General features: G+C 49.4%; 35 protein-coding genes. 18 read left to right on the forward strand and 17 right to left on the reverse strand.

Annotated features, from left to right (window positions below):
- Positions 1-1,525: hypothetical protein (locus tag CFK45_RS18525; protein ID WP_204378506.1), on the forward strand; the 1,525-nt coding region annotated here is incomplete at its 5' end.
- 357 nt (positions 1,526-1,882) lie between these two features.
- On the forward strand, positions 1,883-2,215 hold the full coding sequence (locus CFK45_RS17520) for a hypothetical protein (RefSeq protein ID WP_096087750.1): 333 nt from the start codon (positions 1,883-1,885) through the stop codon (positions 2,213-2,215).
- Positions 2,216-2,795: 580 nt separating this feature from the next.
- Here CFK45_RS17520 and ppc read toward each other — a convergent pair.
- Positions 2,796-5,354, reverse strand: coding sequence for a phosphoenolpyruvate carboxylase (ppc, locus tag CFK45_RS17525; protein ID WP_096087751.1), 2,559 nt, complete (start codon positions 5,352-5,354; stop codon positions 2,796-2,798).
- Between the two features lie 16 nt (positions 5,355-5,370).
- Positions 5,371-6,300, reverse strand: a complete 930-nt coding sequence (locus CFK45_RS17530) for a sodium-dependent bicarbonate transport family permease (RefSeq protein WP_096087752.1) — start codon at positions 6,298-6,300, stop codon at positions 5,371-5,373.
- A gap of 426 nt (positions 6,301-6,726) precedes the next feature.
- Between CFK45_RS17530 and CFK45_RS17540 the strand changes: the two genes are divergently transcribed.
- A complete protein-coding gene (locus CFK45_RS17540) occupies positions 6,727-7,626 on the forward strand; it encodes a LysR family transcriptional regulator (protein WP_158224752.1) in 900 nt (299 codons plus the stop codon).
- An 847-nt stretch (positions 7,627-8,473) separates the two neighbouring features.
- Here CFK45_RS17540 and CFK45_RS17545 read toward each other — a convergent pair.
- The 8 genes from CFK45_RS17545 to CFK45_RS17580 all read right to left on the reverse strand — a co-directional run bounded on the left by CFK45_RS17545 (position 8,474) and on the right by CFK45_RS17580 (position 15,714).
- The gene (locus CFK45_RS17545; protein WP_096087755.1) at positions 8,474-9,673 is read right to left on the reverse strand and encodes a BaiN/RdsA family NAD(P)/FAD-dependent oxidoreductase; all 1,200 of its coding nucleotides are present in this window, start codon (positions 9,671-9,673) and stop codon (positions 8,474-8,476) included.
- A gap of 68 nt (positions 9,674-9,741) precedes the next feature.
- Entirely contained in the window at positions 9,742-10,332 is a 591-nt protein-coding gene (locus CFK45_RS17550) for a DUF3833 domain-containing protein (protein WP_096087756.1), read from the reverse strand.
- 19 nt (positions 10,333-10,351) lie between these two features.
- Positions 10,352-11,062 (reverse strand): chalcone isomerase family protein, encoded by a 711-nt coding sequence (locus CFK45_RS17555; protein ID WP_158224753.1) that lies wholly within the window; start codon positions 11,060-11,062, stop codon positions 10,352-10,354.
- A 59-nt stretch (positions 11,063-11,121) separates the two neighbouring features.
- The gene (locus CFK45_RS17560; protein WP_096087758.1) at positions 11,122-11,661 is read right to left on the reverse strand and encodes a DUF2878 domain-containing protein; all 540 of its coding nucleotides are present in this window, start codon (positions 11,659-11,661) and stop codon (positions 11,122-11,124) included.
- A 64-nt stretch (positions 11,662-11,725) separates the two neighbouring features.
- Positions 11,726-12,496 carry a sulfite exporter TauE/SafE family protein gene (locus CFK45_RS17565; RefSeq protein ID WP_096087781.1) on the reverse strand — a complete coding sequence of 257 codons (771 nt, stop codon included), beginning with the start codon at positions 12,494-12,496 and terminating at the stop codon, positions 11,726-11,728.
- 222 nt (positions 12,497-12,718) lie between these two features.
- Positions 12,719-13,783 carry a GGDEF domain-containing protein gene (locus CFK45_RS17570; protein ID WP_096087759.1) on the reverse strand — a complete coding sequence of 355 codons (1,065 nt, stop codon included), beginning with the start codon at positions 13,781-13,783 and terminating at the stop codon, positions 12,719-12,721.
- A gap of 77 nt (positions 13,784-13,860) precedes the next feature.
- Entirely contained in the window at positions 13,861-15,132 is a 1,272-nt protein-coding gene (locus tag CFK45_RS17575) for a glycosyltransferase family 2 protein (RefSeq protein ID WP_096087760.1), read from the reverse strand.
- 9 nt (positions 15,133-15,141) lie between these two features.
- Positions 15,142-15,714, reverse strand: coding sequence for a MiaE family protein (locus tag CFK45_RS17580; RefSeq protein WP_096087761.1), 573 nt, complete (start codon positions 15,712-15,714; stop codon positions 15,142-15,144).
- 275 nt (positions 15,715-15,989) lie between these two features.
- On the opposite strand from CFK45_RS17580, the gene fabV reads away from it, so the two are divergent.
- Both fabV and CFK45_RS17590 read left to right on the forward strand, forming a co-directional pair.
- Positions 15,990-17,174 (forward strand): enoyl-ACP reductase FabV, encoded by a 1,185-nt coding sequence (fabV, locus tag CFK45_RS17585; RefSeq protein WP_096087762.1) that lies wholly within the window; start codon positions 15,990-15,992, stop codon positions 17,172-17,174.
- 132 nt (positions 17,175-17,306) lie between these two features.
- The gene (locus CFK45_RS17590; RefSeq protein WP_239923748.1) at positions 17,307-17,921 is read left to right on the forward strand and encodes an alpha-ketoglutarate-dependent dioxygenase AlkB family protein; all 615 of its coding nucleotides are present in this window, start codon (positions 17,307-17,309) and stop codon (positions 17,919-17,921) included.
- 23 nt (positions 17,922-17,944) lie between these two features.
- Here the strand turns inward: CFK45_RS17590 and CFK45_RS17595 are convergent, their stop codons facing one another.
- From CFK45_RS17595 to CFK45_RS17610, 4 genes are all read right to left on the reverse strand, one after another.
- Complete coding sequence (locus CFK45_RS17595; RefSeq protein WP_096087764.1) at positions 17,945-18,151, reverse strand: type II toxin-antitoxin system antitoxin; 207 nt, start codon at positions 18,149-18,151, stop codon at positions 17,945-17,947.
- A 113-nt stretch (positions 18,152-18,264) separates the two neighbouring features.
- Positions 18,265-19,122, reverse strand: a complete 858-nt coding sequence (locus tag CFK45_RS17600) for an SPFH domain-containing protein (protein ID WP_096087765.1) — start codon at positions 19,120-19,122, stop codon at positions 18,265-18,267.
- Positions 19,123-19,312: 190 nt separating this feature from the next.
- The gene (locus CFK45_RS17605; RefSeq protein WP_096087766.1) at positions 19,313-20,005 is read right to left on the reverse strand and encodes a hypothetical protein; all 693 of its coding nucleotides are present in this window, start codon (positions 20,003-20,005) and stop codon (positions 19,313-19,315) included.
- 15 nt (positions 20,006-20,020) lie between these two features.
- Positions 20,021-21,151, reverse strand: a complete 1,131-nt coding sequence (locus CFK45_RS17610; RefSeq protein WP_096087767.1) for an AraC family transcriptional regulator — start codon at positions 21,149-21,151, stop codon at positions 20,021-20,023.
- A gap of 291 nt (positions 21,152-21,442) precedes the next feature.
- Between CFK45_RS17610 and CFK45_RS17615 the strand changes: the two genes are divergently transcribed.
- From CFK45_RS17615 to CFK45_RS17635, 5 genes are all read left to right on the forward strand, one after another.
- The gene (locus CFK45_RS17615; protein ID WP_096087768.1) at positions 21,443-22,486 is read left to right on the forward strand and encodes an NADP(H)-dependent aldo-keto reductase; all 1,044 of its coding nucleotides are present in this window, start codon (positions 21,443-21,445) and stop codon (positions 22,484-22,486) included.
- Between the two features lie 90 nt (positions 22,487-22,576).
- The gene (dapA, locus tag CFK45_RS17620; RefSeq protein ID WP_096087769.1) at positions 22,577-23,452 is read left to right on the forward strand and encodes a 4-hydroxy-tetrahydrodipicolinate synthase; all 876 of its coding nucleotides are present in this window, start codon (positions 22,577-22,579) and stop codon (positions 23,450-23,452) included.
- Position 23,453: 1 nt separating this feature from the next.
- Positions 23,454-24,635 (forward strand): outer membrane protein assembly factor BamC, encoded by a 1,182-nt coding sequence (gene bamC / locus CFK45_RS17625; RefSeq protein WP_096087770.1) that lies wholly within the window; start codon positions 23,454-23,456, stop codon positions 24,633-24,635.
- A gap of 28 nt (positions 24,636-24,663) precedes the next feature.
- Entirely contained in the window at positions 24,664-25,473 is an 810-nt protein-coding gene (locus CFK45_RS17630) for an MBL fold metallo-hydrolase (RefSeq protein ID WP_239923750.1), read from the forward strand.
- 565 nt (positions 25,474-26,038) lie between these two features.
- On the forward strand, positions 26,039-26,308 hold the full coding sequence (locus CFK45_RS17635; RefSeq protein ID WP_096087771.1) for a PilZ domain-containing protein: 270 nt from the start codon (positions 26,039-26,041) through the stop codon (positions 26,306-26,308).
- 42 nt (positions 26,309-26,350) lie between these two features.
- On the opposite strand, the gene CFK45_RS17640 is transcribed toward CFK45_RS17635, so the two are convergent.
- Positions 26,351-26,860 (reverse strand): leucine-rich repeat domain-containing protein, encoded by a 510-nt coding sequence (locus CFK45_RS17640; RefSeq protein WP_096087772.1) that lies wholly within the window; start codon positions 26,858-26,860, stop codon positions 26,351-26,353.
- Between the two features lie 59 nt (positions 26,861-26,919).
- On the reverse strand, positions 26,920-28,368 hold the full coding sequence (locus CFK45_RS17645; protein WP_096087773.1) for a substrate-binding domain-containing protein: 1,449 nt from the start codon (positions 28,366-28,368) through the stop codon (positions 26,920-26,922).
- A gap of 206 nt (positions 28,369-28,574) precedes the next feature.
- Here CFK45_RS17645 and CFK45_RS17650 point away from each other — a divergent pair, with 206 nt between their 5' ends.
- From CFK45_RS17650 to CFK45_RS17665, 4 genes are all read left to right on the forward strand, one after another.
- Positions 28,575-29,357 (forward strand): class I SAM-dependent methyltransferase, encoded by a 783-nt coding sequence (locus tag CFK45_RS17650; RefSeq protein WP_096087774.1) that lies wholly within the window; start codon positions 28,575-28,577, stop codon positions 29,355-29,357.
- 350 nt (positions 29,358-29,707) lie between these two features.
- On the forward strand, positions 29,708-37,636 hold the full coding sequence (locus CFK45_RS17655) for an RHS repeat domain-containing protein (RefSeq protein ID WP_158224754.1): 7,929 nt from the start codon (positions 29,708-29,710) through the stop codon (positions 37,634-37,636).
- The gene (locus CFK45_RS17660; protein ID WP_192870776.1) at positions 37,636-38,091 is read left to right on the forward strand and encodes an NADAR family protein; all 456 of its coding nucleotides are present in this window, start codon (positions 37,636-37,638) and stop codon (positions 38,089-38,091) included. The genes CFK45_RS17655 and CFK45_RS17660 overlap by 1 nt, the downstream gene beginning before the upstream one ends.
- Positions 38,092-38,096: 5 nt before the next feature.
- Complete coding sequence (locus tag CFK45_RS17665; RefSeq protein ID WP_096087776.1) at positions 38,097-38,480, forward strand: hypothetical protein; 384 nt, start codon at positions 38,097-38,099, stop codon at positions 38,478-38,480.
- 40 nt (positions 38,481-38,520) lie between these two features.
- Here the strand turns inward: CFK45_RS17665 and CFK45_RS18930 are convergent, their stop codons facing one another.
- Positions 38,521-38,622 carry a SymE family type I addiction module toxin gene (locus CFK45_RS18930; RefSeq protein ID WP_143247639.1) on the reverse strand — a complete coding sequence of 34 codons (102 nt, stop codon included), beginning with the start codon at positions 38,620-38,622 and terminating at the stop codon, positions 38,521-38,523.
- A 64-nt stretch (positions 38,623-38,686) separates the two neighbouring features.
- On the opposite strand from CFK45_RS18930, the gene CFK45_RS17670 reads away from it, so the two are divergent.
- The 4 genes from CFK45_RS17670 to CFK45_RS17685 all read left to right on the forward strand — a co-directional run bounded on the left by CFK45_RS17670 (position 38,687) and on the right by CFK45_RS17685 (position 41,156).
- Complete coding sequence (locus CFK45_RS17670) at positions 38,687-39,694, forward strand: transposase (protein WP_096087777.1); 1,008 nt, start codon at positions 38,687-38,689, stop codon at positions 39,692-39,694.
- A gap of 326 nt (positions 39,695-40,020) precedes the next feature.
- A complete protein-coding gene (locus CFK45_RS17675) occupies positions 40,021-40,269 on the forward strand; it encodes a CopG family ribbon-helix-helix protein (RefSeq protein ID WP_096087778.1) in 249 nt (82 codons plus the stop codon).
- A complete protein-coding gene (locus CFK45_RS17680; protein ID WP_096087779.1) occupies positions 40,250-40,546 on the forward strand; it encodes a type II toxin-antitoxin system RelE/ParE family toxin in 297 nt (98 codons plus the stop codon). The genes CFK45_RS17675 and CFK45_RS17680 overlap by 20 nt, the downstream gene beginning before the upstream one ends.
- Before the next feature lie 142 nt (positions 40,547-40,688).
- The gene (locus CFK45_RS17685; RefSeq protein WP_143247640.1) at positions 40,689-41,156 is read left to right on the forward strand and encodes a DUF2846 domain-containing protein; all 468 of its coding nucleotides are present in this window, start codon (positions 40,689-40,691) and stop codon (positions 41,154-41,156) included.
- The last annotated feature ends 475 nt before the right edge of the window (positions 41,157-41,631 follow it).

The following is a 41,631-nucleotide window of genomic DNA, read 5'->3' on the forward strand; positions in this document are numbered from 1 at the left end:
CGACCTTGTTTATGATGAGATGTTTACCGAAGAGGCCGTTGCAGGTATTGGCTCAATCATCGAGGGCCAAAAATACGGTAATGAAGCCATTGTTTTGTACTTCTCATCCTTTGAAGATAACCAGCGTTTTGTCGATATCTTTAATAAAGACCTTAAAGCAAATAATTGGACGATAAAATCTGAACAAGCGTGGTTAAACTTCTCTAAGAACGCCGGCACGGTAAACACTGAAGAGCGTATCTTAATTAGTGTTGACTGGAATAAAGCCAAAGCAGAGGAAAATAAAGCCAGCTTTACTGTGAGTGATGATCAGGGCAACAGCCAAACTTATGCGGTCGTCGCTACTAAGTTTGATTTCAAATTGACAAAGAATGCCTATGCGGAAGGCAATGGTTTTGTAAGCATAGAGGCCGAAAACTATTCCGCCAAGCACAATGCAGATGCAAGCTGGCTTAGATATGAGGACTTTGGTTACGCCAAGGCTTCAATGTTCCTTAAAGGTGGCGACAAAGTCGACGCTGCTATTAAGGATACTGAGAATCTAGAAAAAGCGGCTCGCCTAGAGTACAAGGTGTACTTTGCCACGGCAGGAACACATTATGCCGAGCTATATCGCATACCAACCTTGAACGAAGGAAAGGGCAAAACGGTTCAAGTTGCTATTGGCTTGAACGACGAAGCCCCTCAAGTTCTTAATGGCGTGCGCAAGAAAAAGGAGTTTAAGTCGGTAACCTTGTCGGATGGTACTACACACGGTTGGCGTTGGGAAAACAACGTGTTAATGCAAATGGAAAGGCTGCCATTTGAAATTACCGTTGCCGAGCCGGGTTATCACACACTTAAGGTGTATCAGGTTGATACTGATATTGGCTTCGATAAACTTGTTATTACCACCAACGAGCAGGCAAAACTCGCTCAGCAAGATGCTTTGATTGGTGCGCCTGAAAGCTACAATACCATTGCTAAGTATCAGTCTGTGGTACCGGCCATGCCGCCAAAACTTGATGGTTTAGCTGAGCTTACGCCGTATAGAGAGCAACCGGCATTAAGCGATGTAAATCTCAACTTCGCCTTTTATGCCATGATCAATGCCTTCGACTTTATTGCCGTGAACCAGCGTCATGTTTACAACCCTAATAAAAACCAATTTGGCTGGCGAGCTGAAGACGTAGACTACATCAATCTTGAGCACAACGAAGAGACTCACCGCATTCCATTTTGGCAGCGCGATGCCTTAAGAGGGGAAAAAGAATCTAAGTTTTATGTGAAGCTGGAAGAAGGCCGCTACGACATCAGCTATTACATGGGTGACGCTCGCTTGCCAGAAGAGATGATTTACAATATCGGTAAGAATTACCGAATGTCGTTTTCCATCAACGGGAAACAACTTATGGATAAGGTTGATGTAATTTCCGGAACCCAGGTAATTGATACTGTTGAAGTAGATATCGCTGAAGGTGAGTTGCTTGAACTTAGCCTGTCAGGAAAATGGATCATTAATGCCTTGGTGATCAAAAAGAAGTAGAGCTTAACAGAGCCGGTAGATCCAGCATTGGCACTCCGTTTAGGGCGAATCATGGCTAATGATGTCAGGCGCCCTAAATGGGGGCGAATATTGATTTACTTCCTTGTGGTTTCGGGTTAGCCAATACCCAAAGTTCAAAGCCCATTGTGCCAACAGTCCGCTTTTGGCCGGCTTCTCCTAAAGCGCTAAACGACCCGAAGCGGTTGTTGAGTTAGGTATACTGTCCCCAGAATCCGAGGTGACTATAAGTATCAAAGTTGGTTATCCAAATAACGATAGTCGCACACCTGATGTTCTTAAGGTACGCGCGGTGGTGGATGGTGTCATTAAAAACTATACGTTTAGGCAATAACGATTATGACTATAGAAGATGCATATAGAGCGATAGCTAGAAATTTGGTTGCTTCGATAGGTGATGAGGAATGGGATGAAGCTATTGATGAAATTAGGGTTCTAGATAATTCATGTAGATCTAGGCGTTGGTACATTCGAAATGGCGAGAAAATTCCAGCTACGTGTGATCGAAGTATTGAAATTAGCTCAGCGTCCTCAAAAGCTGTTATGTTAATTCGGGATGAAATCAGTAGCTCATCAGGAGGCCGAGTTTGGGGGGTTACCTTTAGGCTCTATCCCAATGGGAAGTTCGGTATAGACTTTGATTATGAAAAACCTGATGGCTATATGGAATAAGAGGGTGTAAACGGGATGGGTCTAACTTCACACAAATAATTGGGGTCAGATCAGTATTTTGAGGTGTTAGGTCTTTAGTCATCGTGTAAATATCAGTAATTAAACGGTGGCGTCTGAGAAAGCATCAATATATGAGTCAGTACGTAGTTTCGAACTTGAAAAAAATGCCGACAATCCAATAAAGTAAATTTGACATGCATTTACGAATGATCGAGCCCCAGCGTAAATACTTTGAAATACTGCAAGGTGTACATTCTGGCGTCCATTTATGGATGCGACTTCCTCAAATGAGGTGGCTGCGCGTTGTCATTCTTTACAGAAAAGCAATAGATCGAGCGGTGTCCCAAAGCCTGGATTTGATGCCGTTGAAACCTTCATTAGGTTAAACACTTAATTAGTGTTTGATGCGCAATGCTCCGTGCAGTGACAGTCCGCTTGTGGCCCGAAGCGCACTATTGCTGATTTTCGATGTTTTAAAAAAATAGCTAAAGTAAGGCTGTTTACGGATTAAAAACCAATGCAAAGGCGATTGCGCTTGGGAAATCGCCTTATGCACTAGCCAACTTTGTAGCAACTTGAACTAACCGGTGTTACGCATTCCCGTCGCAATGCCGGCCATGGTCACCATTAAAATTTGCTCAAGCTCCGGGTGTTCGGGGTTTTGTCTTAAGCGCTTTAATGCTTCCACTTGCATTAAGTGTAGTGGTAGAAGGTAGGGACGGCGCAGCTCAAAGGAGCTTAAGTTCCAGCTATCGCTTTCCATTACTCTCTTTTGGCCCAGAAGATTAAGTACGGCCTGCTCATCTTGCTTTAACTGATGTCGTAGCTCTTTACCTAAAGCCAGTAGTTCGTCTTCAACCAGAGCTTGATCGTAAAGCTCACTGACCTCTGGTGAGGATTTAAGGTAGACCATCTCCGTTAAAGAGATTCGCGCTTTGAAGTAGGGCCACTCTTTAAGCATGTCTTGCATCAAGGCTTTGTTGCTGTCCAGGTTGTCGGCGATGGCCTGGCCAAGGCCTAACCAGCTCGGCACCACTAAGCGGTTTTGGCTCCATGCAAATATCCATGGAATAGCCCGCAGCGATTCAATGCCACCGTCTTTTTTACGTTTACTTGGGCGGGACCCTAATGGCAGGCTGGAGAGCTCCTGCTCCGGCGTTGCCTGACGGAAGTAGCGAACGAAGTCCTCGCGTTCACGAACATATGAGCGATACGAGGCACAGCTTTGTTCCGCCATTTTATCCATAAGTTGACGCCATTCCTTTTTGGGGGCTGGAGGTGGCGTGATTAGGCTTTCTAGTATCGCTGATGCGTAAAGGTGCAGGCTGCGCACTGCTAAGTGAGGGAGGCCAAATTTATAACGAATGGTTTCCCCTTGCTCGGTCACACGCAGGCCACCGCATAGGGTGCCAGGCGGCTGGGAGGCAATTGCAGCGTGAGCGGGGCCGCCACCACGCCCGATTGTGCCACCTCGTCCATGGAAGAGCTTTAATTGAACTTTGTTTTGTTCAAACAGTTTTACCAAGGCTTCCTGCGACGTGTACTGTGCCCAAGTTGCTGCAAGCACTCCTGCATCTTTTGCAGAATCTGAATAGCCAATCATGACATAGTGTTGGCGTTCACAGCGCTGCATATAGCTTTCAAGTTTAAGTAGCTCTGCCATTACTGCCGGTGCGTTATTCAAATCATCCAGCGTTTCAAATAGAGGAGCAATAGGCATTGCCCAATCCACACCGTGCGCTTTTAAAAATAGATTGACCAATAAAACATCGCTTGTGCGGCTGGCCATGGAGATAATGTAGATGCCGAGTACTTCCTTAGGTTGCCTGGCGATCATGGCGTAGGTGTCGAGTACTTCTTGCGTGTCTGCGCTCCATTTTTGGGCTGGAAGAAGTGGGCGGGAGTTTTGTAATTCGCATAACAAAAACGCTACTTTTTGCTCTTCTTTCCATGTTTGGTAGTCACCCAAGTTTAGCGCTTGAGTTACTTCTGCCATGGCTTGGTCGTGACGCTCGCTGTGTTGACGAATGTCGAGTTTGACCATGCTAATGCCGAAGCATTTCACTCTGCGAATAACATCAAGCAGGGATGAGTTAGCGATTTTCTGCAAGCCCTGGTTGCATAAACTCTGATAACACAATTGCAATGGCTCAAGCAGTTGCTCAGTACTGCTGATTGCGGTTTCAGTGCTTCCTTGCTGAAGTTGGTTAATGCTGTGCTTCAGTTGAGCTATGACCGAGGCAAGTACTTGGCGGTAGGGGCCAATACGCTCAGCATCTTGAGCAATCAGATTCTCATCGGCCTTGTGCATGGAAAGTTCAAGGTAGAGGTTCTGAAAATCCTGCAGGTACAGCTCGGCTGCGCGAAGCCGGGCATTGGTAATTGCTAGCTCGCTCAATTTGGCAGTGACGAAAGGGTTCCCATCGCGGTCACCCGCTTGCCAGCTAGCCATAGTTACAGGGGCGTAATCCAGAGGTAGGTCTTTTCCGAGGACTTGCTGACTGAGCTCGTTGAGTTCACGCATAAATTCCGGTACAGCTTGCCAAAGGCTGTCGGCAATGGTGTCCAATCCCCAGCGCGACTCTTCAAGCGGGGTTGGGCGCTCGTTGCGAATTTCATTGGTGAACCAAGCTTGCTCGATAAGCTCTTCAATACGTTCACTGTTTTTTTCTGGTGAGTCGAGTTGCTCAGCCAGATCGTGATACTTGTGGATAAAGGTGCGGCGATTAACTTCTGTGGGGTGAGCTGTTAGTACCAACTCAACGTGTAGTTTTTGTAAGGCCTGTTCGAACTTCTCAGTCGTAGATTCATCCAATTTTTTTTGAAACTCTTCAAGCGGATGGGCAAGCTCTAGTTGTTGCAAGCCCTTTTCGCTGATAGTGAACTGCTGCTCGGCAATATTCACCAGGTTTAAAAATTGGCTAAAGGCTCGTGAGTAAACTTTGAGCTGCGCTTCGCTTGCGGAGGAAAACTCGTCCTGTAGTAGCTTAAGTGCTTGCTGTTCATCCCTGTTTAAGTCCTTGCCAAGGTTGCGCACGGACTCAATTTTTTCCAGAAAGTCATCGCCGTGGTCAATCGCTATCGTTTGACCGAGGAGTTTGCCCAGCAGGCGAACGTTGCTTTGTATGGTTTCTAACATCGAAGGTTCCTGCTTGTTAGGAGGCCACTACTGTGGCGATATGGTGGTAAAGGGGGATGCCCCAAATAACATTGAAGCTAAAGGTGACGGCAAGGCTGGCAACCAGTGCTTGCGCGACGTTTGCCTTCGGTTGCGCCTGTTCAAATACTGCCGGTACTGCAATATATGAGGCACTCGCAGCAAGCGTCATTAAAAGAGCGGTCCCGCCTATGCTCAGGCCGAGTAGCATTGCCGTGGCGAGGCCAACGGAAGAGGCGAGCAGGGGCATAAATATTGCGAAGCTGATCAAAAACAGTTGGTTTTCGCCAAATTGCCCAAGCTTATCTCCGGCAATGGCACCCATGTGAATGAGGTACAGCGCCAGCATCACGGCAAACAGTGGTTGAAGCTGTTTGATCATCGGCTGGGCAACATCGCCATAGAGGGCACCGATCACAAGGCCTATAAGAAGCAGCATCAAGCTTTGGTGCCCAAAAATAGTTTTCATGGATGTGCCGGTCTTGCCGCGGCCCAACCACCAAAGTCCAACAAAAATCGCGGGAAGCTCGAGTAGGGCAACATAAAGGTTGATCTCGGCTTCGAACTCAACACCTTTAAGTTGTAAAAAGCTCATTGCAACAGCAAAGGTGCCCACGCTAACAGAACCGTAGTGTGCAGCTAAGGTGACGCCATCAGTTTGGTTTAGGGCGCTGAACAGGCGGATGATCGCCATTGCTATCAAGGTTAAAACCACCCCTAAGGCGATAACAATTAAGCTATTTCCAATTAGGTTCAAGGTGAATTCAGAGGCAAGTGCTTGTCCTCCTTTAAGGCCTATGGTCAGCAGTAATATGTAGGTAAGTAGCTGATAGGTGGCTGGATGGAAGCTCAAGTCGACACCAAAACGGCGGATTACCAGGCTGACTAAGAAGAACAGCGCAAGAATGTCTGGCAAAAAGGCGCTCATGCGTTTGGCTCCTTGTCTTGGCAAGTGATGGCATGGCGCTGTAGTCGGTTTGTCCACACAAGGTAGCCGCTGAAGGCGAACATTAATACAAAATAGCTAGTGGCAACCAAGCCGCTGAGGTGAGCAAACAGGGCCGTAAGCAATAAGGCCAGGGCGGTAAGAGCAGAAAACAGGCGTGTCATAGCAACTCCATTGGTATCAGTGGGGTAGGGCTAAATAAGCTTGATCGCCATGCTACGGATTCAAGGTATAATTAAAAATATATATAAGCTATTCTATGTATAGATGAATATCTATGTGCATGCTGTATTCACACTTTTGCGGCAGATAGGGAGGTGAAGTCTAATGAGCTCTATTAAAACCGACTTTCGAAGAGCGTCAGCTCCTCAAGCCCAGCTTCTCGCTGCTAACGCGAGGCTACCGAGTATGCGTCAACTCAGCTTGCTTAAGGCGTTGGTAGAACTTAAGAGTATTTCACGTGTGGCTGAGCACGAGCATATTGCCCAGCCCTCAGTGTCGATTCAGCTGAAAAAACTCTCGGAATTGCTCGGTGCTGAACTGTATGAGGTTCAGGGGCGGAAGGTGGAAATCACTGAGGCTGGGCAGGTGATATATCAGGCGGCACTCGAAGTGGAAGCAAGCATGGATCGCATGCACAGCAAACTCGCTGCTTTACAAGGCTTACAAGCAGGCACCTTGCGTTTGGCTGTGGTATCGACTGCGCAATATTTTATGCCTTTGATGTTGGGGCCGTTTTATCGTCGTTACCCCAATATCGATGTTCAGCTCACCATTGGTAATCGTGAAGAGGTGATAGGCCGCTTACAGCAGAATAAAGATGACTTTTATATGTTTAGCCACTGTCCCGAAGAGCTGGATATTGTAAAAGAGCCGCTAATGGATAACTCTCTTGTGGTATTGGCTCCCGCCGAGCATGAGCTGACCCGTCAAACGCATATATCGCTTCAGCGTTTACAGCATTATCCGTTTATTATGCGCGAGCGTGGATCTGGCACTCGCAGGAGTATTGAATTGTTCTGTCAGCAGCATGGTATTCAATTGAAGGAGCGAATGACGATAGAAAGTAATGAGGCCATTAAGCAGGCAGTAGCGTCTGGCTTGGGCTTAAGTATTTTAAGCCGACATACCCTCGATTACACCAACATCAAAGGTTTGGTGCGCTTAAAGGTAGATGAATTTCCAATTACCAGTGAGTGGTATCTGGTTCACAAGAAAAAACGTAAGTTATCGATGCTAGCGAAAACCTTTCATGACTTTATACAATTAGAGGGGAAAGGTGTTCTGGCGGACAAAATGAACACTTAATAAGTCGCGAGTGTTTCGGTGTGATTTTTCCGAGATCTGCGGGGGCGATTTACTTAATTGAACTTCCGCAATTGGCCGTTTCGCGACTGTCAGGTCAGTTGCCACACGCCGAATCTAAACAGTCAGACTAGGTCTGAGCTACTACAAATAAAGTGGGGTAATGGCTCTTTAATAAGTATTTCTTCAATCAAATGTAGAGACCGAGCCTGCTGGCCAAGGTGTAATCGCTGAGTTAGTAACATCCTATGCTCAAGTGATATCTAAACTGATAAGATATCTGCTGTTGGGGCTCGGTTGTTGGCTGATAAGTGTATATATATCAATAACATACGCTTATCTATAGTTGGTCTTTAAACTGATAAAAATAGACCTTGGAGGATCTGTCTCTCCATTGACCTTTCCCCTAAAGTTATACTTCTAGCTCGTAGACATTTCTCTTAAGCCACCTGCCCAGCAAGCTGAGCACTCCGTGAGTTGTGCGGTTGCACCGTATGGGCCGAGTTCTGTCTGTCAGATTTACTTCGATACTAATGCAAAATGTCGGATTAAGCGCGAGATGGGCCTTGATCCGAAATTAGTAAAGGCCCTTTCGACAACGAACTTTCTATTTCTTATTGCCCCACTTGCTGGTGGCCGAAAGAACAAGTGATACGAACTATCTTAGCCGGGAAAGCTTTTGATGCGCTATGGAGCACAAGTAGCCCTTGCTGACAATCTGTCGAGCCAGCTCCCTTGAACCTCTAAAAGCGCAGACAATTCAATAAAACCAAATAAAGCAAAGAGTTATGGCTGTGGCATATTCGCGTCACAGCTTAATTGCCTGCGGTTTAATTTCATAAATTCACAGCTACACATATTGCCCCGCACACCAGCCGCTGGCCCAGGCCCACTGAAAATTAAAACCGCCTAGCCAGCCGGTTACGTCAATGACTTCGCCGATAAAATACAGGCCGGGCTGTTTTTTTGCTTCAAAGGTTTTGGAGCTGAGCTCGTCGGTCAGCACGCCGCCTAAGGTTACTTCGGCGGTGCGCCAGCCCTCCGTGCCCGAGGGTTTGCAAGACCAGCTCTGTAAGCGCTCGCTGATGTCGTTAATTTGCTGATCGCTTAGGTCGGCAGGTTTTAAGTTGGCCCAGCCCTGCAGCCACAGGTTTAAAAAGTTTTTCGCAAGGCTGTGTTTATCGAGGCGTTTAAACAGGTTTTTAAGCTCGGCTGTCTGGCCTTCGCTGCGCCAGCTTTTCAGTAGGTTTTGCACATCGGTATCGGGCATAAAATTAATTTTTACACTTTCACCTTCTTGCCAATAACTGCTTATCTGTAAAATCGCGGGGCCACTTAGGCCTCGGTGGGTGAAAAGCAGGGCCTCTTTAAAGCTCTGCCGTTGATTTTCAACGACAACATCAACACTGACGCCCGCCAGTTGTTTGCAGATATCTAACCAGCGATTGCTCAAGGTAAAAGGCACCAATGCTGCGCGCTTGTCGCTTACCTGTAGGCCAAACTGCTCGGCAATTTGATAACCCTTTGGGCTTGCACCCATTGTTGGTATGCTCAGGCCCCCGGTGGCAACAACGAGTGAGTCACAGCTAAATTGGCCCTGGCTGGTTTTAAGTTCAAAGTGCTCGTGTTTATCGATACTCTGTTTATCGATACTGTGAATGTCGCAGTGGGTCTGAATAACTGCGCCGTGCTGCTCGCATTCACTGAGCAGGATATTTAGGATATCGCTGGCTTTATTGTCACAAAATAATTGGCCCTGGCTTTTTTCGTGATAGGCGAGGCCGTGTTTGTCGACCAGGGCGATAAAGTCCCATTGTGTAAAACGGCTTAGTGCACTTTTGCAAAAGTGAGGGTTGGCGCTTATGTAGTTTTGCGGTTCAACAAAATAATTGGTGAAATTACAGCGGCCGCCGCCGCTCATCAGAATCTTTTTACCGACCTTGTTGCTGTGATCAACAACCAGGGTCGAGCGCCCGCGTGCAGCAGCGCTTGCAGCGCACATAAGGCCAGCGGCGCCGCCGCCGATGATAATGCAGTTGTAATGTTTCAATGTGTTGGCTTAGGTATAAATAGCTTCGCTTGGAGGCGCTATTGTACGTGGCTGAGCCGCTGTTTACATCAGTGTTGTTTTTTGTCTTTGTTAATGACTAACACTACGTCGCCAACCTTAAAGCCCCAGAAATACATATCGCTGATATTGATTAGGGTGTGGCTGTTAACAAGATACATCCAGTCATCAAATTTCACCTTGTACTGTTTGCCATCAACGCTGAGTTCCAGCTTGTAGCGCCACTGCAGCGCCTGGCCCCGGCTTTGGCCGCGCGCTTCGCCATCGACATCGGCAGCGCGGCCGCGAAAATTATTATCTTTTTCGCGCTGAATACGCCATATGCGCTGCTGTTGTTCGCCGTCGCTAAAGACAAACTGCTCATCGAGGGTAAGCACATCGCCCTGTTGGTTGGCTGTAATGCTGGCATTAAAGTGGCGAATAACTTTGCCGCTGCGCTTGCGCACAACACCACTGGCGCTGAGTTCACCGGTAAAAAACGCAAATAGGTCGAGCTCGGGTTCGGTGCCGCGGTAGTCGTTAATGTGTGGCCCCTGGCAGGCCGTTAAAGCGAGCAGTGTTAGAAGCGCCAGCAGTATTTTTAAAGCCGCAGGCGCTGGCGAAATTGTGGCTGCTTTGCAGGTTTTTAAAAAAGTTGTCATGGCGTTTTGTTTATCACTATCACCGGTTCAGGCCGAGCAGCTGTGCCCTAAGTTCGCGCTCCGAGCTATTTTGATGCAGCCATATATCTAGAAACTGCGGGCCAAAGTCGCGATCGTTAATGCGGCCAAGCCATTGGCCGTTGTGAAAAAAGTCGGTACTGCCATCGCTATTTACGATGCAGGTTAAACGGTCGCCGGCGCTTAAGTCGGGCCAGAGTGTGGGCAGTTGTTTAAGCCAGTGCTGCTGTTGTTTGTGTTTAAGGCCAAGTTTGCGCCACTGCTTTTGGGTGGCTTTAACCAGGCGCTTGGCGGCGATGTTTTTGTGATAATCAATGCTCAGCGCAACCGGCGCTGCTCGCGGCTGCTGTTTGTCGCTGATGTAATATTCGGCGTCGTAAAGCCTGATATTCATCCACTGCATCGTGCCCTGGCCCTGCAATACTAGGCCGTCGAGGGCATGGTGCTCGGTTTTCTGTGCTGGCAAGTTAGGCGCGCTGTTAACTGTGCTGTTATTTGTACTTGGCTGCGTTGCGGGGGCTTTGGCGAGCATAATGCCAGCGTTATTGATCGAGCTATTGATGACATTCTTGCTTGGACTATTACTTGGGGGGCTATTTTGGAGGTTACTCGTATCGCTGCCCAGAGCATTATCTGGAGTACTGCCTGGAGTAGCGGTGGAAAAGCTAGATGCAGCTAGCTGCGCTGCGTTTGAGCAAATAACTATCGTCATAACTATCGCCATCACCCTTAGCATCTTCAATAGCAAGGCCTTTGCCTTTTTTGCTAAGTTCATGGCTCGTGACTCCAGTAGTATTTACTGATGTTAAGCATCAATGGCAGCAGCAGGGCCCAGGCGCCGGCAATTAGGCTCAAGCTGCTTAAATACCCAAAAGGAAGTTCAACGGCACCGAGCGCTTCGGCGGCAAAGTAGCTCCAGGCTGCGGCAATGGCACCCGCGAGGCTCTGCTGCCACAGCGGCAAGCGGCATAAAAAAAGAAAGCCGTGTTGCAGGCAAAATGAAAAATGCAGCCAGAGTACAATCAGCCACAGCGGCACAAGTGTTTGATTGGCAAATTGATAGACGCCAAGCAGGCTCAATACAAGTTCCAGGCTGAGGCCAATTGCGGCAAAAGCCAGGCTCAGCAGCAGGCTGCGCAGGCGGTTCGGGCTTAGCCCGCAAAGCACCAGCCACAGGCCAAGCAGCATAAGCGCCACTTGGTCTCGCCAGTACACGGCAGCAAACCACCACAGGTTGAAGCTCAGCGCGACCAGCGGGCCAAAAAACGCTGAGGGCAGGCGAATACTGTTTAATCTCTGATCAATATCCATGCCCTGAATACGCGGGCGAGCCTGGCCTGGATCAGTTGTTTTGTCGGGCCGTGTTTTGAGGCCCCTATATGAGCCCGGCGCTTTTTAATAACAAGCTAAGCCCGGTGGCGATGGTCACCAGCTCAAAGACTCGCTTAATTAAGCTGTTGCCATAGGTCACGGCCCAGTGGGCGCCGAGATAGCCGCCGAGCAGCGAGCCGAGAATCAGCATCGGCAGCCACTCCCATTTCACCTCGGTCAGCAAAGCCAGCGTCAGTGCACCGCTGCCGTTCCAAAACAGGCCAACAAGGATCATGGTGTAGGCGGTTGCGCGCTTAAAATCAAAACCGTACCAGGCGATCAGCCAGGTGGTAACAAATAAGCCCGTGCCCGAGGTCAGTGAACCGTTGAAAAAACCCAGGCAGAACAAGCCCAGCGCTCCGAGGCTCAAACCCTTGAGGTCGCGGTTGCGCGGTGCGTAGTGCTGGCCGAGCTTCTTTTTGTAGATGGAATAGATACCAAGGCCCATGGTCAGTAAACCGAGCAGGCTCTGGGCCAGCGCCGCGGGGACTTTGAGTATGCAGTTTGCACCGAGCACAACACCGGGCAGCCCAGCGGCGAGCATGGTCAGCGCCATCGCCCAGGCGAGATTGCCCGAGCGCGCGTGTTTTAAGCTGGCACCGATACCGAGCGCCACCGTCGCAACTTTGTGGGTGGCCAACGCCAGGGTAAAAGGCAGGCCGAGGAAAATAAGCGCCGGCAACTGCAATAAGCCGGCGCCACCGCCAGCCATCGCCGATAGCGCATTGCTAACGAGGGCGACAGCCAACAGTATTAATTGTTCAGCTAGATCCATTTTCTCCCCGGCAGGACGTTGATAAGTTATCGCTGTTGCTTTTTTGTTGTTAAAACAGGCTCCATCGGCCTCGCGTACGCTTAAGCCGCCTGCTAAATTCGTTGTCGCCAATGTGCGAGGGCTCGCAGTGTACACGGACTTATCTTCGCATGTTAACTCGCCGGCTATTCCAGCCCTTAGCTGGGCTCTCAGTCGGCGCAGAGGCAAGTGCTATGGGCGTGCTTAAATTTCCGGGCAAACGCGGTTGCGGCCGGCGTCTTTGGCGGCGTAGAGGTTTTTATCGGCAATGCCGAGTAGCTCGATAACGTCGTCACTTTGCGCTGAACTTGCTACACCTGCACTCATGGTGACCAGGCGGTTGGGGGTGTTCTCGAGCAAGCTGGTTTGGCAGATGCTTTGGCGCACTTCGTTGGCGATGTCGATGGCATCGCGCAGGCTGGTATTGGGCAAAATCACCAGAAATTCTTCACCACCCCAGCGGCCGACTTTATCGGTATCGCGAAAGCGGCTAACTAATAACTTGGCAAATGCCTGCAGCGCTTTATCGCCCTCGCTGTGGCCAAAGCTATCGTTAATCTTTTTAAAATAATCAACATCACAGAGGATGATGGCAAACTCTTTGCCCGAGCGTTTTACGCGTTTGCTTTCAAATTCCAACCTTAAGCTCATATCGCGGCGATTGGGCAGGCCGGTTAAGTCGTCGGTCGAGGCGATATGGCTGAGCTCATTGTTCAGGCGGTTGACCGCGTGGGCGTTGACCTCGCGCTCGCGCGCCTGGAAAAACGTAAAACACGAAGACAGCAGCAGCGCGCCGACACCGGCAATTTTGACGTAAAACTCGTAGCCTGCGGTATAAAAGGCCGTGTCAAAAAATAAGATGTAGCAGATGATAAAAATCAGTGCGATGTTAATAAACGCCGCGACGCGAACTTTAAGCAGGTTGTAAATCACCGAGGGAAACACCGCCAGCCAGATAATGCCGCTGTTGTCGGTACCGCCATTGGCGGTTAAAAAGATGCTGAGAAACGCCCCCGAGGTGCTGATGTAATAACAAAACAGCTCCAGGCGCTGGAAGTATTTGTAAGCGAGCAGGGCGAGAATATTGGCCAGAGCAAAAGCCGAAAGGCTCAGGCCGAGCTGAAGTGGGCCGGTAATCAAGTCTTTGATGCCAAACATCAGAACCACTGCAGTAACGGTCAGGCACATGGCTCGGGCGAGCGTATCGCGCCGGCGCCATTCGGCCTGTTCCAGCTCGCCGCGCTGTTGCAGCTCAAAGTTTGTTGGCATCTGTTATTCCTGTAGGCGTGCGCACATCCTGTATGGCATGAAAATTTGCCCCTCAGACGGCCATTATAGGGCAGTCTTTAGCAGACTTCCTCAATGGCTTTCGGCGGGTAGGCGTGTTGCTGAAGGTGGCGAATAAACTTCAAGCTTTGAAAGGCGTCAAACCACTGGTGAAAGTGCCGCAAAAATTGCTCGCGACTGTCGCCTTGTTGTTGGCGCTTGTGGATAAACGCCTCGATGCCCGCCGCTTCGATAGCGGCGCGTGTGCACGGTTTGAGTTCGGCGGCCGCTTGTTGATAGTGATGCTGAAATGTATCTACCCGTTTGAGCACTTCGGCAAGTTCGGAAAATATGGCCGGGTCGTACCAGCAGGCTTGTTCGCCGCGCTGCTGTTGCTCAATCAGGCGCGCAACCGCCGGGCCTGTGCCAAAAGGGACGCGGCTCGAGCGCCTTGCCTGCAGCTCGATGCAGATTTCCGGGCAGACACTGACGCCGTTTATTTTGGCGAGCTTATTTAACAGGTAAAAGTCTTCGGCGGCGGCGCGCTTGGGAAAACCGCGAACCTGGGCGTAGGCGCGATAGTCAAAAGCGAGGCAGGAGCCGAGGCTCTGATACGCATAGGGTGAACCCGCGCGTTTTAGTTCGCGCGGCCAGGCTTTTAAGCTGCGCTCGTAGAGCTCAGTGGCGTGTTGAACGGCGTTATCGCCGCCGCGGTGTGTAAAATCAAAAGTCCAGGCCGAAGCGCTGTGCTTGCCCTCATCAAGCGAAAAATAATTATTCGGCAGGCGCGCATCGGCATCCGTGCTAAAAATAATCGGGCGTTTGATAAAAGCGCTGTCAATCAGGGCACAGGCGCAATCGGCGGCGATTTTTCGGGCCAGGCCAACCCCTTGTTTTGCCGGCAGAGCCAAATTTAAGCAGCGAGTAATCAGCAGTATTTTAAGCTCGCCCAACTCTAAGGCGTGCAGCTGTTTGAGCCTGCCGATGCTGTTTGCGCGCTGCATAAGCTCATCTATCAGTTTCTGGTTATTTTCCTGGGTCTCGCGGTTGCTCAGCTCGTTGTCATTGACAACTAAAATAAGCAGGCTTGTTGCCGCCTGACTATGCTTGGCCAGGTTTGCAACAAACGCTGCTTTTTCGTTGCAGGCGGGAATAATTAGCGCTTGTTCTCTATCAAACCAGTCGCTGCTGCCTTTTTTATTTAGCTGAGCCCGCGAGGCGTTTTTATTGGCAAGCGAGCCTGCAAGCTCTAAGCACAGCCTGGCTTCCGGTTCGGCCTGCTGGCTAAGATATTTTTGTACACTGCGATTGGGCTCGGCCGCCGGGCCTATATTATTGGCGCTTTTTTTCACCGCAGCCTTCTAGTGCAGGGCCGCTTTAATCGGCAGTGCCTGGCAGATATCGGCTTCGGCATCGAGCAGTTCATCGAGGCGCTTTTCGACTTCGTCGCCGCTAAAGTAGCGGCGGGCCAGGTCAATAAACAGCTCTTCGTGGCGCTCTTCGCTTTCGGTGATTGCTTTGTAAAACTTTTTTAGCTCACCCTGTTCCAGCGCCTCGGCGATCAGGCCAAAGCGTTCGGCGCCACGCGCTTCAATAATGCCCGCGATCAGCAGCCTGTCGAGCATGTAAAGTTCGCTGCCCTGGCGCATTAACTTGCGCAGTTGGTTGACGTAGAGGTCTTTACTGTCGGCACCTAAAATCAGCCCGCGCTGGTGTATCAGTTTAACAACGTCGCGAAAGTGCAGGGTTTCCTCCAGGCACAGCTCTACCATCGCCTCGACCAACTCGGGTTTGTCGGGGTAGTGGCTGAGCATGCTCATGGCCATGCCGGAGGCCTTTTTTTCGGCGGCGGCGTGATCAAGCAAAAAAGCATCAAAATCGGCCAGTACGGCCTCAAGCCAGGTTTTGGGGCTGGCGCATCGCAGTCTAAACATGGAGGGTAAATGTGCCTCTAATTCGTTTTTATCTGAGTATTTTGTGTTGGTGTCTGCACGAGCTTGAGCGATGGCGGGGGCTTGCCTAGCTAGACCGTCTACAGCATGGATGCTGTTGCCGAGCCCCCAGGGATGGGTTTACGGCGTGTCTAGCTAGGCAAGCCCCCGTCAGAGTTTTCGCCGGAGGCTGAACTAAAGCCCGTTTGTTCACAGGCGGCCTTGATATATAATCCGCCGCGATTATACCAGCCACTGGAAATAAACAGGAAAACAGCATGATCATTAAACCTAAAGTTCGCGGGTTTATTTGCACCAACGCCCACCCTGCGGGCTGTGCCGCTAATGTGCAGGAGCAAATTGATTACATCAAAGCCCAGTCGTTTGACGGCGAAGGCCCAAAAAACGTCTTGGTCATCGGTGCTTCCACTGGCTATGGTCTGGCTTCTCGTATTACCGCCGCCTTTGGTTATGGCGCCAAGACTCTCGGCCTGTTTTTTGAAAAGCCCGCCACCGAGCGCAAAACGGGTTCGGCCGGTTTTTACAATAGCGCCGCTTTTGAAGCTGCCGCTGCCGAAGCTGGCCTCTACGCCAAGAGTTTAAATGGCGATGCTTTTAGCAACGAAGCCAAGCAAAAAACCATCGACATTATTAAACAGGATCTCGGCAAGGTAGACCTGGTGGTATATAGCCTGGCGTCGCCGCGCCGCACCGACCCCAACAGCGGTGAAACTTACAGCTCGGTGTTAAAGCCTATCGGCCAGAGTTACACGGCCAAAAACCTCAACACCGATACGCTCAAAATTGCTGATATGACGGTCGAGCCCGCCAGTGATGAAGAAATCGCCAACACGGTTAAAGTGATGGGCGGTGAAGACTGGGAACTTTGGATCGACGCCTTAAAAGAGGCCGACGTACTCGCCGATGGTGCTAAAACCGTTGCTTACACCTACCTCGGTGAAAAACTGACCTGGCCCATCTACGGTCACGCGACGATAGGTAAAGCCAAAGAGGATCTCGATCGCGCCGCCGCAGCCATTACTGAGCGTTTGGGCGGCTTAAATGGCCAGGCCAATGTCTGTGTGTTAAAGGCGCTGGTCACCCAGGCGAGCTCGGCCATTCCGATTATGCCTTTATATATTTCTACGCTGTACAAGGTGATGAAAGAAAATGGCAGCCACGAGGGTTGTATTGAGCAGTTGTTCCGCCTTTACACCGAGTGTTTGTATAACAGTGCGCCGCGCCTTGATGATGTGAACCGCTACCGCGTTGATGACAAAGAGCTGGCCCCCGAAGTACAGGCTAAAGTTGAAGAAATCTGGCCGGCAGTGACCGAAGAAAATCTTTACGATACGACCGACTACAAAGGTTATAACGCCGAATTCTTAAAGCTCTTTGGTTTTGGTATCGACAGTGTTGACTACGACGCGGATATCAGCCCAGAAGTGCCGGTAAAATTCTAAGCTGTTATCAATAAACTCGAAGTGGCTTTAGCTTCGAGAGTGTAAAAAGGCGTGGAAAGCTACTCTTAGCTCTCACGCCTTTTTTATATGCATCGCTTTGTATGTCTAGCTTTTGAATGTTCAATAAGGCCAATGATGGATTTGTTTGATGCCCAAGCGCTGCCCGATATTAATCTCTTGCCCTATGACGGCGAGGCGCTTTATTTAGGCAAAATTTTTGACGAGCAGCAAAGTGAGCGCCATATGCAAACGCTGCTTAAACAAATATCTTGGTCTAACGAGCGCATTGTTGTGCGTGGGCAAACGGTAACGGCTGGGCGCAAGGTGGCCTGGTATGGCGATGCCAATTACAGCTATGTTTATTCGGCAACAAAAAAAATAGCTCTGCCGTGGCTGCCTGAACTATTGCCAATTAAAACGCAGGTTGAAGAAAAAAGTGCTGAATTTTTTAACGCCTGTTTGCTGAACCTTTATGCCGATGGCAGTCAGGGTATGGGCTGGCACAGCGATGCGGAAAAAGAATTGGTTGCCGGCGCGAGCATTGCATCGTTAAGCTTGGGGGCCGAGCGGCGCTTTGTATTTAAACACAAGCGCAGCCAGGAGAAAGTTGAAGTACATTTACCGTCCGGGGCTTTATTACTGATGCGTGGCCAGACTCAGCAGCACTGGTTACACAGCTTGCCCAAGACAACAAAAACAAGCCAGGCACGGCTGAATTTAACTTTTAGGCGTATGCATGCGCAGTAATAAACACACGATGCCAGGCCCTGTTATTCAGTGTTGTTAGTGGCGTGGCTATCGTGAAGTTCAGTGACAACTTTTTGCACTAATTTTACTCGCCCCGATTTTATCAAAGCATCGCGCAGCAAAAATTCGATCTGCGCGTTGCAACTGCGCAGATCGTCTTCGGCCCAGCGCTGTACGGCAGCGAGCACGTCTTCGCTAATGCGCAGAGGGTAGTTCTTTTTTTTAGCCAAATACTGCTCCCGGAGCTTTACTTGAGTGAAAACCTGGTAGCAAAACAAGGTTTACGGTGGGTTTACGTGCACGGCGCATTTTAGTGCGCGGCGAATTTAAGTGCTCGGCCAGTTTAAGTGTACAGCGAGCCAGTATTGACCACCGGCTGAGCGCTTTTGTCGCCGCACAGTACCACCAATAAATTGCTAACCATTGCCGCTTTGCGCTCTTCGTCCAGCTCAACCACATCTTTTTCGGCGAGTTTTTCCAGGGCGGTCTCAACCATGCCGACGGCGCCTTCCACGATTTTTTGACGGGCGGCGATAATGGCCGTGGCCTGCTGGCGCTGCAACATGGCGCTGGCAATTTCCTGGGCGTAGGCGAGGTGGCTGATGCGCGATTCGATCACTTCAACCCCGGCCTTGCCGAGCCGTTCCTGAATTTCTTTGCGCAAGATTTCGGCGACTTCATTTGGGCTGCCGCGCAGGGTAATCAGCTCGCCTTCGTGGCTGTCGTAGGGGTAGCTGGTCGCCATATTGCGCAGCGCACTTTCGCTTTGAATCGAGACATATTCTTCGTAGTTGTCGACCTCAAACACCGCTTCGGCGGTGTCGACCACACGCCAGACAACAATGGCGGCAATATCTATCGGGTTGCCGTGCAAGTCGTTAACTTTGAGTTGGTCGCTCTCAAAGTTGCGTACCCGCAAGCTGACCTTGGTTTTGCTATACAGAGGATTGGCCCAGCGCAGGCCCTCTTTTTTTTCGGTGCCGGCGTAGCTGCCAAACAGCTGCAATACCCGAGCTTCGTTGGGCGCCACCATAAAAAAACCGACACAGCAGAAAACCCAAAGTGCCAGTGCCAGTGCCGCGAGCACTTTAAAAAGCGGCGGCCCGCCGACAATAAGCAAAACAATCAGTGCAGCGCTTGCTAATAACAGCGCCAATACAAAGTAACCCGAGAACGAGCGAGCAGCTTTTTCGTTAAACATGACTCAATCCAGTTGATATCAAAGTGATATCATTTTTCATGGCGGCAAACCAAAAGTCAAGTTTTGAATACCTCGCTTGTGTTTGAGGCCCAAGCGCCTGTTGATGTTCGTGTGCAAAAAAAGCCCTCTATGCACTTATGCATAGAGGGCTTAAGCACAGCACAACCCGAGGGCTGTTCTCACCTAGGGCTTAGGGGGAGGGGGCTTGCTCGGCTTCAATGCCGCGCATTAAGTGCTCGAGGTAGGCCGAGCTATTGACGGCCCAGTAGTTCATCAGCACTTTAAAGTAGAGCAGGTTGTTGCTGCGGTTGGTGATTGGGCTGCCGACAAACTCCGGGGTGTCGCGCTTGTCGACGATGCGCATAAAAAGCTCGCCGGCTTCGTTGTAAAAGTCGAGCTGCAGCGCCGCGCTGCCGGCAAAACTGAAGATAATGGTTTGTCGGGTTGGGCTTTGCTCAGGGGAAAAGATATTTAAATCAAACAGCCGGGGCTTGAGCACAACGGCGGCTTTATCTTTGTTGCTGACCGTCTTCCAGTCGTTATTTTTTAACGACTTTTTTAATTCTTTGACTAAATTTTTGCCGTAGTTTTCTTTGGTGACCCGCTGGTAGGTCGGGCTTGTTGTGTGGCCGTGTTCGTTTATCCAGCTGGAGGAAAACTCAACACCCGGCGGCTCGATAAATACGCTGCGCGCCGAGGGCGCAGCAAAGCTGTTGGCCAAATACAGCTTTTGTAAGTGCTCGGTGGTCAGCGACTCCATGCCGAAAGGCGGCTGCTTGCTTGCCGCGCTATCGGCAAAAGCACAGCTCGGGCTTAAGCTAAACGCGGCGACGCAGAGTGTGGCAATGCCAAACGCAAGTTTTATATGGTGAACGAGTTTCATAGTGCTTACCTCTGCTTAGCTGGCGGAATTAGCGTGATGTTGAGTCGGCAGCTGTTTGCGGTATTCGCCGGGGGTTAAACCTGCGTGCTGCTTGAAGACTCGATAAAAACTGTTGCGGTTGTTAAAACCGGCCATATAGGCGATATCGCTGACGCTGTTTTTTGAGGGCTGGGCGTGCATTAAGCGAATGGCCTCTTGATAGCGGGCTGTATTTAAGTAGTCGTAAAAGCTGGTTTGAAGGTGAATATTTAGTAGCTCCGATAACTGATGGCTTGAAACACCGAGCAGGGACGAAAGCTTGGCCAGGTTGATGCTTGGGTCGAGATAGGGCCGGTGCTCGCTCATCAGCACACTTAAGCGCTGCTCAAGTTCGCTGGCCGCTTCGGGGCTGAGTTCGACATAACGCAAGGTGTTGTTTGCGTCTGTTTCTTTTTCTTTTGCTAAAGCGCTATCTTTTTGCTGCTCGGTAAAAAAATCCGGTTGCAGCAATAACAAAAGCGCGATGGTGCTGACGTACAGTGAAATTAGGCACTGGCTGGCGGCCAGCGCAAAAAAACTCAGTGCAAAACCCCGGCCGAGCATCAGGTCAATAAGGTTGTCGTACACCGGTAGCGCAAATAAACCGGCGATCAGGTAGAGCATCCAATAAAAACGGCTGTTTTTAAATTCGCGGCCAAGCACGCGAATGCGCTGGCGATAGCGGTAGATGGTATGGATGGACAGTACGAGGTAGGCCGAGGTTTGCAGCAGCAAAAGCCCTTTGTAATAACTGTTGACCAGCCACTCGAGGTGGGCGTAGTGCAGGTAGCTGGCGGCGGCAAACGGCAAAAAGTGCAGTGCCAGTTTGGCCGACGACATTTTTTTTTGCGTGACACTGAATACCAGCGCCAGCATCAGCGGGCCGTAGGCCCATGCCTGGGTGCTGGCAAGTGAGTTTAACCACAGCGGCGCTTGCGCCAGGACCAGCGATAAATAGGCGTGCAGCGGTGTCAGCAGCAGTAACACAATAAATAAACACACCAGTGCTTTGCTTTGCCCGGGGCTTTGTTTATTTAACACTGTGCTTAAACAGGCCCACAGTCCCAAACTGAAGGAGCTTATATAAAGCAGTTTAAGCAGCTCAACGGCCATGTTGTTGCTAAGCATGTCCACCTCGGTTTTATGGTTTTATCGTAGGTGTAGATGGAGTTGTTCTCGTCACAGCGACGCCGCTTGCGCGATTGCTGTGATGTCGATTGTAGCTTGGCACACGCTTTGGCCAAAGCTGTGTCTTTCGCTCGAAAATGATGTAATGACACACAAGCGAGCGCTTTTATTGCCCTGTATCGCTGAGAATTAACAAATAGTGACAATGTTTATTTATATGGAAGCATGGCTTTTATTTCGCGGCTTCGCACTTTAAAGTTTGCCTTTATTTAACGGCAGTGAGCGAATGCTATGCGTTATACAAAACTTGGGCACAGTGAGCTTAAGGTCAGTGAGCTCTGCCTTGGCACGATGACCTTTGGTGAACAAAACAGCGAAGCTGAGGCCCACAGCCAACTTGATTTGGCCACTCAGAACGGGATCAACTTTATTGATGTGGCGGAGATGTACCCGATTCCGCCAAAGCCAGAAACTCAGGGTTTATCAGAGGCTTATATTGGCAGCTGGCTAAAAAAAAGCGGCCAGCGCGATAAGCTGGTGCTGGCAACCAAGGTGACAGGCCGGGGTGATCGAAATCCGGGGCTTGAACACGTGCGCTGTGGGCCGAGGCTCAGCGCCGAACATATTAGCGCCGCCTGTGAAGGCAGCCTCAAGCGCCTGCAGACAGACTGCATCGACCTTTATCAGTTGCACTGGCCCGAGCGCGCCTGCAACTTTTTTGGCCGCCTGGAGTACAGCCCCGACAGCGATGATGGTCACAGCATTGAAGAGAGTTTAACGGCGCTTAGCCTTTTGGTTAAACAGGGCAAAATTCGCTACATCGGCATCAGCAATGAAACACCCTGGGGCCTAAGTGAGTACTTGCGCTTGAGTCGCGAGCTCGGTCTCGAGCGCATTGTTGCTATTCAAAACCCCTACAACTTACTCAACCGCAGCTTTGATATCGGTTTGAGTGAAATAAGCCTGCGCGAACAGGTGGGCCTACTTGCGTACAGCCCGCTGGCTTTTGGCACCTTGAGCGGCAAATATTTAAACGGCCAGATGCCAGAGGGTTCGCGCCTTAGCATTAGCCAGCGCTTTGGGCGTTACAGCAAAACCAACTGCAACGAGGCCATCGCAGCGTATGTGGCGCTCGCGCGTGAGTTTGAACTCGACCCCGCGCAGATGGCGCTGGCCTGGGTGAATCAGCGCGCGGCGGTGCTATCCAATATTATCGGCGCAACCAGCTGTGAGCAGCTCAGTAGCAATATTGCCAGCGTTGATATTGAGCTGAGCACCGAACAGTTGGATTTAATCGACGCTGTGCACCAGCGCTATCCCAATCCGGCGCCGTAATCGGGCGCGCTTAATGGTTGAGTGTTCGCGCCCGCGTCAGTACCATAGGCCCCCTTTTGCATTTATTACGAGTTTGAGTCGGGGTTAAGCATGTTTCGAGGCAGTTTGGTTGCGTTAGTTACGCCTATGAAAGCGGATACATCGCTCGATTGGGATGCGCTCGACAAACTCGTTGAATGGCACCTCGAGCAGGGCACCCACGGCATTGTTGCGATGGGTACCACTGGCGAGAGTGCAACCCTCGATAGAGAAGAGCACCTGGCGGTGATACGCCGGGTGATTGATGTGGTCAACAAGCGAGTGCCGGTGATTGCCGGTACCGGTGCCAACAGTACCCGCGAAGCGCTGGATTTAACCGCTTCTGCCAAAGACGCCGGCGCCGATGCCGCGCTTCTGGTAACCCCGTATTACAACAAGCCCAGCCAGGAAGGCCTGTTTTTACACCACCAATATATTGCCGAGCGCGTGGCGCTGCCGCAGTTGCTCTACAACGTGCCCGGCCGCACCGCGGTTGATATGGGGCCGGAGGTGGTCGAGCGCCTGTCAATGCTTGAACACATTGTCGGTATAAAAGAAGCGACGGGCGACCTTCAGCGTTTAGCCGATATTAAAGCACGCGTCAGCGACGACTTTTGTTTGTTAAGCGGCGACGATGAAACCGGCTTGGCCTTTATGGAAGCCGGCGGTCACGGTGTTATTTCGGTGACAACGAACGTTGCGCCGCGCTTGATGTCTCAAATCTGCGAGCTGGCCCTCGGCAACGATTTTAGTGCCGCGCAAGCGCTCGATGCGCGTTTGCAGAGTGTGCACAAGAACTTGTTTTTGGAATCAAATCCCATCCCTGTGAAGTGGGCGGTCAGTCAGCTCGGTTTTGGTGCCAATGCCCTGCGCCTGCCGTTGACAGGTTTTGAGCAAGGCCTTCAGCCGCAATTGCGCGCCGCCATGCAAGAGAACGGATTGATTTAAGATGAAGCAAAGCCTCGCCCTGCTGTTAAGCGCGACTGTGCTGTTTGGCTTAAGTGCCTGCGGCATGTTTAAAGATAAAAACTCAAACTTGCGCAATCGCAGCAAAGATTATTTGCGCACCGATGTCGTCAAAGATATGGAGCTGCCCGAAGGCATGCAGGCACCGGCCGTCGCGCCGCTGTATCCTATCCCCGAAGTGCATGTTACCGATGAATTTGGCGATCGCTACGAGCGCGATGACTACCAAGTGCCAAGGCCCAATACCATCAATACCGATGAGCTGGCTTTTGGCATTAAGATTCAAAAGCTCGGCGATGAGCGCTGGCTGTATTTAAGTGCATCGACCTCGGCCGTGTGGCCGCGCACCCAGAACTTTTTGAACAGCGTCGACGCCAAAGTTGTTGCCAGTAACGCACGCACCGGTGTGATTGAGACCGACTGGCTGCAATACAAAGACGAAGCCGACAAAATGATGCGTTTTCGCATCACCTTGGAAAAAGGCATTCACCCCGACACCACTGAAATTCACGTTTTGCAATACGAAGTTGCGCAGGGCTCAGCCGTGCCGGCCGCAAACCAGTGGCCGCCGACAAGCAGCAACCCCGAGCGCGAAGAGTGGATGCTGCGCGAGCTTGCCGACCACCTGGCTAAAACGGTTGATACCGCCAGTGCCTCCTTGCTTGGCCAAAATGTCGGCGGTGAAGTCAAAGCTTATTATCTGAAAAACCAGAGCGAGCCGACTTTGGCCTTGCGCCTGTCGAACGAGCGCGCCTGGGCCTCACTAACTCACGCGGCCAATAAAGGCGGTTTTGTCTTGTGGGGCAAAGAGCGCGAGCAGGGCGTTTTGTACGCCGGTTATTACGAAGATCAGGAAAAAGAGCGCGGCTGGTTTAAAACGGTGATCACGCTTGGCATCGACAACAAGTTGCCGGAAAAAAGCCGCTACAGCATCGATGAAATGCTGCAGCATTTAAGTGGCGCCAACGACGTTCGCAGCCTGTTTGATGCGATTCCAAACACCGCTTACGGCGACGCGCTTAAAAAAGCCAATGCCGGTTATTTAATTGTTACCCGCCGTGTTGGCGATGAGATTCACGTGGTACTGCGCGATGAGCGCGGTCGCAAGTTAGCGCCCGACGAAGCCAAACAGCTGCTGCGCCTTTTGCGTAAAAACCTTGTCTAAGCGCGGCTTGTACAAGAGCGCTGTTTAAGTGCCGGGGGCTGTTGTTAACTCACCGGAAGCGCCTGGCGCCGAGCTGCGTTTTGCCTCGCTCGGCAGTGGCAGTGGTGGCAATGCCACGGTTGTCGCCTGGCAAGATCAAGCCCTGCTAATTGATTGCGGTTTCAGCGCGCGCGAATGTCTGGCGCGACTCAAGCGCCTCGATCTCGACCCCGGTTGTCTAAGCGCGATTCTGCTCAGCCACGAGCACGGCGATCACAGCAAGGGGGTGGCCGCGCTTGCGCGCAAGCTCGATATTCCCGTTTATATGAGTGCCGGCACCGCCGCGGCCATGGATTTTGGGCGCCTGCCTGCGCTGCATAAAATTAGCGCCGAACAGCCTATTGAGCTTGGCGGCTTGACGGCTCTGCCGGTAACCGTTGCCCACGATGCGCGCGAGCCGCTGCAGTATGTGCTGGAGCACCGGGGCCTGCGCCTTGGCGTACTGACCGATCTCGGCTCGTTAACCCCTGCGGTGTACAGCGCTTACGATGCTTTGCACGGTTTATTAGTTGAGGCCAACCACGATCTGCGCATGCTTGCCTGCGGGCCCTACCCGCCGTCGCTGCAAGCGCGCGTGCGTGCACCTTGGGGTCACCTGAATAACGAGCAGTGCGCGGCGCTGCTCGCCGATCTTGATTTAAGTCTTATGCAGCACTTGGTTGTCGGCCATATCAGTCGCAAGAACAATCATCTCGACTGTGTTAAAGCGGCCCTGGCCGATGCGGTTCAGGCGCTGCCATCGGTGGTTTACGCCTGCCAGGATGAGGGCGTGCCGTGGCTGGCGCTTAAATTGCCTTAACAGCAATGCTAAGGCCCGCCCCGCGGCGCTAAAGCTTAAACCCGCATCGTTACCGCAGTACTCGCTTAAAGATGGTTCGCGCTGGTGCCTTGTGAATTTGCCCCAGCACGAACTTGGGGCGTAAGTAAAGCATTACCTGCCAGGCTTTTCCACACCTGAATTTCAGCTTGCCCAAGTTTGTGCGCAAAACGTGCAAATTGGATTAAAAGAGTGCGCATTTCTTCTAAGTTATTGAAATTATTGGGAAAAATCCTTCCTGTATAAAATCGCAACAGATTGTCATGCCGCTTGTAACCATGGGAAACACAGCCATCTGTCTATACCTTTTGCACAAACTTATCCACAGAACATGTGGGTAAGTATCGATGTGGATAAGTGCCTGTTTTGTATTCGTTGTGATGGCGCTGTATGCAAACGTGGCGCAGCGTATACAAGTTGTTGTTATCGCGCTCATTATTATGTTGTTTTAGCTGCCAACTGCGCTTTAGTTCGGCATCTTAAATAACAAGTCGCAATGGCTGCGCTCGGCCTATAATTAAAAGGCTTAAAAAACCAGGAGTGTTCAGTGCAAGAAAGACGTAAGTTCGAGCGGCGCTCAAGCAGCATACGCGTTGAAATTAGCCACCCAAGCTTTGGTTTCCTTATTGGTTCGACCACCGATATCAGTGACGGTGGCGCCAGAGTGTTGATGGAGAGCTCGGTTGTGCCGCCCGAGGGCACTGATGTGAAGGTGAGGTTTAAAAAAATCGTCGCCCAGGTAAACGATAAACCAGTGGCCATGCGGGTGATGCACGTGCATAAAAACACCCTGGGTTTGATGTTTTTACCGCGCTAGATTAAGTTTTTACTGCAAGCGCGCTAAGCTCTAAACCGCACACTAATAACAGTGTGCGGGCCTTTCTATTTTAACCCCGCCGTTCTTTGCGGTTTCGCTCGAGCCGTCAGTGTCTAGCTTTTTGTCACTTAAGCCGTCAATCGCGCTTAAGCTTGTGCAGTCGAGCTTATTATTGCCCCGCAAGTCGAGAAAGCGCAGCTTTGGCAGTGCCGCCAGGCTGCTGGCATCTTTAATTTGATTGTCGCCAAGGCCTAAGGTTGTCAGCTTCTGAAATATGCCGAGTGCTTGTACGCTGTGAATCTCGCCGGGTGGGCAGCGCAGCTCGCTCAGCTGTGTGGCGGCGCTAATTTGCTGGGCTTCAATGGTTTGGCGAAGACACTTGGCCAGCGCAAGATCACTTTTATCGTAATCATTAAATAAAGGCGGTGGGGTGTAGACAACCCGGTCGTTGAGCGACCACTCGTAGTTGCTGCAAGCGCCTAAGCTTAAGCCGCTGCAAAGAAAAAAGAAAAATAGGCGCAAAGGGCGGCGGAATAAATAGGTAAAGGTCATGAAGGGCGGCTCGTTTAGCGTGCGGTTGCAGGCAACAGTCTAAACGAGCCAAAGACGGATCAGAAGTAGGCAATACGCGAATCACCGCGCGCGGTGTAACTGGCCTCTTGTTTGAGTTTGGCAATGGCGTCGAGCTTACTTTTGTTTACCAGCCAAACTTCGACACGCTGATTTTTGGTGCGCCCCTGTGCTTCTTGCGAGGCGACCGGTTTAACTGAACCAAAACCTGCGACGGGCAAGGTACTGATGCCATTTTTATGCAGCGCACTTTGCACCGCACTTGCACGTAATTTCGACAATAAGATTGCGCGCTCGGGCGACTGCTTTAAATCACCAAAACCGACCAGCTGAATACGCAGATCTTTGTTTGTGTCTTGTTTCATAAAATCGACAAGGCGCTGAATGTCGCGCTTGGCGCGGTTGTCTAGCTTGGCGCTGCCGGCGTCAAAACGGAAGTTGATAGACAGCCTATCGGCAATATTCGCCAGTTGCTGATAGGCCTTCGGGCCCTGTTGCAGGCTGTCGCCTTGATTGACCAGCGGATTTAAGCTGACAAAGCCGATCTCATCCACACGTTTTTGGCTGGCCTGGCCCAGAGCAAATTCAATAAAGTCGTTTGCGCGAGGGTTTACAGGGCTCGGCGGCAAATATAAATATAGGCGGCGCGACAGCGGATAGTCTTCGGTGGCAACTTGCAGGTGTTCGGGGCTCAGCGCAGCGCTGCCCGAATCGGAAATGGCAATGGCTTTGGAGTCGCGCACCGATGCCAGGCCGACAAAACCGATGGCGCCGCGATCGAGCGCGACTAAGTCGCTGAGCTCATCGTTGCTTTCAAAGCGGCGCGTGCTTGTTTCGAGCTGGTATTTTTTGCGAAGGACCAAGCTCTTAAAGGTATCCCAGGTGCCCGAGTTGCTGTCCCTGGCGTAGCGTGTCACCGCGACATTGGCACCGCCGAGCTGTGCCCAGTTGCTTACCTGCCCGGAAAATAGCGCGGCAACCTGGTCAATGCTGAGCTTGTCGATCTGATTGCTGGGATGAACAATAATTGCCAGGCCGTCGATAGCGACCACTTTTTCGGCTTCATAACTGCGCATATCGCCAGATTTTGCCAGCGCCGCCACTTCTTTATCTTTGATCTGGCGCGAAGCCATGGCAATATTTGCAGTGTCTGCAATTAAGCTTTTAAAGCCTGTGCTCGAACCGTGCGCAGCAATATGGATGGCGTAGTTTTGGCCGTCGAGTTCACCTTCAATCGCAAATTCGTTTGCAACTCCGAGCTCTTTTTTGTTGATATTTTGCATGCCCAGGGCGCTTAAATAATCTTCGGCCCAGGTCGGTACCAGGCGCGCACCGACGGTATTGGAGCCGTGAATATTTAATAGCACCTTGCTTTCATAAGCTTGCACAGGCATGGCTTTAATTTCAGGTGCGGCGGATGCGAATGAAGCAAAGACGCTGGCGCAAAGGCCCACAGCGGTGCTTGCGAATTGACGGTAGTACTTGATCATCGATCTCTTCTTGAGCTAGATATTCCGGATGGGAAATAGGATTTTGTCGCGCCTGCCAGGCCCAGCAGAATGTATTTAAATAGTGCGAACAGGCAGCAACGCTAAATTTTGTTTGTTACAGAACTGTGACATTGTGTCACGTTTAATGCCTTTTTTCTCTAGGTATGAAGTGCGACCAATATTTATACGAACTATAAGTAAACGGTATGGATACGTATCTCTACAGTGACGATGAGTCTTGTTATGACGGGCTCAAAATACTAAAAAATAAATATGCTTTGGCTTGTCTGGATGATTTTGACGCCAAGGCAACTTTATTAGAACTATCGCAAGACGGATTAAGCTTAACTTGGCCGGAAGGAAAAAAACGCTTACAACTAAAGTTGGATTTTGTAGACGGGGCCGCGCGCCATCGGCGCCTATACGGCGGCGGAAAAAGCCAGGCTATTGCTAAGGCTTGTGGTTTTAGCGCGGCCTACAAACCGTCAATATTAGATGCCTGCGCCGGGCAGGGCGGTGACGCCTTTGTTTTTGCCGGCCTCGGTGCAAAAGTTATTTTGCTCGAGCGCTCAGCCGTTGCCTGCGCTTTATTAGACGATGCGCTAAATAGGGCAAAAGCCTGGTCGGGTGAACACGATAACGAGCTTGCCGAAGTTGTGCAAAAAATGCACTTGTTAAATGAAAGTGCGCACGACTATTTAAATAAAGCAAAACCTGCCTCGGTGGATGTAGTCTACCTCGACCCAATGTTTCCCGAACGAAAAAAAAGTGCGCAAGTAAAAAAGAATATGCGCATTTTTCACACGTTAATTGGTGCTGATACTGATGCCGACTTATTGCTCGAGCCGGCCAAAAAAACAGCAAAATATCGCGTGGTAGTAAAACGACCAAAAGGCGCCCCTTTTTTAGCCGAACAAAAACCCACCTACCAGCTAGACGGCAAATCAACGCGCTTTGATATTTATGTCAATAAGGCAATGCCGGGTTAGGTTTTTGACTTTGGTTCTCTTTGCTGTTTATTTGCTAATTATTATCATTTAACAAATGAAAGTGTTTTCTAGAAGCTTGCACCTCGTTTAAAGCGTTTTCCCTGTATTTACAAGTGCAGGTATAACGTTTTTCTTGTTATTTGTCGGCAATCAATGCGCCAGTCTTGATATGTGAGCTATTTCTCAGGAATAATAGCGCCGGGGAAGCGGTAATGCCATCGCTTTGCAGGTGTATAAAAAAATTCAGAATTAGTTCTTGTCCTTCATAAACACCTGCGTTTCATCTAAATGACTATTTATTCACCGAGGCCATCTTGAGCTTTGGTGTATTTATGTGCTCAGGGAATTTAATGTCTTTTTACAAGCTTGCTATATCTGCTTTTTTGATGCTGTTGTCTGTGGTCGTTTCTGCCGAGAAGCTAGATTACAAACATTCGTCTATATACCTAGGTGATCTTGATGGGGATGGAATTGAAGATCTTTATGTGCGAGGGAACGACTATCTTGTGCTGTTGCATGGCGATGTTATTACACCCGTTGAAGTGCAAGTATCGTCAGTATTGTTTTCAGGCAGCCTTTATCAGATCGGTTCGGGGGGGTACCTGACCCAGTATGAAACACGACTCGATGGCAGTGGGGTTGAATGGGAGTTTGTTGATGATGATGAACTGGATATATATGGCTTAGTTAAGCTAAATAAAGACGTGGACTATAAAGTTGGTGACTTTGATGGCGATGGCGTTGAAGACTTAATAATAACAACGGAAGCTGACAAGTTTACCAGCTTGCGTAGCGTGAAGAATGCCGCTGGCACGGATCTTTCGGAGTATTATGGTACTGAGCCATACAAGACTTTAATTGTTAGCGGGGACAGCGATCCTTTAGCTACGCGGCTTACTACAAGTACAACGCAAATTGCCAATTTTTCTTCGCTGCAGGTCCGAGACCTAGATGGGGATGGCCGCGATAGCTTGACAAAAGTTGGTAATACACAATTTGCTGACGAAATGCTGGACTACGATGGAGCGGGCGGTTTCAGTACTCGTTATTATTACGGTGTTAGCAAGGCCAAAGCGGCAAGTATCTATGGGGCAAGCTCGGGTTCTTTCAGGGTAAATGAGCAGGGCCAGGCTACATATTCTATTCCATTATCTCTTCCTGCTGGTGTTGCCGGCGTCGCACCTGAATTTTCGCTGGATTATAGCAGTGGTGGTGGTAGCGGCTTACTAGGAATGGGGTGGGGGCTCTCTGGCACTTCATCTATTACCCGCTGCCGCCCGACGGGCTCAGATTATCACTCTGCTTTGCCGTTAAATATCGTTCCCATTTATTGTTTGGATGGTCAGCGTTTAAAAGCGGTTAGTGATACCAGAGGCGTTGAAGTCCAGTTTAAAACCTTGATTGATAGTTATCAGCGAATAACGGGAAGACGTAATAGCGATGGAGATATTTATCAGTTTTTAGTTGAGTCGAAAGACGGCTCTGTTCGTTATTACGGCACTGGAGTAGATGGTGATAACAGTGCTCAGCTAGGTACTGGCCGCCAGATACGAGCCTTAAATCTAGCTAGTTTTGTTGACAGTGTCGGGAATAAAATTAATTACATCTACGAGGGGCAGGATAAAGGCGCGCTTAGGTTAAGTAAGGTGCTATATGCCTACGATAGCGGTGGTAGTAAAGCTTACGCAGAAGTTGAATTTATATACGAGAATCGGCCCGATGTAAGTGTTGCCTATACTACGGGTTTGCGTGCTGAGTTCAACAAACGTCTACAGAAGGTGATTGTAAGAAACGCCGAGCCGCTTGCGGGTATTACTTCTCCTGTTGAAATTCGATCTTATAATTTGGGCTACCAGCGTATTTCGCCGGATACATACCCTGCTGTTTCGTATCTGGAGTATGTTCAAGAGTGTGTAGAGAGCAAATGTCTACCAGAAACTCGTTTTGAGTGGGCCACTGAAGGCGGCTTAGAGTTCAGCGAGTACTCTAGTGGCCGAAGAATTGTTACTGATAAAGATGCGATGATTCAAATGTTGCCGTTTGATTTCGACGGGGACGGTTTATTGGATTTGGCTTGGTTGCAGCAGGAAAAAAGCCATGGCGTGTATTATTTTAGCATTCATTATGCGCGCTATGATGAGGCCTCTGGTGAGTACAAGGATGTGCATTTTGTAGGAGGCAGCAACCACGAAAACTCCTTACTGTGTGCAAAGGGCCTTTCAGCGGCAGGGCGAGAGGAATTGCGTATATGCCTCGATCCCAGGAAGCCTGGTCACTCCACCCGACTGAGCACTGTTGATTACAACGGCGATGGTTTGCACGATCTACTTGTGCACAACGAATATTTAGGTGTTTGGCGTTTATACCCCGCAGTACTAACGGGTAATGCTGATGCACCGGTTAGGTTGTCAAATGTTTCTACGGTCATAGCTGCTCCTTCTTCTATATCTCAACTTGTGGATGTCGATGCTAACGGAACAAAAGACATTGTCTATATGCGCGAAGATGATCCAAGTGGAATATGGGTGAGTGAATTAGATTATTATTCCAATATTCATATAGATGGAAGTGAGGCAGGCGTTTATCGGCCGGCTAAACGATATGAAATTCTTAACCCTCCGCTCTGGGATGAGAAATGTAACGCCGATGGCATTGTTAATGGCAAACCTGTAGGCCACAGTTGGTTGTGTTTTCGTACCGATAAACCGAATGATTATCGGGTAGCTGGTATTGGAGATTTTAACGGCGATGGTGTTGAAGATGTGGTACTTGAGTTTGTTCACTATGATTCTCTTGTTAAAGACTCAACCTATAAGTCAGGGGATAAGCCTCACTTTACTCGATACAAAAGTTTTATTGCGATAAGAGTTCCCGCGGGGTTTCAGATTGTTGAAGAGCTTCAATCATATGAAATCATGGATACGCCTGAGCGTGGGCAACTCTGGACGCCAGATATAAATGGTGACGGCTTGACAGATGTCGCTTATGTAAAGCGGGGATCTACTTCAGAGTCAGTACTGGTATATCGTCTAAATTTGGGCGGTAACCTTTCATCAGGTGACTTTGGTACAGCCTGGGGGCAAGAAGTTACTCTGATTCGAAGTAAAAAAATTAGCGGTTTCCAAGTTCAGTTTTCCGATCTGGATGCCGATGGTGATGCAGACCTTCAGGTTCGCACAGTCGACCAAGAAGCCGCAGAAGAGTGGCAAAAAATTTCGACTGAACTGTGGGGGCAAACATTTAATTTTTATGATTCCAGCTGGCAGCTCTATTCTCGATCTTGGGATGCCGGTTCTGAATCGTATTCAGAACCAGTAATGATGGATCTTGGTGATGGTATTATTGGGGCGAATGAGCGCTTTCTCTTTTATGACGTTAATGGTGACAGCCACCCAGATTACCTGAATGTTTCAGGTAATCACTTGAGCGTCCGCCTGAATACTCACTCAGGCTTATCGGGTGTAATGACTGAGATAACAAATGGCTTGGGTGCAAAAACAAAAATTAATTACGAGTTGCAGAACCGCAGCTCTCATTATCGAGGGGCGGTTGAAAAATCGTCACTCGATCCAGATTTGTTTTATCGATATGTGAATGTCCCGTTTGCTGACTGGAAAGGCCTGCAAGAGTCTGGGCAGTCATATAGCAGCTCTGGCGCTGGTAGTTTTATGCCTGAGGTCAATGGGAGCTTCGTGAGTTATGTTGACCCTTTTCGTTTTTTTGAAGCGAGAGCACCCTATCGGCTGGTGACCTCGGTTTCTCAACAGAGCCCGGTTGCAGGCGAAAATGCTTTGGCAGTTAATCAGAACAAGGCGGTTGAGCTTCAATATTTTTATGAGACGTCTTTATATCAAGGCGGTGGCAGGGGCATGCTTGGTTTTCAGCGCCTAACGACACTGGATGTTCACAGTGGGGTGAAAACCAGTACAAATTATCGCCAAGATTGGCCGTTTGTTGGGCAGGTGACAAGTACAACACAATATGCAGCTAACGGCGCCAAACTTTCAGAAACTAAAAATAGTTATAGTTTGAGGTCATGGGATTCAACTTGGCGTTCGGCGCTTCAACAAAGTAGTGGTACATGGGTAGATACAACCGCGCCATTTAGGTTGGAGTTAGATACTACTGCCGAATTTGTATATTACGCAGATACCGAGTCTGAAAATAACCCCGTTTCGGTTCGCGCAGATGGGCGTTATTTATCGGCTAAGTTGCTTCAATTTGAATACGATGAATACGGTAATAATTTAAAAACAACTACACGTATATTTCCTTTTGGTGCTAGTGATGCAACTGGCGGTACAACAACCATTGTTGAAAATACTTACGATAAGGAAAGCCCTGGAATCATTACATTTAATGATGGGCGAGTAAGAAGTTATCCAGAGCTGGGGCGTTTAGTCTCTTCAATGGTTACCACCAAGGGGGGGGAGAGCACATTTTCCGATGGCGTAACTGCTAGGCTTGCAGAGCGTATGAGTGTTGCAGAGTTTAGTTATCATGCAACCGGCAGTGCCGCTGGTTTGTTGTATGTTGAAAAAGAACCCGATGCAGATGGCTTGGTTGTTTATTTCTATGATGATTTCGGGAACCCTACGCGTGTTGGCTCCTTTGATAGGGCTACAGCTTATGATTTTAGTGGCACTGTTGTTTCTAATTTGGGGCAGGACCGAATTGTTGACTCTCAGTACGACGAGCTTGGTCGCTACAAACTTTACGAGAAAGTTACGCACGATGGTTTAACCGTTGTCTTAAATGAGGTTCTAGAACGCCATATTTCCGGCCAGCCAACGCGTATTCGAAATAATAGTAGTAACGAGCTTTATACCGATATTGGTTATGACGAGCTAGGCCGCGAGATATCACGCAGTGATTCTAGCGGAGCAGGTGTTACGACAGAGTACTTACCCTGTTCCAGTGCGCTGAGTTGCCCGACTGGTGCTGTGAACAAAGTAGTAAAGACGGTTCGCGGAGGCGGGAAAAGCATCAACTACTTTGACAAGCTCGGTCGTGTTCAGCGCAAGGCTGCAACGACCTTGGGTGGAGCGCTTTCGTGTGTTGATTATGAATACGACGATCGTGGCAATGTTAAGCGCGAAAGCCAGCCATTTTACTGCAGCAGGTTTCCGGGCTACTGGGTCGAAAACAAGTACGATGATCTCGGCCGTATTGTGCAAGTATCGGTACCTGACGAGAACGGCGTAGCAATAACTAAGACGTTGTACAACGGCTTAACTAATACAGTTATTAACCCCAACGGGCAGAAAAAAGTATCCGTCAGTGATCTTGATGGGCGCCTTCTTTCTGTAACCGATGCGCTCGGCGGTCGTGTGCGCTATGAATACGACGTAATGGGTAATTTACGTTTTACTCATACCGAAGCATCTATCGCGTCTTTGGTTTTTGGCAATATTCCCGAACGCGTAACGGTAGAGATGCGTTATGACAAATTAGGTCGTAAGGTTGAAATGCTCGACCCCGACAAGGGGCATTGGTCATATCGCTACAATGGCTTTGATGAACTGGTGTGGCAGCGCGACGCAAAAGGCCAGGTTGTTACTAACAGTTATGATTCGTTAGCTCGTTTAACCGATAGGGTTGATTACAGAACAAACGGCACAATTGCTAGCCGAACCCGATGGTATTTTGGTGCAGTTCGCGATGATGGCGTAACGCCGCTAGCTTATAATGGCCTGCAAGCCAGCGCTATTGTTATGAGCTTAGGCGAGGGTGCATTAAGCTGCGAGGCCTCTAATATAGAGTGTCGCCACCCCGAATACGATAGCTTTGGTCGCAACTACAAAACAAACTACCGCATTGAGCCGATTGGTTATTTTGTTGAATACTCGACCGAGCTAGCTTACGACCAATATGGCCGGGTTGAATTCAGTACGGACGCAATGGGTAAAGCGATTCAACACAGCTACGACCCCTATAGCGGTGTGCTTGTATCCAGTACAGATGTAGAAAGCCAGAAAACGTTCTACAACTTGCTCTCAAGTAATGAGCGTGGGCAGCCCACTAAAATACTCCGCGGCAATGGTTTAACGTCTACGCTTGACTACTGGCCAGAAACAGGTCGTTTAAAGGGTAAAAGCTCCGGTGCGACTGGGGGTGTTTTTGATGTTCAGAACCTTATGTATAAGTGGGATAAGCTCGGCAACTTGGCCAGCCGCGAAGACCGCGCGGCAGCCAACAACACTCTTGGAGAGAGTTTTTGTTACGATAGCCTAAATCGCCTTGTTAAAACCTATAGGCAGGCGGGCAGTCAAGCCCTGTGCTCTTCATTGGCTGAATCGGGCCAGGATCTACGCTACGATTTTCGGGGAAATATTCTCAGTAAGGCTGGTGTTGGCAATTATAGTTATGACCCTAAGCGGCCTCATGCGGTATCCAGTATTAATGGCTTAAGTTGGGTTTATGATGCTAACGGAAACCTTGAAACGAATAAGCGCGCCGATGGCAAAGTTCGTTTTATTGGCTATACAACCTTTGACAAGCCCTACTGGATACACGTGGGCTCGTCTGCAGATGCCCAGGCGGGTGGTGCAGAATATACAACGATTTTTTATTACGGCATCGACCGCCAACGATTTGCGCGTTCCGATTACGGATCAAGTGCCAATAAGCGCATTGCTTATTTGGGTAACGTTGAGCGCATTTTGCACAACAATAAACCCGATCAATATGAATGGAAGCGCTATCTTGATGCCAACACCGTTATTACCGAATACACCGATCTAGACGGCAAGCCCTTAGCTGGTGGCGCTAACAAGCGTAGCGACTACTTATATAAGGATCACCTTGGTTCGGTAGATGCTGTTACCAATGAATCCGGTATTGTTAAAGAGCGCATGAGCTTTAATGCCTGGGGGCAGCGGCGCAGTGGTGAAAATTGGTCCGATTACAGTAAGGCTCAGCTTTACGATGCAATCAATAAAAAGCGCACCTTATTATTAGACCGGCTTACAAGTGTTACGAGCCGGGGCTATACCGGCCATGAAATGCTGGATGAGGTAGGCCTTATTCATATGAATGGCCGTATTTATGACCCTTATATTGGGCGCTTTGTTCAGGCCGACCCAATTATCCAGGCACCGTCAAATGTGCAAAGTTATAACCGTTACAGTTATATTTGGAACAATCCGTTAAATGCGACAGACCCAAGCGGTTTTGTGCATACCCAGTATATTGGGCGTGGTATGCGAGTGGCGGGCTCGATTGCTTTTGCCGCTGTAGCAACTTATGTGTGTAATGCTGTATGCGGCAGCAGTGTTTGGGCGTGGGCGGCGGCGATGGCCTACGCCGGGGCCGGTTCGGCAATGATTGCCGGGGCCGATATGGCGGGCGTGCGTAAATCTGCGTTAAGCGGCGCCGTTTCTGGCATGCTGGGCACAGCAGTGATGTCAAATATACGCAGTGCCAGTATTGTTGAGAGGGCTTATGCTGCAGGTGTTGTTGGTGGTATCGCATCGGTGGCAGGTGGCGGTAACTTTGGCCACGGCTTCTTGTCGTCTTTTGTCACCGTATCGCTAAGTAAGTGGACCTATAGCTCGTCGCAACCGTTTGTTAGTATTGCGCGATCTGCTGTGATTGGTGGTTCCGTGTCGCGGATGACGGGGGGCAAGTTTGCAAATGGGGCGCTTAGTGGGGCGTTTAGTGTTGCAGCCTCGATGGCCGGCCAGCGCACCGCAGCTAGACAGCACCGACTGGAATGGATGCGAGCGAATGGCTTTTCGGATGAAGGTTACCCTCTTTTTGCAGGCGAAGCAGTAGCAACCGGCCCGGTTGGGGATGTTTTGTATGAGATGGAGATGAGTGCACAAAAGGGAGTTGATACACGGCTTGTCAATGAAGGTGGTTGTGCGGCTCCAATATGCAAAGCTTATCAAGCTCTATACAACTCGCTTACGCAAGACCAGCAAGAAGCATTAGCAAGCGCCATTAATGGTGCCGAAGATTTAGATAATGTTTACTTTCATTACACTGATAGAAATGGTTACCGAGGAATAATTGGTTCCCAAGGTGTTATAGCCCCTGGTGCGGATGGTTTAGTTTATCTAACAACGGATATGCTTTCCCCGAGTGAAGTACATAATTCATTATTTATGGGCGCACCAGGCTATGAGGGCAAAGGCTCCCATATCTTTGCATTAGAAGTTTTTGAAGGTGTTCCATTAAGGCCAGGAACCCAACCTAATGAAGTGACTCATGCGGGAGCATTGCGCAACGGTAGGCATGTGAAATTTTTATATGGTGGGAAGAATCCTATTAAATAATGATGGTTCCTGACTCTGAGGGTGTTATTTATTTTTATTCGAAGGAAAATTTGTACGGTGAGTTTTCCAATTTTTATCGTTGTGACTTTTATATAGACGATAAAAAATGGATGACAGTTGAGCATTTTTATCAAGCTTCGAAATTCTTAGGTAACACCGAATATGTAGAAAAAATTCGCCTATCTAACACACCAAAGATTGCTAGACAGTTGGGGCGATCAAGGTCGGTTGAGTTAGTTAAGGATTGGGAGGAAATTAAAGAGCAAATAATGAAAAAGGCATTGCGTGCGAAATTTCTGAACAATAAGTTTCGAGAGTTGCTTTTGAGCACCGAAGATAAGCGCTTAGTTGAGGCGTCTCCATATGATTTTTACTGGGGATGTGGAGGTGACGGAAGCGGCCAAAACAGGCTTGGTGAGTTATTGATGGAGCTTCGTGAGGAGCTAGGTAAATAAATTTTATGATTGATATTGAAGATTACTGGGAGTTGCTTGCTTTGCATAAAGCTATTATGGCTGCAAAGTTTGGCAATGGAAGCACTAGAGAAATGCTAACAAGCCCATTTTTGGCATCGGTAGCAAAGAAGGTATTGCAGGCTATCGTTGACGCAGAAAGAAAAAAGGGTAGTGAAGAGAAAGCTAAAAATTGGGAAGCTTGGAAAAAAGCGGAAGAAAACAGAAACGAGTGGGATAAGTTGGTTGAGGTTATAGAGCAAGGTGAGCGATATCAAACATTAAGTGATAATGATATTGGCCGTGAAATCCGTGACATTCTAAGCCCACTAGAAATTACTGATGAGCAGATCTCTAAGCTCATTGAAACTCAGATTAGGAAAGCTAATTAATACTTTTTTGAAACCCAGCATTGCGCTGGGTTTTTAGTTTTTACTGTTCGCTGGTGAGAACCAAGCATCCCTCCATAACCCTGACCTTCACGGGTGAGTCAATCTCAAATCCGGGAAAATAAAGAAAATAAAGGACACCCACTTAGTTTGTACTTTATCTAATACGGTCTAATCTTTAGTTAACTCACTTTTAAACGGTTGGCCGTATGACTAAAGCTCGCGATCAGCAGATATGTTTGCATGCGACGCCCTATTATCATTGTGTTAGTCGCTGTGTGCGCCGAGCTTTTCTTTGTGGTAAAGATAAGGTGAGCGGTCAGAGTTATGAGCACCGCCGCCAGTGGCTAGAAGATAGAATATTGGCCTTGGCTAAGGTGTTTTCGATTGATATTTGTGCCTATGCGGTCATGTCCAATCACTACCATGTGGTGCTGTGTGTTGATCGAGAAAAAGCGCTTGGCTGGGGTGAGCAAGAGGTGGTCGAGCGCTGGCACTGCTTGTATAAAGGCAATTTATTAAGCCAGCGTTTTATAAAAGGTGAAACGCTCAGTCGCGCAGAGCTTGCTGTGCTTCGGCCAATTATTCAGAATTGGCGCGAGCGGCTTTATAGTATTAGTCAGTTTATGCAGCTTGTTAATGAAGGCATAGCTCGGCAAGCCAATGCTGAAGATAAATGCAGTGGTCGCTTTTGGGAAGGGCGCTATAAAAGTCAGGCGTTGTTGGATGATGCCGCATTAATGGCCTGCATGGCCTACGTAGATCTAAACCCGGTGCGTGTCAATATGGCTAAAACGCCCGAAACATCAGAGCATACCAGTGTCAAGCGCCGAGCGGCCTGCGCTCAGCGGGCTGTAAAAAAATGTACGGCAAGGTCAAATAAAAAGCAGCCCAGCGAGCTACTCGCTTTTGTTGGTAATCCCAGGCAGACTATGCCCCGGGGTTTGCCTTTTAAGTTAAATGACTATTTATTATTGCTTGATTGGACGGGGCGCCAGCTGCGTAAGTCAAAGCGCGGTGTGATCGATGCGAATATACCTCCGATACTTAGGCGTTTAGGTATAGATAGGCAAAGCTGGTTGTTGTGCAGCTGCGAATTTGAAGTGCGCTTTAAAGGGCTGATCGGTCGCGCGGAAAAATTAAGTGGTGTGTGTGAGCAATTTGGTCGAAAGCACGCCAGCGGTATTAAAAGTTGTAAGGCGCTTTTGGGGGCGTGAAGCAAAGCCGCATCAACAGTGCTCTCCTGCCATTTCTTCTGCCATACGATGGCGACCTTAGTTCTGTGGGGCGGATATGCGCTTTTTCCAGCAGATGCCCGGCCCCTCGATGCTGCCCATGACAGGGGTTTAAACCCATGTGCTCATCTACAAATTTAAAAACTCACACCGTCACACAGCCCGCTAGGTCAGAGCGCATAAGGGCTGAGGAAGCGTTGGAGGCGACTGAAGAGGCCTTGCTTGCCCCTTAGCCGCTGAAGAGTAGCAAGACAGTGAAGGCTAAATCGACTATAGTTGAGGTTCCAAGAGAACCTCGGAGAATCGCTATGCCATTAAAAGCTACCTCAGTGAGACTGGATGGCGAAACGTTAACTCGTGTTGGCCAGATGGCCGAAGCGATGGACAGACCTCGCGCATGGCTGATGGCGGAAGCCATCAAGCAATATGTGGCTCGTGAAGAATGGTTTATCCACGAAGTGGAGAAGGGCGTGAAAGCTGCTGATGAAGGCCGCTTGATCGACCATGCAGACATCAAGGCCAAGTGGGAGGCCAAGCGTGCAGCTCAAATGGACTGAGCTTGCCGACATCGACCTGGAAAAGATCGAAGCCCATATCACCGATAATAATAGCCCCACCGTTGCTATTGATGTAGTGATGAACATCATCGATAGCACACACCTCATCCTAGCCGAACACCCGCGTGCCGGACGCCAAGGGCGTGTTAAAAACACACGAGAACTGGTGATCGACGGTTTACCGTTTATCGTGATCTATCGAGAGCATGTGACGGCGAGCTGCATTGAATTATTACGTGTTCTACACGAAGCCCTGCAGTGGCCGACAGCGGATTAAGGGCGCTTGTTTATAGGGGGCATCGACGTTCTTCCGGCGCAGCTTGTGTCCGGTGTTACGGGTTTCTTTGATTAAGCAGCTAGCGCTGCTTAATCAAGGTGTTATTTTTTTTAACGCCAATCTAAGCTGTAGGAAACAACTAATGAAGAATATTACCTGGCCTATCCTAATTGTCTATTTAGTGTCTCTAGTGGGGTGTGCTACTCCACCACAGGGAGAGCTGTTTAGTGAGGTGAATCATCCTAAGCCGGGAATGGCTAAAGTCTATGTATATAGGCCTGATACAGTTGGTGCTCATGGTCTTGCCCCAATTCTAATCGTCGGCGGAAAAGAAGTGGCTAAAATGCCTGTTAATGCGTATGCCGAGGCGGATGTTGTTCCAGGATATAACTCAGTTGTTTTTGATTGGCCATTGTTTTCCATGATGCCAAATACTTCTTATGGGTTTTCTTTTGAAGAAGGAAAAACATACTTCATCAAGTTTTATGTTGAAGATAAGGGGGTCGTCTGGTTTTTTTCGGCTGAAGAAATAGATCCCTCAGTAGCGGTTCAGGAGATGGCGACTTATAGGCTTTCTGAGCAAGTTGATGAATCTAACAAGCATCTATAGTACCGTGAAAAGCACTGAGAGGGCTGTCTGTTCCATCGTCGATCTGCAGTCAGCCTCTAAACCAATAAAGAATTAGCCTTAGCTAGTGCTTCGATTGATCCTTGTACCTATGTGTTAATAGCCAATCACTAGCATGTTGTGCCTGTGTTTAATGCCGGGCCTAAGTCAAGGCTGCTAAGGGATGAAAACCAAAAGCCAAAACCAAGGCTGGCCCAGCGGCTTAAATTTGTTTTTCATCAAGCTTTTAAGCGTTGATGCTAGCGCAAGAATATTGGATAATTTCCTAGGGCCTGTTAACACTAATTAAATACGCTCTGCTGGAGCCTGAGTATTCGACCAGAAAGGCGCTTTGAGCGCAGTTTAGCAAGCTAAATAAGCGATAAGTAACGCATCTGGGCGGATATTCAGGCCCAGCCCTTCGGGTTGTGCCCCTCATCCCGCTCTCTGTGTTGTTTGTCGCTTATTTGGAACAACC

The sequence above is a fragment of the Agaribacterium haliotis genome, assembly GCF_002312815.1.
In the GTDB taxonomy this organism is placed as follows: Bacteria; Pseudomonadota; Gammaproteobacteria; order Pseudomonadales; family Cellvibrionaceae; genus Agaribacterium; species Agaribacterium haliotis.

Excerpts from the sequence above, each read along its gene's own strand:
- CFK45_RS17685 (WP_143247640.1), top strand. The coding sequence starts at position 40,689 with ATGAAGAATATTACCTGGCCTATCCTAATTGTCTATTTAGTGTCTCTA.
- CFK45_RS17520 (WP_096087750.1), top strand. The coding sequence starts at position 1,883 with ATGACTATAGAAGATGCATATAGAGCGATAGCTAGAAATTTGGTTGCT.
- bamC (WP_096087770.1), top strand. The coding sequence starts at position 23,454 with ATGAAGCAAAGCCTCGCCCTGCTGTTAAGCGCGACTGTGCTGTTTGGC.
- CFK45_RS17540 (WP_158224752.1), top strand. The coding sequence starts at position 6,727 with ATGCGTCAACTCAGCTTGCTTAAGGCGTTGGTAGAACTTAAGAGTATT.
- CFK45_RS17565 (WP_096087781.1), bottom strand. The coding sequence starts at position 12,496 with ATGGATCTAGCTGAACAATTAATACTGTTGGCTGTCGCCCTCGTTAGC.
- CFK45_RS17550 (WP_096087756.1), bottom strand. The coding sequence starts at position 10,332 with ATGACAACTTTTTTAAAAACCTGCAAAGCAGCCACAATTTCGCCAGCG.
- dapA (WP_096087769.1), top strand. The coding sequence starts at position 22,577 with ATGTTTCGAGGCAGTTTGGTTGCGTTAGTTACGCCTATGAAAGCGGAT.
- CFK45_RS17675 (WP_096087778.1), top strand. The coding sequence starts at position 40,021 with ATGCCATTAAAAGCTACCTCAGTGAGACTGGATGGCGAAACGTTAACT.
- ppc (WP_096087751.1), bottom strand. The coding sequence starts at position 5,354 with ATGTTAGAAACCATACAAAGCAACGTTCGCCTGCTGGGCAAACTCCTC.
- CFK45_RS17610 (WP_096087767.1), bottom strand. The coding sequence starts at position 21,151 with ATGCTTAGCAACAACATGGCCGTTGAGCTGCTTAAACTGCTTTATATA.
- CFK45_RS17665 (WP_096087776.1), top strand. The coding sequence starts at position 38,097 with ATGATTGATATTGAAGATTACTGGGAGTTGCTTGCTTTGCATAAAGCT.
- CFK45_RS17670 (WP_096087777.1), top strand. The coding sequence starts at position 38,687 with ATGACTAAAGCTCGCGATCAGCAGATATGTTTGCATGCGACGCCCTAT.
- CFK45_RS17590 (WP_239923748.1), top strand. The coding sequence starts at position 17,307 with ATGATGGATTTGTTTGATGCCCAAGCGCTGCCCGATATTAATCTCTTG.
- CFK45_RS17650 (WP_096087774.1), top strand. The coding sequence starts at position 28,575 with ATGGATACGTATCTCTACAGTGACGATGAGTCTTGTTATGACGGGCTC.
- CFK45_RS17655 (WP_158224754.1), top strand. The coding sequence starts at position 29,708 with ATGTCTTTTTACAAGCTTGCTATATCTGCTTTTTTGATGCTGTTGTCT.
- CFK45_RS17600 (WP_096087765.1), bottom strand. The coding sequence starts at position 19,122 with ATGTTTAACGAAAAAGCTGCTCGCTCGTTCTCGGGTTACTTTGTATTG.
- CFK45_RS17555 (WP_158224753.1), bottom strand. The coding sequence starts at position 11,062 with ATGACGATAGTTATTTGCTCAAACGCAGCGCAGCTAGCTGCATCTAGC.
- CFK45_RS17615 (WP_096087768.1), top strand. The coding sequence starts at position 21,443 with ATGCGTTATACAAAACTTGGGCACAGTGAGCTTAAGGTCAGTGAGCTC.
- CFK45_RS17530 (WP_096087752.1), bottom strand. The coding sequence starts at position 6,300 with ATGAGCGCCTTTTTGCCAGACATTCTTGCGCTGTTCTTCTTAGTCAGC.
- CFK45_RS17580 (WP_096087761.1), bottom strand. The coding sequence starts at position 15,714 with ATGTTTAGACTGCGATGCGCCAGCCCCAAAACCTGGCTTGAGGCCGTA.
- fabV (WP_096087762.1), top strand. The coding sequence starts at position 15,990 with ATGATCATTAAACCTAAAGTTCGCGGGTTTATTTGCACCAACGCCCAC.
- CFK45_RS17605 (WP_096087766.1), bottom strand. The coding sequence starts at position 20,005 with ATGAAACTCGTTCACCATATAAAACTTGCGTTTGGCATTGCCACACTC.
- CFK45_RS17660 (WP_192870776.1), top strand. The coding sequence starts at position 37,636 with ATGATGGTTCCTGACTCTGAGGGTGTTATTTATTTTTATTCGAAGGAA.
- CFK45_RS17560 (WP_096087758.1), bottom strand. The coding sequence starts at position 11,661 with ATGGATATTGATCAGAGATTAAACAGTATTCGCCTGCCCTCAGCGTTT.
- CFK45_RS17640 (WP_096087772.1), bottom strand. The coding sequence starts at position 26,860 with ATGACCTTTACCTATTTATTCCGCCGCCCTTTGCGCCTATTTTTCTTT.
- CFK45_RS17645 (WP_096087773.1), bottom strand. The coding sequence starts at position 28,368 with ATGATCAAGTACTACCGTCAATTCGCAAGCACCGCTGTGGGCCTTTGC.
- CFK45_RS17570 (WP_096087759.1), bottom strand. The coding sequence starts at position 13,783 with ATGCCAACAAACTTTGAGCTGCAACAGCGCGGCGAGCTGGAACAGGCC.